This window comes from Cryobacterium sp. MDB1-18-1 (genome assembly GCF_004402735.1).
Lineage (GTDB): Bacteria > Actinomycetota > Actinomycetes > Actinomycetales > Microbacteriaceae > Cryobacterium > Cryobacterium glucosi.
Map to the genome: position 1 here is coordinate 163,598 of NZ_SOFR01000044.1, position 55,772 is coordinate 219,369.

Consider the following 55,772-nt stretch of genomic DNA (forward strand, 5'->3'; position numbering starts at 1 on the left):
GGATCAGGTAGAGCGCCGGCTTGCCGAGCGACTGGTGCAGCGCCATCGCGCTGTCGTGGCCGAACGCCCTGTCAATCGCGGGCAGCCGCGCGGCGAGCAGCATCATCACGAGGAGGAGGTCGGTGCCGACCAGCCCGGTGACGATTCCGAGTGCCGTGATGGCGTCGGCGGGTGTGCTGATCCTGGCCGCTCCCCCGTCGGCGAGGAAGACCGCGACGACGAGCGCCACCGAGACCACCGCGAGGATTTGCAGGCTGTCGGCCAGTCGCATCCGCCGCGGGTAATTCGGGTGGATGCGCGGCCTGGCTTGGTGCGGGCGTGCGCGCGTGTCGAGGCTCATAAGGTGAGCATCCCCGGCGAATCCAATGAATCTCTATCGAGGACCTGAGAGGAACCTGTGCGTCGCCAATGTGCGCTGCACGAGTTCACAGGTTCCCCTCTGCCCGGCGAAACGGATGCCCTCGGCTAGAACCCGGCAGCGTCGAGCGCCGCCTGCAACGAGGTGAGGTACCCCTGGGTCGTGTAGGTCGCGCCGCTCACATTCGCCACCGCGGCGGACTGTGCCTTCAACACTTCGGCCTTGAGCACGGGGGCGGCCCGGTTGCTGATCTGGACTGACTTGGAATCCTTGTCGGTCAGCTGGAGCGCCGTGACGTCGGTGATCGTGCCGGCCGCGATCGTGACGGAGACCTGCATGTTCCCGAACCGGGTGGCGACGACGGAACCGGTGAAGGTTCCGGTGACGCCGGCCGCCGGGGCGGCCGCGGCCGGGGTAGCCGTCGCGGTCGCGGTCGGAGTCGCGGTGGCGACCGCCGGCGCCGTGGCCGTGGCTGTGGGGGTCGAAACGGCCGGGGCGGATGCGGCGGCAGACACCGTCGCATCCGTCGCGGATCCGCCCAGGGTGTTCTGCAGGGAGGCGACGGCCGGTGTTCCGACCAGCCACCCGATTGCCAGTACGGACAGGGACGCTGTTGCGGCCGCAGCCGCTGCTCGTTTTCTCACCAGTCAAACCTTTCGAAGTGGATCTGTTGCGTGGGTAGACCGGCCGAGCGGGCATCCCGCACGACCTCGTCGGTCCACCGCCGTGGACCGCAAATGTAGACGTCCGATTCGCTGAGATTCGGGACGAGGGTTCTGAGGGAGATCCGCGCGTTGACGGCGTCACCGGGCAGCCAGCTGTGGGCTCCGGGCGCACGCTTGCCCGCGATGATCCGGAACTCGGCTCCCCGCACGCGGCAGAGCTCGGCGATCTCGTCGACGAGGTAGCTGTCCGCGACGGAGTGCGAGCGCAACAGCACGGTCGCCTGGCCCGGCGCGAATGTCGCCGTTTCCAGGAGCGCCCGGATCGGGGCGACGCCGATGCCTGCGGCGACGAGCACGATCCGCGGGCTCGTCCTGGCCCGGTCGGTGAACAACCCGTACGGGCCTTCGAAGCTCACCCGGGTCCCGACCGGCACCGAGGCGAGGTCGGTCGAACCGTCGCCGAGGGCGCGCACCGTGACCCGGAGGGAGTTGTGGGCCGGCGCGGCGGAGAGCGAGAACGGGTGCACCTGCCACCACTGCCCGGGCGTCCAGAACCGCCAGATGAAGAACTGGCCTGCGGTCGCCTGCAGGTGGTGAAGCCGGCGGCCGGTGAGGCGGATCGACACGACACCGGGCGCCTCACGATCAATGCCGGCCACGACGAGCCGGGAGCGCAGCGACCGCACGATCGGGAGCACCACCCGGTAGACCACGATAGATCCGGCCACGGCGACGTAGAGGGCGAGCCAGTAGTACCACTGCGGCGAGCCGGCGACGAGGACCGTACCGGCGGTCAGCATGTGCGGCAGTGCGGCGAGCACGGCGACGTACGAGAGCAGGTGCACGATGTGCCAGACCTCGTATGGCAGCTTGTGGCGCACGATGACGAGCGACGTGACGACCATGAGCACGAGCAGCCCGAGCGCGATGAAGGCCAGGAGCATGTCCGGCATCTGGGTGAGCATGTTCCACGTTTCGGCGAACACGTTGACCTCGCTGGAGAGGGCGTACCCGATGATGAGGAAGACCGCGTGGGCGAGGATCAGGTAGAGGGCCGGCTTGCCGAGGGACTGGTGCAGCGCCATGGCGCTGTCGTGGCCGAAGGCGCGGTCGATCGCGGGCAGCCGGGCGGCGAGCAGTGTCATCACGAGCAGCAGGTCGGTGCCGACGAGGCCGGTGACGATGCCGATCGAGGTGAGGGCGTCCGCGGGGGTGCCGAAGCGGGCGGCCCCACCTGAGCCGAGGAAGAGGGCGACGGCGAGCGCGACCGAGACGATGCAGAGCACCTGCAGGGTGTCGGCGAGGCGCATCCGTCTCGGGTAGTTCGGGTTGACGCGTGGGGCGGGCTGACGGCGGGTGTGCGTCGTCTCGGGGAGACGCTGCTGGAGGCGCAGGGGTCTGGTGTCGAGGCTCATGTTCCGAGCATCGGGCCGCTTCCGATGGGGAGCCTTTCGGAAGCCTATGTGCCGGCTATGAAATCCGCCTCACCTGCCGCCTATGCTGCTGCGCCGGTCCGCTTTCCGGAGCCGAACCGGAAGAGCAGCACGAGCAGGATCGCGACCGCCGCCCCGAGTGCGGTCTCGACGATGCGGTCGACGAGCAGGGCGGGCACCGGAACGGGACTACTGAGGTGCACGACGGAGAGGGCGAGCGGGGTGATGAAGAGCAGCGCGGCGCCGTAGTGCTTGCCGACCAGGATCTCGGCGCCGAACTGGCTGACCGCGATCACGACCACGAGCCACGCGACGGATGGCCCAGGCAACAGCACGAGGCCAGTCACGACCACGCCCAGTGCGGTCCCGACCACGCGGTGCACGGCCCGGGAGATCGAGTGGGCCGCCCGGGGCGGCGGCAGCACGGCGACGACGGCGACAACGGCCCAGTAGGGGTGCCCGATTCCGGCGGCGATCGCCAGACCGCCGGCGATGAGCACGCCCACGACGTTCTGCAGGATCGCCAGCCAGACCTGCGGATCGGTGACGGCCCGCGGCCAGAGGCGCGGCCGCCGCGGCAGACCTTTGAACAGCACGGCAGACCGGTCCCCCGAGAGCCGCCGGAGCGTCCAGCCGGACATCGTCAGCAACCAGGCGAAGACCGCACCGCACACCGCCACGAGCAGCCGCGGTCCGAATTCCGCCGCGGGCGTCGGCACCTGGGCGCAGACCGCGAACGCGAACACGAAGAACAGCGGGGTGCCGGGCACGAGCCCGGCGGTCGCGGCGATCAGGATGCCGGCGGCCACGACGAACAGCAGGCCGGCGGTCAGGAGGGGAAGGCTCGCACCGGCGATGGCCACGATGAGCGCGAGGGTGATGCTCACGAGCAGGAATCCCCCGCCGATGCTGATGGTGCGGGCACGGAGCCGGTAGGGCTCGTTGCGGCCGTAGAGCGCCGTCATCGCACCGAAGGACGCGTAGGCGGTCCAGTCGAGGCGCCCCCAGACCACGAGGAGCACCAGTGGGAGTGCCATCGCGAGGCTCGCTCGCACGGCCACTTCGATGTCGAGCGCGCGCAGCGAACGCACCCGTTCGAGGAGTCCCTCCGACACTAGATCTTCTCGATCGGCGCGATCTTGATCAGGAGCTTCTTTGCGCCCGCCGTATCGAACTGGACGTGTGCGACCCGCTTGGTGCCCTCGCCGGTGACCTGGTTGACGCGCCCGTCGCCGAAGCTCGAGTGCCGGATCCGGTCGCCGGCCGCGAGCTCGAGGTCGCCGTTGTCGCGGACCTGGGTGACGGCGTTCGCCCACTCGGTCTTCGGTTTCGGGGCGGGCGGCAGCTCGCTGAAACCGCTGCGGGTGGAGTTGAAGCCGCCGCCGAAGCCGTCCCTGCGATTGAGCGCACGCGACTGGGTGCCGTTCCGGGAGTTGGCCATGCCGGGCGACTGCTTCCAGTCGATCAGCGCGGCCGGGATCTCCTGGAGGTAACGGCTCGGCATGGCCACGTTGATCTCGCCGAACTGGGCGCGGGTCATCGCGAGCGAGAGGTAGAGGCGCTGCCGGGCCCGGGTGATGCCCACGTAGAACAGGCGGCGTTCCTCGGCGGGGCCGCCCGGCTCGTTCGCCGACATCTGGTGGGGCAGCAGCCCCTCCTCGACCCCGGTCAGGAACACGGCTTCGTACTCGAGGCCCTTCGCGGTGTGCAGGGTCATCAGGGAGACGGTGCCCGAGGCGTCGTCGAGGTCGTCCGCTGCCGCGACGAGCGAGACCTGGGTGAGGAAGTCGACGAGGCCGGCGTCGGGGTTCTCCCGGTTGAAGTCCTTCGTCTGGGCGACGAGTTCCTCGATGTTCTCCGCCCGCGCTTCGTCCTGGGGGTCGCGGCTGTTGCGCAGCACCGTGAGCAGCCCGCTGCCCTCGAGCACGAAGGTCAGCAGCTCGGAGACGTTCACCGGCCCGCCGGGATACGCCGGGTCGATCTTGAGGGCGGCCTCGTCGAGCACGCCGGCCAGCTGCAGGATCGCGCCGGTGACCTTCTGGCCGAGTCCGAGGGACGCGGAATCGCGCATCGCCTCGCGGAAGCTGATCTGGTTGGCCTCGGCGAAGCTGCCGAGCCCGGTCTCCGTTGCGGGGCCGATGCCGCGCTTGGGGGTGTTCAGGATGCGCCGCAGGGCGAGCTCGTCGTCGGGGTTGGCGACCGCGATCAGGTAGGCGAGCGCGTCCTTGATCTCGGCACGCTCGTAGAACTTGGTGCCGCCGACGACCCGGTACGGCACGGCGGCGCGGACGAAGATCTCCTCGAGCGCCCTGGTCTGGGCGTTGGTGCGGTAGAACACGGCCATGTCCCGGTACGCCATGCCGGCCCCGTGCAGCGTCTCGATCTCGTCCGCGACGAACTGGGCCTCGTCGTGACCGTTGTACGCGGTGTAGCCGACGATCTTCTCGCCGTCGCCGCCCGCGCTCCACAGCCTCTTGTCTTTGCGGTCGAAGTTGTGGCCGATCACGGCGTTCGCCGCCGAGAGGATGTTCTGGGTCGAGCGGTAGTTCTGCTCGAGCAGGATGACCTTCGTGCCGGGGAAGTCCCGTTCGAATTCGCTGATGTTGCGGGTGTCGGCGCCGCGGAAGGCGTAGATGGACTGGTCGGAGTCGCCGACGACGGTGAGGGAGGCACCGGGGATGCCGCCAGTCGGCTCGCGCAGGTTGCGCACGTGCACGCCGGTCGCCTCGAGTTCGTCGGCGAGCTCTGCGGTGACGGGTAGCGTGAGTTCGCGTACGAGCGAGTACTGGGCGTGGTTGGTGTCCTGGTATTCGTCGACGAGGATATGCCGGAAGCGCCGCCGGTAGGTTGCGGCGACGCGGGGGAAGGCGCGGAACAGGTAGACCGTCTCGCCGATCAGGTCGTCGAAGTCGAGGGCGTTCGCCGCACGCAGGCGCTGCGTGTACTGGCGGAAGATCTCGATGAACATGACCTCCTGCGGGTCACTGAGGTTGGCGTTGCGGGCGTAGGAATCGACGTCGGCGAGCTCGTTCTTGAGCTTGGAGATCTTCGCGGCGGCGTTGCCGGGCGTGAATCCGTACGTGTCGGCGTCGAGCGACTTGATGATGCGCTTGAGGGTGACCTTGGTGTCCGCGGAGTCGTAGATGCTGAAGCTCGAGGAGAGGCCGGCGCTCTCTGCCTCGCGACGCAGGATGCGGACGCAGGAGGAGTGGAAGGTCGAGATCCACATGCCCTCTGAACCCTCGCCGAGGAGGACCTTGACCCGCTCGCGCATCTCGGCGGCGGCCTTGTTCGTGAAGGTGATCGCGAGGATCTGGCTCGGGTAGGCCTCCCGGGTCTCGAGCAGGCTCGCGATGCGGCGGGTCAGCACGCTCGTCTTGCCACTGCCCGCACCCGCGATGATGAGGAGGGACGGCCCGCGGTACTCGACGGCTTCGAGCTGCTGCGGGTTGAGCCCGTCGAGCAGGGGACTCTGCCGCTGGCCGGGCTCGCCATCGGGGCGGCCGGGGCCGTAGCCGTCGCCATAGCCGTCCAGGATTATCGGCGTTGCCGAAGAAGTGCGTGCGGGGGTGTTGTCCGGGTCGAAGGGCGTCATCATCTCGCCTCCAAGTCTAAGCGGTGCCCCTGACACCGGCAGGGGCACCCGGCCGCATGCCGGCGTTGCCGGCAGCACGTCGACCGGAGGCACGTCGACCGGCGGCCGCCCGGGTCAGCGGTCTTCGCGGGCCTCTGCGGCGAGTTCGTCACGGACCGCCACGGCGAGGTCGGGGTGGTCGGCGAAGACCCCGTCGATCCCGGTGCCCATGATGGTGCGGAACTCGGTCTGCCAGTCGCCGAAGTCGGCGCGGAACCGCCCGCGCTGGAAGGTCTTCGCAAGGAACACGTTCTCCGGGCGCAGCGTCCAGCAGTAGATCTCGAGGTTGGCGGCGTGGGCGGCGTCGACGAGATCGGAAGCTCCCGTGACGTGTCCGTCCGCCCCGATCTCGAGGACGAGCGACTTCGGCACGCTGACGCCGTCGACGAGACCGCTCAGCCCGTAGAGGCCCTGGTCGGTCAGGTAGTCCGCGTAGTCGGGGGCCGAGCGGCCGAGCAGGCGCACCTGGTCGGCCGGTTTCCCCGTCGCCTCGAGCAGGAAGATCCGCTTCCCATAGATGCCGCGTGCGTAGACCTGGTCGAGCAGGGTGCGTTCGAAACTCTCGATCGTGAGCCGCCCGTCGCCGGCGTTCCAGCCGGCGGTGTTCACCTCGGCGGCGAAGAGTTCGTCGACAGGGAGGCCGATCGACTCGAAATAGCTCGCGTGCTTGATCTCGGCGACGACGCCGACCGGGCGCCTCGCCCGGCTGGACACCCGGTCCATGAGCTTGAACACGTCGCGCAACCGCAGCAGCGGGAATCGGCCGTCGAAGGACGCACTGGCCTTGCGGAGTGCCGGCAGCCGTTCGCGAGCTCGCAGGGTGCGCAGCTCGGCCCAGGTGAAGTCCTCGGTGAACCAGCCCGTCATGCGGATGCCGTCAATGACCTTCCGGGTGCGGCGAGCGGCGAATTCGGGATGGGCCGCAACATCCGTCGTCGCGGAGATCTCGTTCTCGTGACGCACGATGAGCACGCCGTCGCGGGTGACGACGACGTCGGGTTCGACCGCGTCCGCACCGAGGGCAACCGCGAGCTCATAGGCGCCGCGGGTGTGCTCCGGCCGGTAACCGCTCGCCCCGCGGTGACCGATCACGATCGGTTGCATTCCCTGACCATACGCGCTGCTGGCAGACTCGAAGCCATGACACTCTGGAGGGAACCCGACACCCGGCGCCACTCGCCGGCGGTGTATCGCGCCCGCCTCACGCTCGGAGTCTCTGCCATCGCCCTCGGCGTTGCCGCGACGAACCTCACGAGCACCTACAGTCTCTTCTTCCTCGCCATCGGGCCCGCCGTGCAGCTGCTCGGCTGGCTCGCGCTGCCCGGGGCCCTCTGGCGGCGACTGCTGGTGATCCTCCCCGCGGAAATCGCCGCGCTCACGCTCCTGGCCGGCCCCGATTTCACCGGCGCGTTCGCCGTACTCCTCGCGTGCTGGCTGTTCGTGCGGCACCGGCCGGGGATCAGCTACCTCGTGCTGCTCGCCCCCGTCGTCGTGAGCTTCGCCCTCAAGCTGTCGCTGCACAACTCGTCGCAGAACTGGGTCGGAGACGTGGCCGGTTCGGTGACCGTGATCGCCGCGGCGTGGGTCGCCCGCGCTCTCGCACGGCGACGCTGGGCGCGGCTCAATCCGCCGCCGGCCGGCGAAACGGCCGGAACAGGCGACACCGGGGACAACCCCTCAGGATCTACAAGGCAGACGCCCAGCAGGGCTGAATAGACTCTCAGAAACGCCCACCGGCGTAGTGCCGGATCCCCGGCGTTGACAATACCCGAGCTGATTGAGATCTTAGGAACATGGCATCCTCAAACCCCGCATTCTCGCGCAATCCCGCCTTTGCCGCACAAGGATCCGCGGCAGCGAACGGCCTGACCGAAGCTGACCTGCAGCGCATCTACGAAGCGCCGTCCGCAGGCTCGCAGGACACCGGCCGGATGACCTACGAAGACACCATCGTGAAGACCACGCTGAGCTTCGCCCTTCTGCTCGTCGCAGCAGCGGCCAGCTGGCTGCTCACTCCCACGATGCCGTTCCTGCCGTTCCTCGGCATGATCGCCGGCCTCGTGCTCGGCCTGGTCAACGCCTTCAAGAAGGAGCCGTCACCGGGCCTGATCCTCGCGTACGCCGCAGCGGAAGGCCTCTTCGTCGGCGGTGTCTCGTACATCTTCGAGGCCATCTACCCTGGCGTCGTCGTCCAGGCCGTGCTCGCGACCCTCGTGGTCGTCGGTGTGACCCTCGCCTTGTTCGCAAGCGGCAAGATCCGCGCCTCGAAGCGCGCGACCAAGGTCTTCCTGATCGCGATGGTCGGCTACTTCGTGTTCTCGATGCTCAACTTCGGCCTCGTCGCCTTCGGCGCCGTCGACAGCCCGTTCGGCCTCAGCAGCAACGTGAAGATCTTCGGCATCCCGCTCGGCGTCGCGATCGGAATCCTCGCGGTGCTCATGGCCGCGTACTCCCTCGTGCTCGACTTCGACTTCATCCAGCGTGGCGTCAACAACCGGGTCGCCCGCAAGTACGGCTGGTCCGGCGCGTTCGGCATCATGGTGACTGTCGTCTGGCTCTACGTCGAGCTGCTCCGCCTCTTCGCGATCTCGCGAAACTAGCTCGCTCGCACCCTGGCGAGAGCAGGACCTCGCCGCACACACTGTGAAGTCGGAGATTTTCGCCAGGAAGATCTCCGACTTCACGTCGTTAAGGCAGGGGTCGCAGAGCCGGAGGCCGGCTCAGATCCAGCCCTTGTCTGTCGCAATGCGGATCGCCTCTGACCGGTTGCTCGCCCCGAGCTTGGCGGATGCCGCCGAGAGGTAGTTCCGGACGGCCCCAGGGCTCAGGTGCAGGGCGCGTGCGACCTCTGGGGCACTCCGTCCCCCCGCCGCGAGGAAAAGGACCTCGGTCTCCCGCGCGGTGAGCGGTGATTCTCCGTGCATCATCGCGTTGATCGCGAGCTGCGGGTCGACCACGCGTTCGCCGGCCCGGATCTTCCGGATGACCGCGATCAGGCGCTCTGAGGCGAGGTCCGTATGCTGGAAGCCGTCCACGCCGCCCTGGATGGCGCGGCGGACGTCACCGGGGCGCGGATGGCTCGCGAGCAGCAGCACCTTCACCCGCGGGTCGGCGGCCTGGATCAGCGGCAACAGCCCCAGGCCGTCGATCGTCGGCAGGTGGATGTCGAGGACGACGACATCGGGAGCGGTCCGGCGCACCGTCGAGAGGACCTCGGCGCCGTCGCCGATCGCGGCAACGACCTCGATGTCGGCTTCGAGCGAGAAGACGGCCTGGAGCGCCGTGCGCAGGAGGACGTGATCCTCGACGAGCAACACCCGGATCTGCGAGCCCTGCCCCTTCACCGGTGCGGGAAGTGCGGGCTGGGTGGTGTCGAAGCTCATCCCTGCCCCCTCCCGACGTCGGACGACTGCCCGCGATCACGGCAGTTGTGAAGTGGAAGGTCGCGTATGGACTCTAGCAAACACCGACAGCGAAAAACCCCCCGAACGGGGTGGAGATCTGCCCAGAAGTCCCGACCAACGCCCGGGCGGTCAGTGCGGGGAGGACGAAGCCTCGACGCGCCACTGCCCGTCCGGCCCGCCGGGCCGCGCGGTCGCCCGGCTCATCGAGAAGGTGCGGGTGCGGAACCGCCAGGCCAACCGGACCATCGCGACGCCCGCCTGCCGGTAGTGATCCGCGAGCGCACGGGTGAACACGGCGCGTCCCGGCACGTCGACCCAGCCGTCCGCGCCGGTGTACACGGCTTCGACGCGCGGCCGGGCCGCGGCGTTCCGGAACAGGACGATGGCCTCCGCGGCGATCTCATCGCCGTCGGAGTGGATGCGGTGCCGCGGTGCGGATTCCTCGGCAGGGACGCTCCGGGGCGCAGCGCCCGGCGAGCGCGGCTCATCATCGAACCCGCGTGTTTCCGGAACCGTGGAATCCATGGGCGTCACCTTCGTCCGGGGACGACGCCCCGACCGGAATGCCCGGCCGGCTGCCGCCGCGAGGAGGCCTCCGTGGGAGACGACGGAGAGCCGAAGCGGCTCCCGTCGACGCTTCCCACTCATCCTCACGCGGATGCCACGACGCCGGAAGTCCCTCCTGTCACCGCTGCCCCATGACAGCTGTCACGTTCCGGTGATCGCCACCCGGAGCGCACCGGAAACGCACCGCCTTCGCCCGGTTACGAAAGAAGCACCCTCGTCTCGACGACGAGGGTGCTTCTTTCGTGCTGCAGCGGGAGTCGCTCAGCGGGGAGCGCTCACTCCCACTCGATGGTTCCCGGCGGCTTCGACGTGACGTCGAGAACGACGCGGTTGACGCCATCCACTTCGTTCGTGATGCGGTTGGAGATGCGGGCGAGCAGGTCGTACGGCAGGCGGGTCCAGTCGGCCGTCATCGCGTCCTCAGAGGAGACCGGGCGCAGCACGATCGGGTGACCGTACGTACGGCCGTCGCCCTGGACGCCGACGGAACGGACATCCGCGAGCAGCACGACCGGGCACTGCCAGATGACCCCGTCGAGGCCGGCGGCGGTCAGCTCGGCGCGCACGATCGCATCCGCGTGCCGCAGCAGTTCGAGCCGTTCGAAAGTGATCGAACCGACGATGCGGATGCCCAGGCCTGGACCGGGGAACGGCTGGCGCTGCACGATCTCGGGCGGCAGACCCAGTTCGGCGCCGATCGCACGCACCTCGTCCTTGAACAGGGTGCGGAGCGGTTCGACGAGCTCGAACTTCAGGTCTTCCGGCAGGCCGCCGACGTTGTGGTGGCTCTTGATGTTCGCGGTGCCGCTGCCGCCGCCGGACTCGACGACGTCGGGGTACAGGGTGCCCTGGACGAGGAAGCGGATCGGGTCGCCGTCCTTCTCCGCGGCCTCCCTGATGAGTTCGGCCTGGGCCTGCTCGAAGGTGCGGATGAATTCGCGGCCGATGATCTTGCGCTTGGTCTCCGGGTCGCTGACACCCTCGAGCGCGGCGAGGAACTGCTCGCGTACGTCCACGGTGACGAGGCGCACGCCGGTGGCCTTGACGTAGTCTTCCTCGACCTGGCGGCGTTCGTCCTGGCGGAGCAGGCCGTGGTCGACGAAGACGCAGACGAGCTGGTCGCCGATGGCCTTGTGCACGAGCGCCGCGGCCACGGCGGAGTCGACGCCGCCGGAGAGCCCGCAGATGACCTTGCCGGTGCCGACCTGGGCGCGGATCTTCGCGACCTGTTCGGCGATGACGTTGCCGCTGTTCCAGTCGGCGGGAATCCCGGCGGCGCGGTGCAGGAAGTTCTCGAGCACGTCCTGGCCGAATTCGGTGTGCTTGACCTCGGGGTGCCACTGCACGCCGTAGAGGCGGCGCTCGTCGTTCGCGAACGCGGCGACCGGGGTCGAGCCGGTCGAGGCGAGCACCGCGAAGCCGGCAGGGGCGCGGGAGACGGAGTCACCGTGGCTCATCCACACGGTCTGCTCGTTCGGCTGCCCGGCGAGGAGGACGTTGTCGCCGCTCGCGACCGTCACGGGGGTCGACCCGTATTCGCTGAGCCCGGTGTGGGCGACCTCGCCGCCGAGGGCGGTCGCCATCACCTGGAAGCCGTAGCAGATGCCGAGCACGGGAATACCGAGGTCGAAGATCGCGGGGTCGAAGGTCGGGGCGCCCTCGGCGTAGACACTCGAGGGTCCTCCGCTCAGCACGATCCCGACCGGGTTCTTCGCGGCGACCTCCGCAGCGGTGATCGAGTGTGCGACGATCTCCGAGTAGACGGATGCCTCGCGCACGCGGCGCGCGATCAGCTGGGCGTACTGGGCGCCGAAGTCCACCACGAGCACGGGTCGGTCGATGCCGGACGCCTCCGTCGAAGTCACGACCACGGTCGGGTCGGCAACTGCAGTCATGAACGGGCCTCCGCACCCTCGGCGTCGGAAAGTGCCCTGGCGGAAAGCCAGGCGCGGACCTCGCGGGCGACGCGGCCCTCGAGGAAGAAGGACAGGGTGGGGATCACGCCGCCGAGGGCGATCAGCAGGAACCGGCTGAACGGCCAGCGCATCAGGCTCCAGAGCCGGAAGTCCGCGAACAGGTACAACACGTAGAACCAGCCGTGCATGATCAGGATCGCGGTGCTCAGATTGAACGCGGTGACGGTGTCGCGCGGGACGAGCAGCCCGTACGGGCCGCCGAGCTCGAGCTCGTACTGGAAGCCGAACTTGAGGATGACCTCGGCGCAGAGCAGCAGCAGGAAGACGCCGGTGATGATCGAGGACGTCTGGTAGAGCTTCAACGCCCCCGGGATGCTGGGGATATCAGCGCGTTTGGGTTCGAGTGGCATGCGCCAATTCTAACCGGCGGATATCGCCGCTTCCTCGCGGAGCTCCTCCTCGCGCTCCCAGGCGTCCCGGACGAGGCGGTACCAGAGGAACACGGCGAAGCCGGCGAAGACGACCCACTCGATGGCGTAGAAGATGTTCAGCCAGTTGAGGGAGACATCCGTGAGCGGTGCCGGCGAATCGATTCCCGTGAGACCGGATGCCGCGGTCCCGTCGACGATGTAGCCCGGGTAGACCGCTGTGCCGTCGAAGCCGGCCCAGAGGTTGATCAGGGCCGCGGTGGACACCGTCGTCATGCCGTGCGGGTCACGGCCGTCTGCGGGAACGACGGGGGCTTCGGTCGGGAGGAACCGGCCGGCCAGGGTGACGACCTGGTTGGCCGGGGCCGACGCGAGGCCTTCCATCGTCGACCGGGCTGTCGCCTCGTCCGGAGCCCAGCCGCGGGCGACCGCGATGCTCGCGCCCGCGCCGTTCCCCGTGCCTGCCGCACCGACGATGAAGTGGCTCACGACCCAGTAGCCGGAGGTCCCGTCGTTGGACCGGTCGCTGATGAGCTGCTCGTCGCCGGGCACGTAGCTGCCGTCGACGGTGACGAGCTGGCCGGTCGCCGCGTCACGGGGGGCGCCTCCGGGAGTCACGACGTCGGCGAGGGGTTTCACGGTCTCGGTGCTCTTCTCGACGACCACACCGGATGCGACGGCGCGTTCGAGCTGCCAGCGCCCGAGCGCCGCGAAGCCGGCCGCGACGGCGAGGGCGAGCAGGAGCGCGAGAATCCAGCGGGGGCGGAGCATCATGCGGATCATTGGTAGTCACCTGTCCCGGCGTCGGGTGCCGGCTTGTCCCTCTGGGCGCGAGTGCGCGAAAGTCGTTTGGCGTAGTCGGCCATCGGGTCGGCGTCTGCGTCGGCCTCTGCGGCCTGGCCGGAATCGACGCCGGAATCCCGGTCCGATTCCGGGGCGGCGGCGGGGTGCGAGTCGGCAGGAACGTGCACGTCGGCAGGTGCGTGCGCCTGCGTCTCGTCATCGGCATCTGGGTCTGGGTCTGGGTTCACGCGTGCGCTCGGGCGCGGGGCCGTGTTCGGTCGGACTGAGGCCGGCAGCGGTGTCGGCCCGTCGAGTTCGTCGATGCCGTCATCCACCACGTGCTTGACGTATTCGCCGCGTTCGGCCTGTTCCGCCCGTTCGTCGTGGTCGGCGCGGCGGTCGTGGTCCGTGCGCTTCCGCGGCTCCGGCCGGGATGAAGGCAGCGGCTGGTCGCCGAGGTGGGCGGCGGCGCGCTGCGCGTCCTGGTCGCTCAGCGCGCCCGCTGTCGCCGCGTCGACGAGCCGGAACTCCTCGGCGTGCATCGGGTCGCGGTCGGGCCGGACGCCCGCGCGCTTCCGGCGGCGTCCGGGCAGCAGGGCGCCGAGCCTCTCGGAATTAGCGGCGAAGAGCGGACCGAGGATGGCCATGGTGAGCACGTAGAGGCCCGCGAACGGCTGGAGTAGCCCGTTCAGGCCCGCTCCGACAGAGAGGGTCGCGAGGATGAGCGTGAACTCTCCGCGGTTCACCAGGATCGCGGCGGCATTGAGCCCCTCGGAGATCCCCATCGAGTGCAACCGGGCCAGCAGCATCCCCGAGATCAGGTTGAGCACGAAGGTCATCACAACCGCCGCGAGCACCACGAGGATGACCGAACCGAACTCATTGATGTGCAGCGCGAGGCCGAAGTTGAGGAAGAAGAACGCGGCGAAGATGTCCCGCAACGGGACGGCGACACGTTCGAGCCGGGTGCGGTAGGTGCTCGCGCCGAGGACGACACCGATCAGGAACGCGCCGATCGCATCCGTCACCCCGATGATCTCGCCGATGCCGGCGAAGAGCACGGCAAGCCCGAAGAACAGGATCGTGAAGAGTTCGTCGTCCTTGGTGCGGACCAGCCGGGACACGACACGGCCGCCCCAGCGGGCGAGAGAGAACATCACGACGAGGAAGAGGAACGCGATGCTCAGCTGCAGCACGATCGGCCAGATCTCGGTCTTGCCGCTCAGCACGACCGAGACGATCGACAGGTACACCGCGATGAAGATGTCCCCGACCACGGTCACGCCGAGGATCATCGGTGTTTCCTTGTTCGCCAGGCGGCGCAGCTCGATCAGGAGTTTGGTGATGATCGCGCTCGAGGACGTGCCGGTCATGCCGGCGATGACGAGGGCCTCGCGGGTGCCCCAGCCGACCATCATGCCGAAGGCGAACCCGATGCCCATGTTGATCACGACGTAGGAGCCGCCGGAGAGCAGCAGCTTCCCGGCGTCGTTGAAGAACTCCTCCTGGTCGAACTCGAGGCCGAGGCTGAACAGGAGCAGGATGAGCCCGAAGACGGCGATGAGCTCGATGTCTGCGGAGTGGAAGTCGAGCGGGAACCAGTGGGTGTACGGGCTCGCGAGCAGGCCGACGATCATGTAGATCGGGATGGACGGCAGGCCGATCAGTTTTGCGGCGCGCCCGAGCACATAAGCCACGACCAGCAGGATGCCGAGTGTGATCAGGTCCGTGCCAAGGTTCATTGGTTAGCCCCCGGGGGGCGCGTCGACGGTCTTGGCCTTGAGTTCACCGGTGCGGAAGAACGTGAAGGCCTTGGCGACCTTCTCCGGGGATCCTGCGACGACGAGGGTGTCGCCGGGGAAGACCCGGAAGTCCTGGGCCGGTGCCGGGTTGGCGGACTCGCCGCGCACGACGGCGACGACCGTGAGGCCGGCGATGCCGCGGTCGGCGGGGTTGCCGAGGGTCTGGCCGGCGATGTGATCCTCGTAGTCGACCGTGAACCAGTCGATGCTGAGACCGGGGATCTGGTCGAGCGCGGTGAGCGACTCGGTGATCTGGGTGCCGCCGAGGAGTTCGGCGAGGGTGTGCGCCTCGTCTTCGTTGAGGCGGAGGGAGACCTTGCTCGCGTCTGGGCCGCCCTCGTCGTCCGCGAAGGTGATGAGGTCGCTGTGCCCGGAGCGGTGGGCGATGACGCCGACCTTGCCGCCGTCATCGGTGATGAAGGTGTGCAGCACACCCACTCCGGGAAGCTTGACCCGCCGAACGTCAACCATGGTTACGACTCCTGAAGATTATGGGCAAGTGGGCCCTAGTCTATCGAAGCCGCCCGTCACCCGGCCGGGCACAGTCGGATGCCGGGCGCACGACGTGCGCCCGGCATCCGCCCGGTGGTGGTGTCGCCTGTGTCAGTGCGTGACGGAGTCGCCCATCGCCGACCGCTCGGTCAGGACGATATCGGGAGCCTCGAGGCGCACCCGGTCGGCGGACTCGTCGTCGGGTTCGAGCTGGGAGGCGCGTTCCGCGGCGACGCGCTTGAGGTAGACCGCGACCTCGCGTTCCTCGCGTTCGGCGTCCCAGCCGAGCACGCCGGCCATCAGCCTGGCCGCGACCGGCGCCGCGGAGACCCCGCGATCCCAGGCCTCGATCGAGATGCGGGTGCGCCGGGCGAGGACGTCCTCGAGGTGGAGGGCGCCCAAGTGGCCGGCCGCGTACACGACCTCGGCCTGGATGTAGTCGTCGGCTCCCGGGAGCGGCTCGATCAGCTCAGGGCTCTCCCGGATGAGGTCGAGCAGCTCGTCGGTGAGGGTACCGTACCGGTTGAGCAGGTGCTCGACCCGCACGGTGTGCAGCCCGAATGCCGTCGCGATGCGGGTGCGCTTGTTCCACGCGGCCTTGTACCCCTCCGCACCGAGCAGCGGGATCTCGTGCGTCGTTGACGGGGCGATCTTCCCGTCGAGGGCGTCAACGGCCGCGTCGATGGCGTCCTTCGCCATGATCCGGTATGTGGTCCACTTGCCGCCGGCGATCACGACGAGACCGGGAACGGAGTGCCCGACCAGGTGTTCGCGGGACAGTTTCGAGGTCTGCTCCGACTCCCCGGCGAGCAGCGGCCGGAGACCTGCGTAGACGCCCTCGACGTCCTCGCGGGTCAGCGGCACCCGCAGCACCGAATTGACGTGCTCGAGCAGGTAGTCGATGTCGGCGGCCGTCGCCGCGGGGTGCGCCTTGTCGAGGTGCCAGTCGGTGTCGGTGGTGCCGATGAGCCAGTGCCTGCCCCACGGGATCACGAAGAGCACGCTCTTCTCCGTGCGCAGCAGCAGCCCCATCGCCGACTGGAACCGGTCACGCGGCACGACGAGGTGGATGCCCTTGCTCGCGCGCACCTTGAAGGTGCCGCGTTCGCCGACCATCCGCTGGGTGTCGTCGGTCCAGACGCCTGTCGCGTTGACGACCTGCTTCGCGCGCACCTCGAAGCGTTCGCCGGTCTCGAGGTCGTGCGCGCGCACGCCCACGACCCGCTCGCCGACCTTGATGAAGCCCTCGACCCGCACCCGGCTCGCCGCGTGGGCGCCGTAGAACGAGGCGGTGCGCACGAGCGACGCCGTGTACAGGGCGTCATCGACCTGCGCATCGTAGTAGGTGATACCGCCGACCGTCGCGTCGGCGTCGAGGCTCGGGATCATGCCCATCACCTGGCGCTTGGACAGGTGCCGGTGGTGAGGGACGCCGGGCGGCCGGCCACCGGTGTACGAGAAGATGTCGTAGAGCAGCATGCCCGCACCCACATAGAAGCGCTCGGTGACCCGCTTCTTCAACGGGTACAGGAAGCGCACGGGCTTGACCAGGTGCGGGGCGATCCGCTGCAGGAGCAGTCCGCGCTCCGTGAGCGCTTCCCGAACGAGGCGGAAATCGAGCTGCTCGAGATAGCGGATGCCGCCGTGCACGAGCTTGGACGACCGGCTCGACGTTCCGCTGGCCCAGTCTCGCGCCTCGAGAATGCCGACGCTCAGTCCGCGGGTGACGGCGTCGAGGGCGCTGCCCGCGCCGACGATCCCGCCGCCGACGACGAGGATGTCGACCTCCTTGGATTTCAGCCTCTCAATGGCCGCGGCGCGTTCCGCCGGTCCCAGCTTGTTCGACCGCGTGACCGAATTCCCTGTTGCCATGTGCGTACTCCCATCGAGGTGGTGGTGCGTACCTCGACGCTAGTTCGTTCGGTACGGCGCGACAACCACCTCGACGCGCTGGAATTCCTTGAGGGTCGAATAACCGGTGGTCGCCATCGACCGGCGCAGGGCGCCGACGAGGTTGGCGGTGCCGTCGGCGATCGGCGTCGGGCCGTACAGGATGGTCTCGAGCGGGGCGACGGTGCCGACCTCGACCCGCTTGCCGCGGGGCAGCTGCGGGTGGTGCACCTCGGCGCCCCAGTGGAATCCGCCGCCGGGGGCATCCGTCGCCCTGGCCAGGGTGGTGCCGAGCATGACGGCGTCCGCGCCGCAGGCGAGCGCCTTGACGATGTCACCGGAGGTGCTCAGGCCGCCGTCGGCGATGACGTGCACGTAGCGTCCGCCGGATTCGTCGAGGTAGTCGCGGCGAGCGCCGGCGACGTCGGCGACGGCCGTGGCCATCGGGGCGTGGATGCCGAGCGAGGCCCGGGTGGTCGACGCCGCGCCGCCGCCGAAGCCGACGAGCACGCCGGCAGCGCCGGTGCGCATCAGGTGCAGGGCCGCCGTGTATGTGGCCGCACCGCCGACGATGACGGGTACGTCGAGCTCGTAGATGAACTTCTTGAGGTTGAGCGGCTCCTGGTTGAGCGAGACGTGCTCGGCGGACACCGTGGTGCCGCGGATGACGAAGAGGTCGACGCCTGCGGCGACGACGGTTTCGTAGAGTTCCTGGGTGCGCTGCGGGGAGAGCGCTCCGGCGACGGTGACCCCGGCGGCGCGGATCTGGGCGAGCCGCTCGGTGACGAGGGCCGGCTTGATCGGTTCGGAGTACATCTCCTGCATGCGTGCGGTCGCCCGGTCGGCCGGAAGTTCGCGGATCTCGGCGAGGAGCGGTTCCGGGTCGTCGTAGCGGGTCCAGAGGCCCTCGAGGTCGAGCACGCCGATGCCGCCGAGCTGGCCCATCATGATCGCCGTCGTCGGGGAGACTACGGAGTCCATCGGGGCTGCGAGGAACGGGATCGCGAATTCATACGCGTCGATCGTCCAGCTGACATTCACGTCTTCGGGATCGCGGGTGCGCCGACTGGGCACAACCGCGATGTCGTCAAAGGCGTACGCGCGGCGAGCGCGCTTGGAGCGGCCGATCTCGATTTCCATACCCCCAGCTTAGGCGCAGCCCGTAACCGGAGGGTATGAACCGCTAGGCTGGCGCAAATCCCGCAGGTGAGGCCCGCAAACCTGCCCGATGCACCAGGAGCACCCGATGTCGTCCGAAAAGCCCACCGAGTCCGCGAAGCCTCGCCTCAACCTGATGTTCAGCAACCTGGAGCTCGTGATCGCGGTCCTCCTCGGCCTCGTCTCCATCGCAACGGCCTATGCCTCCTTCCAGGCGGCGCTCTACGACAGCCAGATGGCCGGGGCGTACACCAAGGGTTCGACGCAGTCCACCGAGGCGGAGTCGCTCTATCTCGAGGCCAACCAGCAATTCCTCGAGGACACCCAGGTCTGGAACCGCCTCGCCGAGCTCGACATCGAGAAGGACAGCACGGATGCGGCGATCGCCGCCGACGCGACGGGCAAGTACGACACCCTGACCTTCCAGGCCGTCTCGACGGACTTCGCCGCGGCCATCGCCCGGGCCGACGCCGAGAACACCGCCGACGCCACGGTGTACCACAGCCCGCTCGACGACGAGGAATACCAGAGCACCCTCTTCGGCGGCTACTCCGAGACGCAGGCGAAGTCGGTCGCGACGATCAGCCAGGGCGACGAGTACAACAGCCTCAGTGACCGGCTCACCCTCAACACCGTGCTGATGTCCATCTCGCTGTTCCTGCTCGGCATCGCCGCCCTCGTGCGCCAGTTCAAGGTGCAGCTCGTGCTGATGTCGACCGGCGTGGTGATCTTCCTCGCCGCTGCCGCGCTGACCGCGATGATCCCCTACGTCGGCCTGTAGCGGGGCAAGCTGTGCGAACGGCACAATCTGCAGGAGTGACACGCAGGACCGTCGCGGCGCTGGCCGCACTGGCCCTGGTCGTCAGTCTCGCCGCGTGCACGACGGGCAGCCCGGTCGAGCCGGACAGCGGCGACGGCCCGGCCGCCGGCAGCTGGACCGTTCTCACCTACTCGATCGCCGACACCGACCTCGAGCCGTTCATGATGGCCGACCTCGGCGAGATGGGCGAGGTCGGCTCGCACGACGGCCTCAATCTCGTCGCCCTCGTCGACCGTTCGGCGGACTACAGTGCAGAACCCGTGCTCGGCCAGCCCGACTGGGCCGGCGGGAAGCTCCTGCACGTCCTGCCCGGCGGCGCAGAGGTGATGGACGACCTCGGCCCCGTGGACACCGGCGACCCCGCCGTGCTCTCCGACTTCATCACCCGCGGCATCAGCGCGTACCCCGCGGAGCACTACGCCGTGATCATCTCCGATCACGGCGCATCCTGGCCGGGCGTCGGCGGTGACGAGTCCGCCGACGGAGATTCGCTGAGCCTCGCCGAACTGAACGACGCCATCGGCAGCGGCCTGAGCGCGGCCGGTGTGGCGAAGCTCGACCTGCTCGGCTTCGACGCCTGCCTGATGGCGACCTACGAGGTCGCAAGCACCCTGGCCCCGCGCGCGGATCGCCTGCTCGCCTCCCAGGAGCTCGAGCCGGGTCACGGCTGGAACTACACGGCCCTCGAGACGGCCGCCGCGGGCGCCACCGTCGACGAGCTCGGCTCCGCGCTGATCCAGGGGTTCTCCTCCCAGGCCGAAACCGAGGGCGACGCGGCCGAGATCACCCTGTCCCTGATCGACCTCGGCAAGCTGCCGGCGGTGGATGCCGCCCTCGCCTCGTTCAGCAGCAGCCTGGTCGGGCGCGGGGCCGGTCTCGCTCCCGTCGTGGGCCGAACCCTCGCGAGCACCCTCGGCTTCGGGCGCAGCCCCGATCCGGCCGAGGACTCGTTCATGACCGACCTCGGCCTCCTCGCCGGCGAGATCGGGCAGGGCGACACCGCGGAAGCCGACGCTGCCGATGCGCTCGTACGGGCGATCAGTTCGGCGGTGGTCGACAAGGTCGACGGCCAGTCCACCGCGGGCGCCACCGGTCTGTCGATCTACTTCCCGCCCCAGAAGGCCTATTTCGCAGAGGACTACCGTGCACTCGGCACCGCAGGTGGCTGGCTCGACTTCCTGACCTCTTATTACGCCGCCGGCGGTGCGATCCCCGGCGACCAGAAGACCCGGTTCACCGGGGGTGACGCCGAGGTCTCCTTCGGCGCGGACGGCCTGAGCATCAGCGCCGCGCTCGACCCGGCCGGGCTCGGGAACGCGGCGAGCGCATCCGTCCGGTACGGCCTCATCGAGGCAGACGGCTCGGTCACCTACCTCGGCGAGCGGCCGGCGACGGTGGACGCGGGCGGGTCTGGCCGGGTGCATGGCGGGTACGACCTCACCCAGCTCACCCTGGCCGACGGCACCGACACGACGCCCGCGTACGCGCAGCTCGGCGACGACACGGGCACTGCCACGTCGGGGTCCGGCTCCGTCACGATCGACGTGCCGATGGCGTACTACTCTCCCGGTGACGTCGCGGGAGAGACCTACCAGGACGTGCTCCTGAGCCTCACCCTCGACGGCGCGAGCGGAGACATCCTCAACGAGACCTACTTCGCCTACGACGACAAGCTCGGCAGCTACGGCGAGCTCACCGCGGACCCGGACGGCATCATCGTGCCCGAGCGGCTCAACGTGCAGGGCGACGGCACCGAGAGCTGGGTCGGCACGAGCGACTACGGCCTCTACGCCGACCTCCCTGCCCTGCACTACGCCTTCGCCAGGCTCCCCTCGGGCAGCCGGTTGCGGGTCGACCTGACCGTGACCGACTTCGGCGGCAACAGCGCCACCGCGAGCGGCACCGCGACCGTCCCCTGACCCGCGCGCCCCCCGCGCGCCCCCGCGCGCCCCCGCGCGCCCCCGCGCGCCCCCCGCTTTCGTGAGGTGTCGCAGATCGACGTTCGTGGCGCCCGCGAACCTCGATATGCGACACCTCAGCGAGGCAATCAACGGGTGCGCCTACGGCACAGGAGGTGCAAGCTGCTGTCATGGACGTTGAAGCCGAACCGTTGTCCCTGCTGCGCGAACGCACGAGCCTCAAGTGGCAGGCGTTTCCCGACGACGTGCTGCCCCTTTTCGTCGCCGAACTCGACTACCCGCTCGCCGAGCCGATCAGGGACGCCCTGTTCGAGGCCGTGCGCCGGAGCGACACCGGCTACGCGGCATCCGCTGAGCCGCTCGCCCAGGCGTTCGCCGCCTTCGCCGCCCGCCGCTGGGGCTGGCCGGTCGACCCCGGGCAGGTGGTCGCGACGAACGAAGTGGGTTCGGCCGTCGTCGAGGTGCTGCGGATGATCCTCGAGCCGGGCGACGAGGTCGTGATCACTCCCCCGGTCTACCCGCCGTTCTTCGACCTCGTGCCCGAGGCGGGCGGCCGGGTCGTCGACGTGCCGCTCCTGCACGGCCAGACCGGCTGGACGCTCGACCTCGACGGCCTCGAAGCCGCGCTCCGCCGGGGCGCCCGCGCCTTACTGCTCTGCAATCCGCAGAACCCGCTCGGCCATCCGCACGGCATCGAGGACCTCACGGCCCTCGCCGAACTCGCCGACCGGTACGGGGCCTTCGTGGTCAGCGACGAGGTGAACGCACCGCTCGCCTACAGCGCCGAGAGTTTCACCCCGTACCTCACGGTGTCCCCTGCCGCGGCCCAGCACGGCGTCTGCGTCACGAGCGCGAGCACGGCCTGGAACCTCGCCGGGCTCACCTGCGCTCTCATCGTCACCGCCTCCGAACGGATGCGCCTGCTCACCTCCGCCCTGCCGCCCGGCATCCGCGAGCGCACCGGCCACCTCGGGCTGCTCGCGAGCACCACGGCGTTCCGTGACGGCGGCCCGTGGCTCGACGGCGCGCTCGCCGCGCTCCAGGCGAACCGGGGACTGCTGGCCGGGCTCCTCGACGCGCATCTCGGCGGGGTCGGCTACGAGCAGCCGCGCGCGGGCTATCTGGCCTGGCTGGACCTGCGCTCGCTCGGTTGGGGCGATGATCCGGCAGCGGTCGCCCTCGAGCGGGCGAAGGTCGCGCTGCTCCCCGGGTTGCTCTTCGGCACTCCGGGCGCCGGTTTCGCCCGGCTCAACTTCGGCTGCTCACCCGAGGTGCTCAGCGAGGCCGTCTCGCGGATCGCCGCGGCGACCTGAGCCGCACCGGCACCCGGCTGGGTGTGCCGGCGCGACCCGGTCAGCGACGGTAGTTCGGGGCCTCGACCACGATCTGCACGTCGTGCGGGTGCGATTCCTTGAGCCCGGCGGAGGTGATCCGCACGAACTTGCCCTTCTGCTTGAGCTCGTCGATCGTGCGCGCGCCGACGTAGAACATCGACTGGCGGAGGCCGCCGATGAGCTGGTACGCGACGGCGGAGACCGGACCGCGGTACGGAACCTGCCCCTCGATGCCCTCGGGGATGAGCTTGTCGTCGGAGGGGACGTCCGACTGGAAGTAGCGGTCCTTCGAATAGGAGGTCTTGTTACCGCGGGTCTGCAGCGCGCCGAGCGAGCCCATGCCGCGGTAGGTCTTGAACTGCTTGCCGTTGACGAAAACGAGCTCTCCCGGGCTCTCGTCGCAGCCGGCGAGGAGCGAGCCGAGCATGACGGTGTCCGCGCCGGCGACGAGCGCCTTGGCGATGTCACCGGAGTACTGCAGTCCGCCGTCGGCGATGACCGGGATCCCGGTCTCACGCGCGGCGAGGGAGGCCTGGTAGACCGCCGTGATCTGGGGGACGCCGACGCCTGCGACGATGCGGGTCGTGCAGATGGAGCCCGGGCCGACGCCGACCTTGATCGCGTCCGCGCCCGCGTCGATGAGCGCCTGGGCGCCGCTCCGGGTGGCGACGTTGCCGCCGATGACATCAACGGCCGCGAAGGCCGGGTCGGTCTTGAGCCGGCGGATGATCTCGAGCACGCCGGCGCTGTCGCCGTTGGCGGTGTCGACGACGAGCACGTCGACCCCCGCGTCGAGCAGCGCGGTCGCGCGCTGCCACGCGTCGCCGAAGAAGCCGATGGCCGCGCCGACGCGCAGCCGGCCGGCGTCGTCCTTCGTCGCGTGCGGGTATTCCTCGCTCTTGTCGAAGTCCTTGACGGTGATCAGGCCGGTGAGCCGGCCGGCGTCGTCGACGAGGGGAAGCTTCTCGATCTTGTGGGTGGCGAAGATGGCCACCGCGTCCATCGGCGCCATGCCGACCTTGCCGGTGATGAGCGGCATCCGCGTCATCACCTCGCGCACCCGCATCGTGTGCTTCTGGGTGGCCGTGACGAAGCGCATATCGCGGTTCGTGATGATGCCGACGAGCACGCCGTCTCCATCGACGACGGGGAGTCCGCTGATCCGGAACTGCCGGCAGAGGGCGTCGACGTCCGCGACGGTGGCCTCCGGCGAAGTTGTTACCGGATTGGTAATCATCCCGGATTCGCTGCGTTTGACGAGATCGACCTGTTCGGCCTGGTCCGCGATCGACAGGTTGCGGTGCAGGACACCGAGCCCCCCTTCGCGGGCCATGGCGATGGCCATCCTGGTCTCGGTGACCGTGTCCATGGCGCTCGAAAGCAGGGGCGTCGCGACGCTGATTCTCCGGGTCAACCGCGACATTGTCACTGCTTCACTGGGAATGACGTCGGTGTGGCCTGGCAGGAGCAGGACGTCGTCGTAGGTAAGCCCGGTGAAACCGAACGGATCTGGCTGATCCATGAAACCCCTTTTTGCTGGTGCAGAGAAATAACAGAAGAGTCCGGGAATTCCTGGAAACGACCGGTTCCCCAATGTTAAGCGACTTCTCCGCGTGCGCATTCCTTGAGGACGGAAACGATTCCGAGGACCACTCCGAAACATTTGCGACATAATCGGGACGTACTGTCGACGAAGAAGTTGGCAGGGGCCGGTTCACCCGAGTTTTTTCCCCTCGACCACCCCGAGGCCCCGCCCGTTCACGGAGGTTACGTTTTGACACCATTCATGCAGCGAACACGTACGGCAGGCCTCCTGTCGTCCCGGCGGATGCTCGCCGGTCTCCTGCTCATCGGAGTCGCCAGTCTGGGCCTGATGGGCCTCGGCGCGACGAGTGCTTCCGCGGCGACGGCCGTCCCGACTACGGCGTGTGTGGCCAATGCCACCACAGGCTGTATCCAGGGCACGATCAAGCAGGGCAACGGCGACCCCGCCGTCGGCGTGAGGCTCACGGTCACGAACGGTGACACGACCGAGAACCTCGTGACGGATGCCGCGGGCAAGTGGGGCGTGGCCATCACGGTCGCAGGCCCCTCAACCGTCACTCTCGACACCACGAGCCTGCCGAGCGGGAACACCCTCGACCCGAGCATCGCCAACCCGGCAACCGTCAATGGCGGCCTGGGTCGCAACGCCGGCACCATCTTCAAGCTGGTCAGCGGGGAAAGCACCGGCCTCTCGACCTCTGCCCCGTCGACGGGTGACTCCGCGACGACCGGCTCCGTCACGTGGGAGCGCTTCCTCCAGCAGGCCGCGTCGGGCATCCGCCTCGGGTTGCTGCTCGCCCTCGCCTCCGTCGGCCTCTCGCTGATCTACGGGACGACCGGGCTGAGCAACTTCGCCCACGGCGAGCAGGTGACCCTCGGCGGCCTGCTGGCATTCGTGCTCGCCAACCAGCTCGGTCTCAACCTCTTCCTCGCCGCCTTCCTCACCGTCGCGGTCTGCGCGGCGACCGGGTACTTCCAGGATGCGCTGATCTGGAAGCCACTGCGCAAGCGCGGCCTGCCGAACACCCAGCTGATGATCGTGACCATCGGGCTCTCGATCGCGCTGCAGTACGCGTTCCAGTTCTTCATCGGGGCCAAGACCGTCCGGATCGACAAGGCCAACCCGGTCACCGTCGAAATCGGCCCGATCACCCTCTCGGTTCAGTCGCTCTGGGCGATGGGCATCGCCGTTGCGGTCATCATCCTCGTCGGGCTGTTCCTGCTCCGGTCCCGGATCGGCCGGGCCACCCGCGCCGTTTCGGACAACCCCTCGCTCGCCGCGGCCTCCGGGATCGACGTCGACGCCATCATCCGCCTGGTCTGGACGGCCTCCGCCGGACTCGCCGGTCTCGCCGGCGTCATGCTCGGCCTCGTGCTCAATGGCGTGAACTGGCAGACCGGCCTGCAGCTGCTGCTGCTGATGTTCGCCGCGGTCACCCTCGGCGGCCTCGGCACCGCGTTCGGCGCCCTCGCCGGCGCGATGATCATCGGCATGGTCGTCGAGCTCACGAACCTCGTGCTCCCCGGCGACTTCAAGTACGCCACGGCACTGCTCATTCTCATCCTCGTCCTGCTCGTCAGGCCACAAGGCATTTTCGGGCGCCGAGAGCGCATCGGTTAGGAAGGACAAGACCGTGAATGAATTTCTGACGACCCTGACGGCGATTGCCGCCTCCGCCTTCTCGCCATCGACGGCGGCACTCGCCATCGCAGCCATCGGACTCAACATCCACTTCGGCTACACCGGCCTGCTCAACATGGGCCAGGCCGGGTTCATGCTCGTCGGCGCATACGCCTTCGCCATCTCCATCGTCGCCGGGATCCCGCTGTTCCCCGCCGTGCTGATCGCACTCGTCGCCGCGGCGGTCTTCGCACTCATCCTCGGCGTTCCGACGCTGAAGCTGCGCGGTGACTACCTCGCGATCGTCACGATCTCGGCCGCAGAGATCGTGCGGATGATCGGGCGCTCGTCGCTCCTCACCGACATCACCGGCGGCTCGAACGGTCTCACCGGCCAGAGCTACCGAGGCCCGTTCACCGACCTCTCCTTCCTCGGCGACGGCCAGACCACCCTCGGCCCGTTCACCTACGACAACACCGGCTCCAACGGCTGGTGGATCCGCCTGGTCGCGTGGTCCATCGTCGGGATCCTCTGCCTCTTCGTGTTCCTGCTGATGCGCAGCCCGTGGGGTCGCGTACTCCGCGGCATCCGGGAAGACGAGGATGCGATCCGCAGCCTCGGCAAGAACGTCTACAGCTACAAGATGCAGGCGCTCATCCTCGGCGGCACCATCGGAGCGCTCGGCGGCATCATCTACGTGCTGCCGGCATCCGTTCAGGCGGACAGCATGGGACGCTCGATGACGTTCTTCGTGTGGACAGCACTGCTGCTCGGCGGCGCCGCGACCGTGTTCGGGCCCGTGCTCGGCTCGATCATCTTCTTCGCCCTGCGCCTGTTCGTGCAGGGTGTCGCCGGCCAGTTCGTGCCGGACAGCATCATGAACGGCCAGCAGGCCGAACAGTTCTCCTGGATCCTGATCGGTGTGGTGCTCATGCTCGTGGTCATCTTCAGACCCCAGGGTGTACTCGGTAACAAGAAGGAGCAGAGCTTCAATGTCAACTGATCTCGGAGTCACCGTCGCCCCGACAGCCGCTGCGGCAGCCGCAACCGCGAGCGTCGCCGCCGTCTCCCCCCTTCCCGGCGTCCCCAAGCCAGACCCGATCCTGGTCGTCGACAACATCGTGCGCCAGTTCGGCGGCATGACCGCCGTCAACGTGCCGCACCTCGAGGTACAGCGCGGAATCATCACGGCCCTGATCGGCCCGAACGGCGCGGGCAAGACCACGTTCTTCAACCTGATCACGGGCTTCGACAAGCCGAGCTCCGCTCCGCGCCTCATCGGTGGGCCGAAGTCCGACCAGGCCGCCCGCTCGATGTTCAACGGGCGTTCGGTCAACAACATGGGTGCGGCGAAGGTCGCCCAGCGCGGCATGGTGCGCACCTTCCAGCTCACGAAGGCGCTCAGCAGGCTCACCGTGCTCGAGAACATGCTCCTTGGCGCGAAGGACCAGCCAGGCGAAAACCTCTTCGCCGCGGTGATCAAGCCGCTCTGGGCCGCGCGCGAACGGGAGATCACGGCGCAGGCCGAGGACCTCCTGCAGCGATTCAAGCTGCTCGAGAAGAAGAACGACATGGCCGGCAGCCTCTCCGGCGGCCAGAAGAAGCTCCTGGAGATGGCGCGGGCGCTCATGAGCGAACCGACCATGATCATGCTCGACGAGCCGATGGCCGGGGTCAACCCCGCACTCACCCAGTCGCTGCTCGGGCACATCAAGTCTCTCCGCGACGAGGGCATGACCGTCCTGTTCGTCGAGCACGACATGCACATGGTGCGGCACATCTCCGACTGGGTCGTCGTGATGGCCGAGGGCAAGGTCGTTGCTGAGGGCCCGTCGGCCACCGTCATGGACGACCAGGCCGTGATCGACGCCTACCTCGGCGCGCACCACGACACCGACCTCGGCGACGACTCGCTCCTCACGGACGAAGTCGCGGAGGAACTGGCCAAAGAGGTCGAACTCGAAAACCGCACGGAAGGCGACGCGTAGTCATGGTTGTACCCACAGGCTCTCCCGCTCCGGTCCTGCAAGCGACGGATCTCGTCGCCGGCTATGTTCCCGGGGTCAATATCCTCAACGGCTGCAACCTGGATGTCTACCCCGGTGAGCTCATCGGAATCATCGGCCCGAACGGCGCGGGCAAGTCCACGCTGCTCAAGGCACTGTTCGGACTGGTGTCCGTCCGCAGCGGCAACGTCACGCTCAAGGGCGAAGACATCACCGGTTTCAAGGCGAACCGCCTCGTGCAGGCCGGCGTCGGCTTCGTCCCCCAGAACAACAACGTGTTCCCCTCCCTCACGATCGAGGAGAACCTGCAGATGGGCCTGTACCTGCGGCCCAAGCTGCTCGTCGAGCGTCTCGACGCGATCTTCGACCTGTTCCCCGCCCTCGCCGACCGCCGCAACCAGCGCGCCGGTTCGCTCTCCGGCGGCGAACGCCAGTCGGTCGCGATGGCGCGTGCGCTCATGATGGACCCGTCCGTACTACTCCTCGACGAGCCGTCCGCCGGCCTCTCCCCGGTGCGTCAGGACGAGACCTTCATCCGCACCCGCCGCATCAACAAGACCGGCGTCACGATCGTGATGGTCGAGCAGAACGCGCGCCGCTGCCTGCAGATCTGCGACCGCGGGTACGTGCTCGATCAGGGCCGCAATGCCTACACAGGCACCGGCCGCGAGCTCGCCGACGACCCCAAGGTCATCGAGCTCTACCTCGGCACCCTCGCCAAGGACGTCGACGCTGAGAAGGACGAGAAGCCCGTCATCATCTCCTGACCCGCCCGCACCGCCGAGAGGCCCGTGCCAGCCCCCTGGGGGCAGGCACGGGCCTTTTCGTGTCCCCGGCGACATCCGCCGCTGCGCCCGTCTGCTCAGGCGCTCCCGCAACGGCGGGCGCGGGCTGCCGAAACCGGCGCCGGTGCGGCTGGAAACCTCGCTGAGGGGTCGCACATCGAGGTTCACGGGGTCGGCGAACGTCGATCTGCGACACCTCAGCGAAAGAGCGGATGCTGGCGAGCACGGCGAGGCGCGGGGGCGGGGAGGCGCGGGGCGGGGAGGCGCGGGGCGGGGAGGCGCGGGGAGGCGCGGGGGCGGGCGCACGAAAGAGCGGGGCCGGGCTTTCGCCCGACCCCGCTCCCTGTGTTCGTCCGGCCTCAGCCGACGATCAGCACTCTCCTGCTAATAGGAGGTCTGTCCTTCGATGGCGGACTGCCAGACCGGCTTGTTGTCCTTGTCGAACTTGTAGATGCCGATGAAGGCGCTCGACGGCTCGTTGTGCGAGTTGAACGGGCCGACGCCGGACTGTCCGACGTACTGGATGTCCGTTCCGGCGGTGACGAGCGGTGCACACTCGGCGTAGCTCTTGCACTTGGTGCCCTTGCCACTCGCGCCGGAAACGGCCGCGAGCTGCGCCTGGATGTCGGCGGAGACGGTGGACTTGGCCTTCAGCGCCGCGAGGGCGGAGAGGGTGGTCGCGTCGTAGGCCTCAGGAGCGTAGGAGAAGTCTCCGAGAGCTGCGTTCTGGGTGTCCTTGTACCAGGAGACGAGCTTGGCCTTGAAGTCATCAGCCGGGTATGCGCCGGGGATCGTGCCCTGTGCGCTGGTCAGCGTGCCGGCTTCGAAGTCCTTGCTGTAGTCGGCGGTGTTGCCGTCGGACAGGTAGACCTTGGAGAGGTCGACGCCCTGGGCCTTGAGCTCGGGGATGATCGACTTGGTCTCGTCGAAGGCGAGGATGACGATCGCGTCAGGGTTGGTCGCCTTCGCAGCGGTCACCTCGGACGAGAACGTGGTCTGGCCGGGGGGGAATTCCTGGCCGTTGCCCTTGCCGCCATAGACGACGGTTCCGCCGGAGGCTTCGACGCTGGCCTGCGTGAAGTCGCGGAGGCCGGTGCCGTAGGAGTCGTTGAAGACGAGGAAGGCGACCTTGGCGTTGCCGTCACCCGTGATGAGCTGGCCGAGCGCGGAACCCTGGACCGAGTCCGGCGGTGCGGTACGGAAGTAGAACGGACCGTAGCCGCTGAGCTTGGCCGAGGTGTTGGCCGGGGAGATCTGGACGATCTTGGCGGAGGCGAAGGAGTCGACGACGTTGAGCGAAACGCTCGAGGACGCGGCGCCGATCGCGACGGATACCTTGGCCGCGATGAGCTTCTGGGCGGACGCGGTCGAGATCGTCAGGTCCGTGCTGTCACCGGAGTCGGTGGCCAGGACGCAGGCGTCCTTGCCGTCGACGCCGCCGGCGGCGTTGATGTCGGAGACGGCGAGGCCGACGCCGGCGAGTTCCGGCGGGTTGAGATAGGCGAGGCTACCGGTGATCGGGAGGATCGAGCCGACGACCAGCGACTTGTCCGTGGACGCTCCGCTCGCACAAGCTGCGTCGGTGTACGAGGACGCGGCCGCAGCCGAGGTCGTGGTAGCGGTTGAACCGCCGCCGGATGCACAACCGGAGAGCATGACGGCGATGACGCCTGCTCCCGCCACGATGGCGGTCCGGAGGGCGTGCTTGGATTTAATCATCCTGGGTACCCTTTCATCTTGCACGCGTAAGTAAGCCTCCGGGTGAGGCCCACTCGCGTTATTAGGCTCCAACCTAGGATCACTTTGTTTCGAGGATGTTTTCTTGCCGCGCAAAGAGAACATCGTTAGCGATTCGTGACACCACCGGCACCTGCTCTGGGGGACGCCGTCGGACGAGGTGCTGTACTAGGAGCGTCGCCCGGTCACGCCCTGGTATGCGATCTGCTTCTTCTCACCGAGGGCGGTGATGCAGGATGCCCAGGATGCGCACACCGCGTCGCCGTGGCTGACCCGGTCGAGCGCCGGGGCGATCGAGGGCCCGCCGTCGTCGCCTGCCTCCCTCGCGGCGAGGGCCGCGAGCACCACCCCGTCGAAGGCTTCCCCGCCTCCGGCGGTGTCGGCGAGCCCGGGGTCCGAGGTGCGCAGGCGCACTGCGAAGGCCTCGTCTGCTGCGAGCGGAGTGCCGCCGTTCGTGAAGTCGTTCAGAGGCAGCAGGGCGATGCCCGCTGCGGCGACGGATGCCGTGACATCAGCGGGCACCGCACTCGTCGCGTCCCAGAGAACGAGGTCAACGTGTCGCGCCACCAGGTCGGCAACCGCGGCCGCGACGTTCCCCGTCGAGTTCCGATGCACGAGCTGGATCGGCAGAGTGCCGGGCACGGCCTGCTCAAGGATCTCGCGGGCGGCCAGCTCGGTGCCGGCGACCTGAGCGGCGCCGGTCACTGCGGCTCCCGCTTCCCCGGTCATCGGGAACAGCGTGCCGATCAGGAGCGTGCCGTCGCCGGTCGGCGCGACCGTCGCGGCGACGGTCGGAGTGCTGGTCACGACGACGGGGGCGTCCCCTGCGGTGCACCCGGAAAGCAGCAGCGCGGCGACGACGGTGAGCGCGAGACCGGCAGACGTGAGCCCCCGGGGTCGCGAGGTGACGTTCAGAGCTGGAAAGGGCATCCGTGGTCCTTTCACAGGTGGGATGCTCCGAGCGTATCGCCGGTCAGAGGGGTTCGGGGGATGCTCGCCGCGGGGCGCGTCCGGTGACGACCATGTCGGCCGTGAGGATCACGAGCGCGACCCAGACGAGCCCGAAGCCGACCCAGCGCTCCGGCGGCATCGGCTCGCCGAGGATGAAGACCCCGACGAGGAACTGCAGCACCGGTGCGACGAACTGCACGAGGCCGAGCAGGCTGAGCGGCAGGCGGCGGGCGGCGGCTGCGAAGAACAGCAGCGGGACGGCCGTCACGACGCCCGTTGAGACGAGGCCGACGGTGTGCCACGGCGACACGGTGCCGAAGGTGAGCCCGGTGACGGCGCCCACGATGAGGAGTTCCGCGACCGCGATCGGCATCAGCCAGGCGGTCTCGAGGGTGAGGCCGGTGAGCGCGCCGACGCCGGGTCCGACGTTCTTCTTGATCAGCCCGTAGAACCCGAAGGACAGGGCGAGGACGAGCGAGATCCACGGGAGTGCCCCGTAGCCGAGCGTCAGCACGAGCACAGCGGCCGCGCTGATCGCGACCGCGATCCACTGGATGCGCCGCAACCGCTCGTGCAGAACGAAGACGCCCAGCAGCACCGTGACGATCGGGTTCATGAAGTAGCCCAGGGCGGCCTCGACCACGTGCCCGGTCAGCGTCGCGAAGACGTAGGTCTGCCAGTTGACGAAGATCAGGAGGCCGGCCAGGCCCATCACCCAGACCGTCTTCGGGCGGCGGAGGACTATGAGCAGGGCGGGCCAGCCACGGGTGACGGTGATCAGGGCGAGGCAGAAGACCAGGGAGAAGAGCACGCGCCAGGCCACGACCTCGAAGGGTCCCGTCGGGTGCAGCAGCAGGAAGAAGAGCGGGAGCAGGCCCCAGAGGCCGTACGCGGAGATCGCGAAGGCGAGTCCGCTGGTCGGTTCGGCCGACTGGCTCCGTGTCCTGCTCACAACGATTCCCCTTCGCGGGCGTGCCCTGCCTGGACGTGTTGGGTGGTGCGGGCCGCGCTCGGGCGGACCTGGCAACACAAAATCCCGGATGATCAGGCCATCCGGGATTTTGTGTTGTTCGTACGTGTACTGCGGTCGTGCGTGGCGCCTGGAACGAATCCCTAGCGGACGACGACGGCGAGCACGTCGCGTGCGGAGAGGACGAGGAGGTCGTCGCCACCGAACTTGACCTCGGTTCCGCCGTACTTGGAGTAGATGACCTTGTCGCCCACGGCAATGTCGAGCGGGATGCGGTTGCCGTTGTCGTCGATGCGGCCGGGGCCGACGGCGACAACTTCGCCCTCCTGGGGCTTTTCCTTGGCAGTGTCAGGGATGACCAGACCTGATGCGGTGGTCTGCTCGGCGTCGACCTGCTTGATGACGATGCGATCCTCGAGCGGCTTGATGGAGACCGACACGGTTGACCTCTTTCTTAGCTAAGACTTGGTTGGCAGACTCACAGCGAGAGTGCTAACAGCGAGTTTAGGGCGCTTCTGGCACTCACGCAACGTGAGTGCCAGACTCGGGCGTTCCGGGCGCGGCGGCCATGGCTTGATATCGTTTGGACAATGGAACGCTCCGAGCTTGTTGACCTGTTGTCCCCCGAGGGGCTGCGCCTGCTGGACTCGCTTCCGCCCTGGGACAACGCCTCCGATGTGGTTCGGCTGGTGAGCGACCTGCGGAAGGCCGGCCATCCTCAGGGACTCGTGACCGCGGTGCTCGGCCAATCGCGGCTGCGGGCGAAGGCCGTGGCCAAGTTCGGCGACTTCGCCGGGCGGATGCTCTTCACTGAGGCCGGTCTCGAACAGGCCACCCGCCTGAACGTCGCCGCGCTGCACGCCGGCCGGTTCGCCGCTGCCGGACTGAACCGGGTCGCCGATCTCGGCAGCGGGATCGGCAGCGACTCGATGGCCCTCGCCGCGCTCGACATCCAGGTGACCGCCGTGGACACGGACGAGGTCACGGCCACGGTCGCGAGCTACAACCTCGCCCCCTTCGACAATGCCGCCGTCGTGCACGGCGACGCGGAGACCTTCGACCTCACCGGCTTCGACGCTGCCTGGCTCGACCCGGCCCGCCGTACGGCCGGTCACAGCAATACCTCCCGGCTGACCCGCCCGGAGGATTATTCGCCGAACCTCGACTTCGTCTTCGGACTGAGCGAGCGGATGCCGATCGGAGTGAAGCTCGGTCCGGGTCACGACCGTGACGCCATTCCCGCCGCCGCGGAAGCGCAGTGGGTGTCCGTGGACGGAAAGCTCGTGGAGATGGGACTCTGGTCCGGCGTTCTCGCTCGCGAGGGCATCCGCCGTTCGGCCCTGCTCCTGGGCAGGGACGGCCGGCACGAGCTGACCGCGGCCGCGGACAGTCCGGATGTCGAGACCGTGCCCGGAGAGGCGGGCGTGCCCGGGAGCTACCTGTATGAGCCGGATGGCGCCGTGATCCGGGCGCGGCTGATCGGCGACCTGGCCCGCAGCATGGACGCGCTGATGCTCGGGGAGGGCATCGCATACCTGAGCTCAGAGTCGCTGCACGAGACCCCGTTCGCGACGGCGTTCCGGGTGCTCGAGTCGCTGCCGGTGGACGAGAAGAAACTCCGGCTCGCGCTCAAGGAGCGTCGGATCGGGACTCTCGAGATCAAGAAGCGCGGCGTGGACGTTGACCCGGCCGTGCTGCGCACCCGGCTGAAGCTGCACGGGTCCGAGTCCGCCACTCTCGTGCTCACCCGGGCGGGCGGCCACAGGCTCGCTCTGCTCGTGGAGCGGGTGCAGCCGCCGCGCTGAGCACTCAGCGCCGGGCACCCAGCGCCGGGCACCCAGCGCCGGGCACTCAACGCCGGGAGCTCAGTGCGGGATGGGGCTGATGCCCTGGCTGATCAGCACGATCCAGCCGGCGGCGATGACGAGGCCCGCGAGACCGGTGCCGAGGCCCCAGGCCCAGATCGCGACGGCCGCGCGTTCGGTGCGGCTCGCCCAGACGGCGAGCACGACGGCCGCGAGCGAGAGCGGCGCGGTCCAGACCACGAAGACGGCGCCGGCGAGGCCGACGGCGCCGAAGAAGAGGGAGGCGAGAGAGCGGGCGCGCCTGCGCGCAAGGGCGCGCAGCTCGGACTCGGTGTAGACGTACGGCACCCATTCGGTGGGAGCGGTGACGGTCGACGCGTAGTCGAGTTCGCCGGTGACCTCCTCCGGCGGGCGCGTCAGTTCGAAGCGGAGGTCGTCACCGGCGGTGGGACGTCGTGCATCCGTCACTGCGGCCTCCCGGTCCGTTCACTTCGCCCGGGGAACGGGCTCTCAGCGATATTAGTAGGTACTCGGCATGCTTGCGAAGACGATGATCCAGACGACGATGCTCAGCAGGGAAAGGGCGACGCCGACGATGCCCGTGATCAGGCCGGTGAGCCACAGGGCACGTGCGCGCGGTTCCTTCGTGCGACCGAGCGCCCCGAGCACGATGGCCGCGGCCGGCAGCAGCAGGGTGAGCACCCCGCCGACGAAGGGGATGAACGCGATCGGGAGGCCCAGCAGTCCGACGACACCTGCGACAAGCGAGAGGATGCTGAGCAGCGGCTGGCGGGTCGAAGCCTGCGTCCCCGGGGCGGGCGGGTACGGATACCCGTAACCGGGCGGCGGCGACGGCGGTCCGGCGGAGGCAGGACCGCCGGGCGCTGGACCGGCGGTCGGAGGATCCGTGAACGGCGGACCGGCGAACCCATCGCCGCCGGATGCCACGGGCTGCGTTCCGGGGGGCCCTGCAGCGGCCACGGTGGACTCGCCGCGCGGAATCTGCGGGACCTCGGGAACCTCGGGAACCTCGGGCACGTGCGGCACGTCGGGCACCTGCGGAACCTCGGGAACCGGAGGGATTCCCGAGGCACCAGGGGCGTTCAGATCACTCATGAGCTGTTCCTTTCCACTTCATTGACGGGTCAACGGTGATGGCAGGTCAGTCGTGACGACAGGCCGGCAGGGACGATCAAGTGGGTCAGTAGCTGGAGTACCCGTTGGTCGAGGCCGTGCTGATCAGCACGATGAAGAGGATCGCGCCGATGATGCCGGCGACGATGCCCAGGTAGCCGAGAACGAGGCCGGCGATGGCGAGCCCGCGGCCCTTTTCTCCGGTCTTCTTGATCTGGCTGAGGGCGATGTGGCCGGTGATGATCGCGGCGAGAGAGACGAAGAACGCCGACACGAGCGACACGATCGCGAGGACGTTGTACTTGTCCTGGGCGAGGGGCTGGCCGTAGGCCTGCTGGCCGTACGCCTGCGGCTGGCCGTACTGCTGCTGCTGGCCGTACTGCTGCTGACCGTACGTGTCCGGTGCGCCATACGCGGGGGCGGCAGGTGCCTGGTACGCCGGCGCGGCGGGTGCCTGGTATTCGGGCGCGGCGGGCGCCTGGTAGATCGGGGGCTGGTTCACCGGGGGCGGGGTTACCGGAGGCTGGTTCGGGTCGGTCATGACTAACGGCTCCTTTGGGCTTCGATCAGCTGGCGGTGCCATAGTTGCACCCTCATCGAACGGGTGTCAACGCCCATGACGCGCCATGTCTGTTGCGTCCAGCGTATCGCGGATGCATAGGAACCGGAGATGGGACGCGGTTTTCAGCCCTGGATGACGGAAGCAGGGAGCGTTGAATCCGCACCGAAGTCGAGGGTGGACGGCTCGTGACCCGCCATGATCAGCTGGGCGCCGAGCGCGGCGATCATGGCGCCGTTGTCGGTGCACAGCGAAAGCGGCGGGATGCGCAGGGCGATGCCTGCTGCATCCGTTCGCTCGACGGCGAGCTCGCGGAGCCGCGCGTTCGCGATCACCCCGCCGCCGAGGAGAAGTCGCGGCACACCGAGGTCGGTGCACGCGGCGACGGCCTTGGTGAGCAGGATGTCGATGACGGCCTCGCGGAAGCTCGCCGCGACGTCCGCGAGCGGCACGGTCTCCCCCGCGTCGCGGGTCTGCTCGACCCAGCGGGCGACCGAGGTCTTCAGCCCGGAGAAGGAGAAATCGTAGCGGTGGTGTTCCATGTCCTTGTGATGGCTGAGGCCGCGGGGGAAGCGGATGTACGCCGGATCGCCGCCGAGCGCGACGCGGTCGATCTGCGGGCCGCCGGGGTATGGCAGGCCGAGGATGCGGGCGACCTTGTCGAAGGCCTCCCCCGCCGCGTCGTCGATGGTCTCGCCGAGCAGTTCGACGTCGGAGACGAGGTCGCGCACGAGGAGGAGCGAGGTGTGCCCTCCGGAGACGAGGAGGGCGATCGTCGGGTATTCGAGGGGCTCCGTGCCCGGATCGGCGTCGGTCTGGAGTACGTCGGCACCGACGTGGCCGACGAGGTGGTTGACCGCGTAGATCGGCTTGCCGAGGGCGATCGCGAGTGCTTTCGCGGCGCCGACGCCGACCATGAGCGCGCCGGACAGGCCGGGGCCGTAGGTGACGGCGATCGCGTCGACGTCCTCGAGGCGGATGCCCGCGTCCTCGGTCGCCGCCCGGATCATCGGGACGAGCTCCTCGAGGTGGGCGCGCGCCGCGACCTCGGGTACGACGCCGCCGTACCGGGCGTGCTCATCCATCGATGAGGCGATCGTGTTGGAGAGCAGCCGGCTTCCGCGGACGATCCCGATGCCGGTTTCGTCACAGGAGGTTTCGATGCCGAGCACCAGGGGGTTGTCGCGGTTCATTCGGTCGCCTCCGCGGCATCCGTCGGGTCGGTCGGGGACTGCACCGGGTCGGGCGCGGCGAGCGCCGCCTCCGCGGGCGGCACTGCGAGTCGCATCACGAGCGCGTCGACGTTGTCCGGCTGGTAGTAGCCGCGGCGCACACCGATCTCCTCGAAGCCGAGCCGGAGGTAGACCCGCTGGGCGCCGGGGTTGTCGGCGCGGACCTCGAGGAACACCTCGCGGATGCCTCGCTTGCGGGCCTCGGTGACGAGGCTCTGCACGAGGGTGCCGCCGAGACCGTGCCGGCGGGCCGTCTCGGTGACGGCAATGGTCTGGATGTCGCCCTCGAGCGCCCCGCGCGGCGCGAGCAGCCCCGCGTATGCCTCGATGCGGTCGGGTTCGTCCGGCGGGACCGCGACGAGGTAGTAGCAGTCCGGGTCGGTCACGTCCCGGAGCATGCCCTCCGCGGACCAGGCGTCGTTCTCGAAGAGGCGGGTCTCGAGGGCCATGATGCCGTCGAGGTCGCCCGCGTGGGCGCGGCGCAGCTGCCAGGTCACTCAGCTCACCCGTTTCGGACCGTTGGAGAGGGTGACGTCGGGCGAGCGCAGGTAGAAGGCGGCGTCGGTCGCGAAGGCACGGTCGTTGGCCAGCAGCAGTTCGGCGACCCTGCCGAGGTCGGCGGCCGGAACGGTCACGGCGTCCGCGCGGACCAGGCCCGCGTAGACCCAGTCGGGCTCGAGCAGGACGGCCGGTTTCGCCACCCCTGGCGCGGCGAGGCGTACGGGCAGGCCGGCGGCATCCGCCCCGCTGTATGCCGACCAGTTCACCTCGCGCCGGCGGGCGTCGGTCACGACGACGAGGCCGCCGGTGTGGCCGGCCCGAAAGCGGCTCAGGGCGATGGCGTCGTGGCTGATCACGGGGAGGAAGGGCAGGCCGGCGCCGAGAGCGAAGACGCGGGCAGCGGCGATGCCGACGCGGAGACCGGTGAATGGGCCAGGGCCCATGCCGCCGACGACACCGGTGAGGTCGGCGACCCGCACGTTCGCCCGGTCGAGGCACTCTGCGATGAGTCTGCCGATCAACTCCGCGTGGCGCATGGTGTCTGCGGTGTCGATGTCCGCGAGCACGCCGCGGACCCCGTCGACGACCGCGACGCGGGTTCCGGCGGAGGTATCGATGGCGAGAAGCACCTGTTCAGCCTATTCCCCGGGCCATGCGCCCTCGAACGCGGCCCAGCGGGGGCCGAACCCGGTGATGGTGACGGTGCGCGGCTCGTCGAGGTCGACGTCGAGGTCCAGGCCGGGTGCGGCGGATGCCCGGGCGGAGCCGGCCGCGCCCGCCGGCCCGGTCTGCAATGCGCCCGTCGGCCGCTCGATCTCGATGTCGAGCCACGAGTCCGCGACCCCATCGAGCAGCCCGCGGCCCCACTCGACCACGACGACGGAATGCTCGAAGTCGATGTCGAGGTCGTCGAGTTCCATCGCGCCCTGCAGCCGGTAGGCGTCGACGTGCACGAGCGGCGGGCCGCCGACGAGGCTCGGGTGTGTGCGGGCGAGCACGAAGGTCGGGCTCGTCACCGCGCCGCGTACCCCGAGTCCGACGCCGAGGCCGCGGGTGAAGGTGGTCTTGCCCGCGCCGAGCGGACCGGTCAGTACGAGCAGGTCGCCCGCGCGGAGCTCAGCGGCGACGCGGACACCCCAGGAGTGCATCGCAGCGGCGTCGGGGATCACCCGGCGGTTCATCGCGCGGGCTCCCCGCTCTCGCTGAGGACAGCCCGGTAGCTGCGCGGAACGCGGTGCCCGATCCGGGTGACGATCTCGTAGTTGATCGTGCCGGCGGCATCCGCCCAGTCGGCAGCGCTCGGCACCGGCTCCGGCTCTCCCCCACGCACGTCGGGGTCGCCGAAGAGCACGACCTCGTCCCCGACGTCGACACCGTCCTGGCCGAGACTCACGACGAACTGGTCCATCGCGATGCGTCCGACGATCGGATAGCCGCGGCCGTTGATGTTCACCCGCGCAGAGCCGGACGCCGCGCGGGGCACACCGTCCGCGTAACCGAGCGGGACGAGGGCCAGATTGCCGTCCTCTGGGGCACGCCACAGGTAGTCGTAGGACACGCCCGCTCCCGCAGGCACCCGGCGCACGGCGGCGACGCTCGCGCGGAGGGTCATCGCCGGCGAAAGGCCGAGCTCCCGCGGGCTCGCGTCGTCGAAGGGGGACAACCCGTAGAGGCCGATGCCGATCCGCACCATGGAGAACCGGGCGGCGGGCAGGCGCAGGGCGGCCGCTGTCGACGCGAGGTGCGCGAGCTCCGGGGTCAGCCCTGCCGCTGCGGCGAGGTCGAGGCCGGAGCTGAAGCGGGCGACGGCCTCGTCGTCCGCGGCCGGGGAGGCGTTGGAGAGATGGCTGAAGATGCCGCGGACGTGCACGAGGCCGTCCCGTTCGAAGCCGGAGCCGAGCGCGAAGACCTCGGCCCAGTCCGGCCCGTTCAGGCCATTGCGGCTGAGGCCGGTGTCGAGCTTCAGGTGGACATTGGCGACGCGGCCGAGCCGGCCGGCGGCATCCGCTATGGTCCGCAGCTGGCAGGCGGACGAGACACCCAGGTCGATGTCCCTGGCGATCGCGGCCTCGAAATCCGTGTCGGGCCCGTGCAGCCAGGCGAGGAGCGGGGCCTCGATGCCGGCGTCCCTGAGCGCGTGCGCTTCGGTGAGATCGGCGACGCCGAGCCAGTCGGCCCCCGCGGCGAGGGCGGTGCGGGCGACGGGGACCGCGCCGTGGCCATACGCATTGGCCTTGACGACGGCCATGAAATGCGGGGTGCCGATCGTGGCGCGCAGGTGGGCGACGTTCGCGGCGATCGCACCGAGGTCGATGACGGCCTCGCGGAACTCGCTCACGATGCACCCTCGAGCACGACGAAGGCGCAGGCGACGCCCGCATCGTGGGTCATCGTGAGGTGCACGGAGTCGACGCCGCGCGCACGCAGCACCTCGGCCATGACCCCGCTCAGCCGGAATCCGGGGTTACCGTGCGCGTCGCTCACGACTTCCATCTCCTGCCAGCTCGTGCCCGCGCTGTCGCCGAGCGCCTTGATCAGTGCTTCCTTGGCCGCGAACCGCGCCGCGAGGGAGTGGGTGGGCAGGCCGCGTTCTGCGGCCGCGAACAGCCGGGGAACGAGTCCGGGCGTGCGCAGAACCTGCCGGTCGAACCGGTCGAGGTCGACGATGTCGACGCCGATGCCACGAATCACGCCCGCGACCGCCTGCCCGTCCCCACTCCGTCCGCGCTTATTCGACCGTGACCGACTTCGCGAGGTTGCGGGGCTGGTCGACGTCGAGGCCCTTGACCGTTGCCAGCTCCATCGCGAAGATCTGCATCGGCACGACCGCGAGGAACGGCTCGAACAGCGGCGAGGCGAGCGGGATCCGCAGTACGGTGTCCGCGAACGGCAGAACGGCCACGTCGCCCTCTTCGGCGATCGCGATGATGCGAGCGCCGCGGGCGCGGATCTCCTGGATGTTCGAGACGACCTTGGGGTGCAGGTGCGCGGAACCGCGCGGGCTCGGCACGACGACGAAGACGGGCTGGCCGGGCTCGATCAGCGCGATCGGACCGTGCTTGAGCTCGCCGGCAGCGAAACCCTCTGCGTGGATATACGCGAGTTCCTTGAGCTTGAGCGCACCCTCGAGGGCGATCGGGAAACCGACGTGGCGGCCGAGGAACAGCACGGCACGGGTGTCCGACATCCAGGCGGCGAGTTCGTGCACGGCGCTCTCCTGGAGCAGGGTGGTCGCGATCTTTGCGGGAATGGCCTGCAGCTCGACGATCTGGGCCGCGGCATCCGCTTCGGTCATGCTGCCGCGCACGCGGGCGAGGTGCAGGGCGAAGAGGTAGAGGGCGGCGATCTGGGCGGTGAAGCCCTTCGTCGAGGCCACGGCGACCTCTGGGCCGGCGTGCGTGTAGATCACGGCGTCGGACTCGCGGGGGATGGTCGCACCCTGGGTGTTGCAGATCGAGATGGCCTTGGCGCCGGACTCCCTGGCGAACTTGACCGCCATCAGGGTGTCCATGGTCTCGCCGGACTGGCTGATGGAGATGATCAGGGTCTCCGGGTTCAGCACCGGGTCGCGGTAGCGGAACTCGTGGCTGAGCTCGACGTCGACGGGCACGCGGGTCCACTTCTCGATCGCGTACTTGGCGACGTAGCCGGCGTTCGCCGCGGTACCGCAGGCGACGATGACGATCCGGCGGATGCCGGCGAGCACGTCGTCGCCGAAGGCCTCGAGCTCGGGCACGACGGCCTGGCCCTCGTGGATGCGGCCGAGGAGCGTGTTGGCGATGGCGTCCGGCTGCTCGGAGACCTCCTTGGCCATGAAGCTGGACCAACCGCCCTTTTCGGCGGCGGAGGCGTCCCAGGCGATGTCGAATTCCTCGAACTCGACGGCGTTGCCGTCGAAGTCCGTGATGGTGACGACCTCAGGGGTGATCGTGACGATCTGATCCTGGCCGACGGCGACGGCCCGGCGGGTGAACTCGACGAACGCTGCGACGTCGGAGCCGAGGAAGTTCTCCCCGTCGCCGAGACCGATCACGAGCGGAGAGTTGCGACGGGCGCCGACGACGACACCGGGCTGGTCCTGGTGCACCGCGAGGAGGGTGAATGCGCCGTCCAGGCGGCCGACGACGCTCAGGAACGCGGCGCTCAGGTCGCCGAGGCGCTGGTATTCGCGGCCGAGCAGCACTGCGGCGACCTCGGTGTCGGTCTCGCTCTCGAAGGTGAAGCCCTCGGAGAGGAGCTCCTCCTTGAGAACGGAGAAGTTTTCGATAATGCCGTTATGGATAAGGGCGAGCTTGCCGTTGTCACCGAGGTGCGGATGCGCATTCGCGTCGGTCGGTCCGCCATGGGTGGCCCAGCGGGTGTGGCCGATGCCGGTACGGCCGTTGTTCATCGGGTTGCCTTCGAGGTCCCCGGCCAGAATGGCGAGCTTACCGGCCCGTTTCCTGGTGTTCAGCACGCCGTCATCGTCGATGACCGCGATCCCCGCCGAGTCGTACCCCCGGTATTCCAGTCTCCGCAACCCCCTCATCAGGACCTCGACGCTTTTATCTTCCCCGACATAACCCACGATTCCGCACATAGCCCCGATTTTAGTCCGACTAAGCTGTGTGGAATGTCCGATCCAGCCGCGAGCCTCTGGAACAACGGCCACACCACACCGTTCGTCGAGCTGGATCGAGCGGACTGGGCGGCCCTTGCACCCACCACCCAGCTCCCCCTCCGTGAGACCGAGATCGTGCAGTTGCGCGGCCTCGGCGAGCCGCTCGACCTCGGCGAGGTGACCGATGTCTACCTGCCCGTCAGCCGCCTGCTCAACCTCTATGCCGCTGGAGCAAGCCAGTTGCACCGGGCGACGAGCGACTTCCTCGGCGAACGTGCCCGGCGCACCCCGTTCGTGATCGGCGTCGCCGGGTCCGTCGCCGTCGGCAAGTCGACGATCGCCCGGCTCCTGCGCGAACTGCTGGCCCGCTGGGAGGACACTCCCCGGGTCGAACTCGTGACGACCGACGGGTTCCTCTTCCCGAACGCCGAACTGGCCCGGCGGGGACTGATGGCTCGCAAGGGATTTCCAGAGTCGTACGACCGGCGATCCCTGCTCCGATTCGTGTCCGCCGTCAAGGGCGGCGCCGCCGAGGTGCGGGCTCCGTTCTATTCGCACCTGAACTACGACATCGTTCCCGACGCGCAGATCGTGGTGCGCCAGCCGGACGTCCTCATCGTCGAAGGCCTCAACGTGCTCGCGCCGCCGACAACGGGGCACGGGCTCACGGTCAGCGACCTCTTCGATTTCACCGTCTACGTGGATGCCCGCACCCAGGACATCGCCCGCTGGTACGTCGACCGGTTCCTGCGCCTGCAGCGCGGCGCGTTCAGCAACCCGAAGTCGTACTTCCACCGGTACGCGACGATGACCGAGGACGAGGCCCGCCGGGAGGCCCGCCGTATCTGGGACGAGATCAACGAGCCCAACCTGGTGCAGAACATCCTGCCGACGCGCTCCCGGGCGACCCTTGTGCTCCGCAAGGACGAGAACCACGCCGTGTCGAAGGTGCTGCTCCGCAAGCTCTGAGCGGTGCGGCATCCGCCCGCAGCCCTGACCGATTCGACGGGGTTTTTGGCTTTCCGATACGTGGGAGACCGGGTAGACCGGTTCAGAACCGAAAATCTCCGTCGAATTGCTTCACTCCGCGGCGTAGAGTCGACTCACCAATCGTTCTGGCCGACCCGCCTGGAGGCGCGATCGTGAGAGCCGCCTACACCGCGCTGGTGCTGTTCCTGGCCGGTCCGCTGCTCGCGCTCATCCTCGTGCCGACCGAACCGGGGATGATGTTCTTCGCCGGCGTCGCCGTACTCGGCCTGGCGCTCGTGATCGGGGTCCAGTGCCGACTCACGGCCGCCGACGCCCTCGAGATCACAGTCGGCCGCCGCTCCCACCGACACCGCGAGGTGCTCAGCGAACTCGCCGCACCGAGTCATCCCAACACCGCCGGGCGTCCACGCCCGCGCGCACCGGCCCGGCCGCTCGCGGTCGCCTAGACCTCAGCCGGCAACTCCAACGCAGGGCGAGGCAGCGCGAACGCAGACGCGCCCCTCTTCCTCCGACCGTTGGGATATCCTCCGTGGACCTCTATTCCGTTGCGCCCGTCGCAGCCCTGCTCCAAGCCGCCTCGGCGGCCGTCACCACCTTCTCCTCCGCGCTCGCACCCATCTCCGGTGCGAGCAGCACCGCACTCGTCATCGTCCTGGTCACGCTCCTGTTGCGGGCAGTTCTCGTACCGGTCGGCCGCGCCCAGGTGCGCGCCGAGTTCGTCCGCAGGCGCCTCGCCCCGAAACTCCGGGAGCTGCAACGCCGGTACCGGGCCGACCCCGAGCTACTGAACCGCAGGACAGCCGAGCTCTACGCGGCCGAGAAGGCGTCGCCCCTGGCCGGATGCCTGCCGACGCTCCTGCAGGCGCCGATCGTGTCGACCGTGTACGCGCTCTTCGTCCTCGCCAGCATCAACGGACAACCGAATCCGCTCCTCGCTCAGGAGCTCGGCGGCGTCCCGCTCGGCACGTCGTTCCTTGCGCTTCTGGGCACCACCCCGGTCTTCTGGCCCGGACTCATGCTGTTCGGAGCGCTCCTCGCCGTCATCGCCCTGACCGCGGGGCTCTCTCGACGACTGGCTGCGCGATACGTCTCTCCGGTCGTGCCGACAGCCCGGCCCGCTGCAGCACGGCTCGCCGCAACCCTCAGCTGGCTCCCGTTCCTGACGCTTGTGTTCGCGAGCGTGGTCCCGCTGGCCGCGACGCTCTACCTCACGGTGAGCACGGCCTGGACGCTCGTCGAACGCGGCATTCTCTACCGCTCGTTCGCTCCGACCGGGCCCGGGTCCTAGAGGGAGTCGAGGGCGAGGCGCAGGCGCACGACGTCGGCGAGGGAGTGCGCAAGCCGGTCGGCGGTGGCCTGGTCGGCCGCCTCGACCATGACGCGCACCATCGGCTCGGTGCCGGACGGACGCAGCAGCACCCGGCCGGTGTCTCCGAGTTCGGCTTCGGCCTCGCGCACGGCGGCGGCGATGACCTCGTCGGATTTCAGCGCGTGGTGATCGACGCCGCGCACGTTCACGAGGATCTGCGGGAACACGGTCATCACGGCGGCGAGCTCGTGGAGCGGCTTGCCGGTGCGGGCCATCTCGGCGACGAGGTGGAGTCCGGTGAGGATACCGTCACCGGTGGTCGCGAAGTCCGTCATGATGACATGTCCGGACTGTTCCCCGCCGAGGGACAGGCCGTTCGCGTTGAGCTCTTCGAGCACGTAGCGGTCGCCGACCTTGGTCTCGATCATGCGGATGTCGTTGGCCGCCATGGCCCTCCGGAGGCCGAGGTTGCTCATCACAGTGGCAACGAGCGTGCGGTCCTTGAGGACGCCGCGCTCGGCCATCGAGACGGCGAGGATCGCCATGATCTGGTCGCCGTCCACGATGTTGCCGTGCCGGTCGACGGCGAGGCAGCGGTCGGCGTCGCCGTCGTGGGCGATGCCCACGTCGGCACCGTGCTCGAGGACGGCCTTCGCGAGGTTGTCGAGGTGGGTCGAGCCGACCCCGTCGTTGATATTGAGCCCGTTCGGGTTGGCGCCGATGACGGTCAGCTGCGCGCCGGCATCCGTGAAGACCTGTGGGGACACGCCCGCGGCCGCGCCATTGGCGCAGTCCAGGACGACGTGGATACCGTCGAGGCGGTGCGGGAGGGTGCCGAGGAGGTGCACGACATAGCGGTCTTCTGCGTCCGCGAAGCGTGAGATCCGGCCGACATCGCCGGCGATCGGCGTGAGCTTGTCGTGGTCGAGGTGGGCCTCGATACGATCCTCGACGTCGTCGGGAAGTTTGGTGCCACCGAAGGCAAAGATCTTGATGCCGTTGTCGGGGGCGGGGTTGTGCGAGGCGGAAATCATCACGCCGAAGTCCGCACCGATGTCCGCGATCAGGAATGCCGCGGCCGGCGTGGGGATGACGCCGGCGTCAAGGACGTCGACACCGGAACTGGCGAGGCCCGCGGCTACTGCCGAGGCGAGGAATTCGCCGGAAATGCGCGGGTCACGCGCGAGGACGGCCACCGGACGGCGACCCTCGGCTCGACGCGATTCAGCGCGGCGACCCTGGGTGAGAACTGCGGCACTCGCCTGGGCGAGGCCCAGGGCCAGGCCAGCCGTGAGATCACGGTTGGCCAGGCCCCGAACACCGTCGGTGCCGAAAAGTCGAGGCATGTCGGCGCCGACTATCGATCTAACGCTTCGAGAACTGAGGCGCCTTACGGGCCTTCTTGAGTCCGGCCTTCTTGCGCTCCTTGACGCGAGCGTCACGGTTGAGGAAGCCGGCCTTCTTGAGGATGGCGCGGTTGTTCTCTTCGTCGATCTGGTTGAGCGAACGCGCGATGCCGAGACGCAGGGCGCCGGCCTGGCCGGAGGGGCCACCGCCGGTGATGCGTGCGATGACGTCGTAGCTGCCGATCAGGTCGAGGACCTTGAACGGGTCGTTGATGAGCTGCTGGTGAAGCTTGTTCGGGAAGTAGTCCCCGAATTCGCGACCGTTCACCGTGATGGTGCCCGAGCCGGGAACGATGCGCACGCGGGCGATGGCCTGCTTGCGACGGCCCACGGCTGCGCCGGGAACGTTGAGGACGGCGCGGGGCGCCTTGGTTACGATTTCGGCCGGGGTCTCGGTGGAATAGCTCTCCGGAGCCTGGTCAATCTGATCTGCGATCTTCGCCACGATGGTGTGAATCCTTTTTTCTTAGAGTCGAGAAGTCTGGTGGCCGGCGCTACTGAGCGACCTGGGAGAGGGTGTACGGCTTGGGCTGCTGCGCAGCGTGCGGGTGCTCCGGGCCTGCGTAGACCTTGAGCTTCGCGAGCTGGGCGCGACCGAGCGAGTTCTTCGGCAGCATGCCGCGAATCGCCTTCTCAACCGCACGCGTCGGGTGCTTCTCGAGCATCTCCGAGTAGTTCTGGGCGGAAATGCCGCCCGGGTAACCGGAGTGGCGGTATGCGATCTTCAGTTCAAGCTTCTTGCCGGTGAGGGCGATCTTCTCGGCGTTGACGATGATGACGAAGTCTCCCATGTCCATGTGGGGAGAGAACGTTGCCTTGTGCTTCCCCCGGAGGAGAACGGCGGCGTGGCTGGCAAGACGACCGAGCACGATGTCTGTGGCGTCGATGACGACCCAGTCGTGCTGGACTTCGCTTGCTTTGGGAGTATAAGTGCGCGTCACTGTTGTGCTGCTTTCTTGTTCGAACGGAGGTGTTCGTGAATCCCGCTCCGGGTGTGTTCCCCGACGGGGAACACGATCGATGGAGGGCTCACGTTCGTGTGCCTGGCTGCAACGCACAGACACCAAGGGTCAATGCTAGTCCGCCGGGAGCGTTGGCGCAATTCGCCTGCGCGATTCGGCGGCGCGCTGCGCTACTCTTCGTCCTCGTCGAGGGCGCGCCGGGCACGGGTCTCGAGGGCGCGGGCCGCGAGCCGGTCGTCGGCGGGATAGTCGACCGCGAGCAGGGTGAGGCCCTGCGGCGGCATGACCTTGAACTCGCTCGTGCGGGCCCGGTTGATCCGCAGCGTCGCGAGCCGCTCCCCTGCGAGCCGTCCCTCTCCGACCGCGACGCAGGCCCCGACGAGTGCCCGCACCATGCTGTGGCAGAAGGCGTCCGCCTGCACCGTCGCGACGAGCACGCCGTCCGGGTCCCGCCGCCAGCTGAACTCCTGCAGGGTGCGAATCGTCGTGGCGCCCGGCCGGGGTTTGCAATAGGTCGCGAAGTCATGCAGCCCGAGCAGGGACGCCGCGGCCACCTGCATCGGTTCCAGGTCGAGCGCGAAGCCGTGCCAGGTCGTGCGCAGCCGGTCCTGAGGGTTGTGCCCGAGCACCGAGTCGGCGATCCGGTACTCGTAGCGGCGCCAGTTCGCCGAGAACCGAGCGTCGAATCCGGGGGGTGCGACGGCGGATGCCTTGATCACGATCTCCGGCTGGGTCACCAGGATCCCCCCGAGCCTCCGCTGCACCATCACCGCGAGCGTCGCAGGGGTCCGGCCCCTTCCCCGTCGGAGCAGGCCCCCGACCTGGTCGGGGGTGAGGTCGAAGTGCGCGACCTGACCGAGGGCGTGCACCCCCGCATCCGTTCGCCCGGCGACGATGAGGGACGGATACGGCGGGTAGCTCTGCAGGATCGTGGCGAGTCCTGCCTCGATCTGGCCCTGCACGGTGCGGAGCTCTGGTTGAATCGCCCATCCCGAAAAATCGGTGCCGTCGTAGGCGATGTCCAGCCTGATCCGGGTGTTCTCCGGGAGCGGGGAGACAACAGGGGCGGCAGGAAGATTCACGGAGGTAAGTGTAAGTGCCGGGCCGGGTATCGTAGAACCCGGATCGGCTCCGCTCACCGCTATGAAACTCAGTTACCGCACTCCCGCATCCCTGCGCCCGGACTCTGAGACTCGGGATTCGCGCCGTTTCTCCGGCCTCGACGGCCTGCGCGGCATCGCCGTGAGCGTTGTGCTCGTCTTCCATTTCTTCCCACAGGTGCTGCCCGGCGGCTTCGTCGGCGTCGACGTGTTCTTCGTGATCAGCGGGTTCCTGATCACCGGTCTCCTCGTGGACGAATATGCCAGGTCCCGCCGGATCTCGTTGCGCCGGTTCTGGAGCCGCCGGGTGCGCCGGCTCGTGCCGCCGCTCGTTCCCCTCGTGCTGCTCTGCTGCACCGTGGCGTGGATGCTCGGGGGCGACGTGCTCGTCGGCCTCGGCTGGCAAGTTCTCGGCGCGGTCACGTTCGGCTACAACTGGGTGTCGATCGCAGGCTCCGCGAGCTACTTCTCGGCGACGAGTCCTGAGCTGTTCCGGAACCTCTGGTCCCTGGCCGTCGAGGAGCAGTTCTATCTGGTCTGGCCGTTTGCGCTGCTCGCGGTGCTGCTCATCCGGAGCGCCCGGATTCGCCTGGCGGTCGTGTGCACCCTCGGCGTCCTCTCCGTTCTCTGGATGGGGTTCCTGTTCCAGCCGGGCGCCGATCCGACCCGGGTCTACTACGGCTCGGACACGCACAGCTTCGGCCTCTTCGCCGGCGCGGCCCTCGCGCTGCTGCTGCGACGCCCGAACGGCCTGGGCGCACCGACCCGCAACGCCAACGCCGGTGCCGCCCGCACCGGCCCAGCGGGCTTCACCCGGCTCGCCTCCCCCGCCCGGCTGCGCCCCTGGCTCGGCCTCGCCGCATTGCTCGGCATCGGTGCGGCTGCGGCGTGGTTGCCCGCCGCGGGCCCGTTGGCGTACCGGGGCGGACTCGCCGCTATCAGCCTGCTGTCCTGCGTCGTGATCTGGGCCGCCGTGCGCGGCGCCCGCTTCGGCCGCTGGCTCGACACCCCGGTGCTCCGGTGGATCGGCGAACGGTCCTACGGCATCTACCTCTGGCACTGGCCTCTCTTCGTGCTCGCCGGCGTCGCCTGGCCGGCCGCCGGCGTCGAGGTGCACCTGCTCGTCGCCGCCGTCGCCGTGCTTGTGGCCGCAGCCTCGTATCGGTGGCTCGAGCAGCCGGTGCGGCGCAGGGGCCTGCGCGGCGGCATCCGCTCCCTGTCGGGTTTCGCGACCGAGTCGTGGTCCCGGCTCGCGGTTGTCGGCGTCGCAGCGATGGTCGGCCTGATCCTCGTCGGCGGCACGACGGCCGCTGTCGTCGTCGCACCCGCCGAGACGAGTGCGCAGGCACGGATCACCAGCGGCCGGCACATGCTCGAAGCCGCCCAGGCCGACCGGAAGCGCGAGGACGCCGAGCGGAAGAGCGACCCGACCGCGGCGCCCGCGCCGGTCGCACCGGGCGACCTGATCTCGGCCGTCGGCGATTCCGTGATGCTCGCCTCGGCCCCCGAGCTCGAAGACCGGTTCCCGGGCATCCTGATCGACGCCGCCGTGTCCCGGGGCATGCGCGCGGCTCCGGACATCCTTGCCGCCCAGGCCGCCGCCGGGACGCTGCGTCCGGTCGTCGTCGTCGGGCTCGGCACGAACGGGCCGATCACCACGGATGAGCTGCTCGCGATCGAGGCCGCGATCGGCCCCGACCGGAAGCTCGTGCTCGTGACCGCCTTCGCCGACCGGGACTGGACGGCCGGCGTGAACGAGGCGCTCGTCGGCTTCGCCGCCCACCACCGACTCGTGGGCATCGCCGGCTGGCACGACGCGATCGCGCCGCACACCGACGTCCTGGCCGGGGACAACATCCACCCGGGTCCCACGGGAGGGCGGATCTACGCCGACTGCATCGCGTCCGCGCTGGACTGGCTCGCCCCCCAGCATCCGTTGCACGGCCGGGACCCCTACCGGCTCGGCCAGGACCCCGTCGTCCTCCGCCCAGTGTCCTAGGAGATCAAAAAAGAAGGGCCCGACCGAAGTCGGGCCCTTCCAGGTGAAGCGAGTGAAGCGTGGGTTACTTGGCTTCCTCGACGGGAGCCTCGGCAACGACCTCGTCCTCGGCCGGGGCGTCGACGACGGCCTCGGTCTCGGCGGGGGCCTCGACGACGACCGGCGCGACGGCAGCAGCTGCAGCGGCGGACGTCTTCGCGGACTTTACCTTCGGGGTGACGGGCTCGAGGACGAGTTCCATCTGGACCATCGAAGCGTTGTCGCCCTTACGGAAGCCGAGCTTCGTGATGCGGGTGTAGCCGCCCTCGCGCAAGGCGACCTGGGGTGCGATCTCGGTGAAGAGCTCGTGCACGACGGTCTTGTCGCCGATGGTGGCCAGAACGCGACGACGGGCGTGCAGGTCGCCCTTCTTCGCGAACGTGATCAGTCGCTCGGCGACCGGACGAAGGCGCTTGGCCCGCGTTTCGGTCGTCTTGATCGACTTGTGGGTGAACAGCGAGGCGGCAAGGTTGGCGAGCATGAGGCGCTCGTGTGCCGGGCCGCCACCGAGGCGGGCTCCCTTAGTGGGCGTGGGCATTAGTAATCTCCAGTATCAAAAGTCAAAAGTCAGTCGGGAGACTGCTTTTAGATGGTTTCTTCGTCGTAGCCGCTGTAGAAGTGGGCGCCGTCGAATCCGGGCACCGAGTCCTTCAGTGACAGGCCAAGCTCGACGAGCTTGTCCTTGACCTCATCCACCGACTTCTGTCCGAAGTTGCGGATGTTCATCAGCTGGGTCTCCGAGAGGGCGACCAGTTCGCTGACGTTGTTGATGCCTTCACGCTTGAGGCAGTTGTACGAACGAACCGACAGATCGAGGTCTTCGATCGGGATCGACAGTTCGGTCGACAACACGGCGTCGACCGGCGCGGGGCCGATTTCGATGCCCTCTGCCGCGGTGTTCAGTTCGCGGGCCAGACCGAACAGCTCGGTCAGGGTGCGACCGGCGGATGCGATGGCGTCGCGAGGCGAGATCGCCGACTTGGTCTCCACGTCGACGACGAGGCGGTCGAAGTCGGTACGTTCACCGGCACGGGTCGCCTCGACGCGGTAGGTCACCTTGAGCACGGGCGAGTAGATCGAGTCGACCGGAATCTGGCCGGCCTCGGAGTACTCGTTGCGGTTCTGGGTGGCCGACACGTAGCCGCGGCCACGCTCGATGGTCAGTTCGAGTTCGAACTTCGCCTTGTCGTTCAGGGTGGCGATGACCAGTTCGGGGTTGTGCACCTCTACGCCGGCCGGAGCCGAAATGTCGGCGGCGGTGACCTGGCCGGCACCCTGCTTGCGCAGGTACGCGGTGATCGGCTCGTCGTGCTCGCTCGAGATGACGAGTCCCTTGATGTTCAGGATGATCTCGGTGACGTCTTCCTTGACACCGGGAACCGTGCTGAACTCGTGCAGCACGCCGTCGATACGGATGCTGGTGACAGCGGCTCCGGGGATCGAGGAGAGCAGGGTGCGGCGCATGGAGTTGCCGAGGGTGTAACCGAAGCCAGGCTCGAGCGGCTCAATGATGAACCGGGACCGGAACTCCGAGATGTTCTCCTCGGTGAGCGTGGGGCGCTGTGCGATAAGCACTATTGATTCCTTTCGGCAAAGTGTCCGCTATATGACACTTGCGAGGCGAGGTGTTGAGTGTGAAAGAAAAAAGAATCGCGCGGGGCCTGGACCGCTCCGTGAGGAGCAGTCCAGGCCCGGCGATCCGCGGCGACCGGGGTCGTCACGAGGACGAACCCGGCCAGTGCGGGTGCTTTAGACGCGGCGACGCTTCGGCGGACGGCAACCGTTGTGAGCCTGGGGCGTCACGTCGTTGATCGAGCCAACCTCGAGGCCGGCGGCCTGAAGGGAGCGGATCGCGGTTTCGCGGCCTGAGCCGGGTCCCTTGACGAACACGTCAACCTTCTTCATACCGTGCTCCTGCGCCTGGCGGGCGGCCGACTCGGCTGCCAGCTGTGCGGCGAACGGGGTCGACTTACGCGAACCCTTGAAGCCAACTCCACCTGAGGACGCCCAGCTGATGACCGCACCGGTGGTGTCGGTGATCGAGACGATGGTGTTGTTGAACGTGCTCTTGATGTGGGCCTGGCCCACGGCGACGTTCTTCTTTTCTTTCTTGCGCGGCTTCCGAACGGCCGACTTGGGTGCTGCCATGAATTTCTCCTGAATCCTAAAGGCGAGACGGGCCAGGCCGAGGCCTAGCGCGCCTTCTTCTTGCCGGCTACGGTGCGCTTCGGGCCCTTGCGGGTGCGAGCGTTGGTCTTGGTGCGCTGGCCGCGGACGGGCAGGCCCTTGCGGTGGCGGATTCCCTCGTAGCTGCCGATCTCGACCTTGCGGCGGATGTCGGCGGCAACCTCACGGCGGAGGTCACCCTCAACCTTGAAGGTTCCTTCGATGTAGTCACGGAGGGCGACGAGCTGCTCGTCGGTCAGGTCCTTGACTCGGATGTTTCCATCGATTTCAGTGTCGGCGAGGGTCTTGAGTGCCCTCGTGCGGCCAACACCAAAGATGTAAGTCAGTGCAACTTCCACGCGCTTATCGCGGGGAATATCAACGCCGGCTAGACGTGCCATTATGGCTTCTCCTGTATATGAGTGGAGGTCTGTAGCAGTGCCCGTTCATCGGCCTCCAACCGATGGTGTCCCCCCTCGCGGGGTTCCTGGCACTGCTATTTTCTGTATTCAGTTGAATCGTTCACCAGGGTGAGCCTGTCGGGTGACAGACTCCCACCGGCTAACCCTGACGCTGCTTGTGACGCGGGTTCTCGCAGATGACCATCACGTTGCCGTTGCGGCGGATGACCTTGCACTTGTCACAGATCTTTTTGACGCTGGGCTTGACCTTCATGGTGTGTCCTTGTATTCGCTGTCTTCGTACCCGCGGAATGCCGCGGGCCGTTACTTACAGCAACTTCTTACTTGTAGCGGTAGACGATCCGGCCGCGAGTCAGATCGTAAGGGCTCAGCTCCACGATCACGCGGTCCTCAGGAAGGATGCGGATGTAGTGCTGACGCATCTTGCCCGAAATGTGGGCAAGAACTTTGTGGCCGTTCGTCAACTCAACGCGAAACATCGCATTGGGAAGAGCTTCGACTACTGCGCCCTCGATTTCGATGACACCGTCTTTTTTGGCCATAACTCACTATCACTAGGTATTGATTGCTGGTCGTGCGGGGATATGGTGCTCTAGACACGCCGCAGGCGACGGCATCAGACACCAAGGATTTACTCTATGGTATGAAGTTGCCTTTTGGCAATTCTTCCCTATAATCCCTTGGCAATTGCTGCTGCCGCCGCCCGTTTCAGTGCGGAATCGTGCTGTTGTGTCGCTTCAGTGCCGATTGTGCTTTTTTGAGCCTGACGGGCCTAGAGCGTGCGCTGCACGCCTTCGACGACGGTGACGACGTCCGAGAAGAGCGGATGCGTCGCGTCGAGCCCGCAGACATCCGTCACGAAGCCCGCGGCCGTGAGGCTGCGGAGCTTGGCCTGGAGTTCGACGCTCTGCTCGTCGTCCGCCACGTCGAAGCGGAGGGCTGCGCCGACCGCCTCGAGCAGTGCCGTCGGGCGGGTGCCGCGTTCGGCGATCTCCGCGGCGGGGCCGATGAAGCGTTCGTGCCTGCTGAGCTTGCGGAGCGGCTGGCGTCCGACGCGCTGCACGGTGTCGGGAAGGGCCGGGTTCTTGAACCGAACCAGGATCTTCTCGCGATAGGCGCGCTGGGCGGCTTCGTCGAGCCCGTGCTTGGCCACCAGGAGGGCGCTGGTCTCCTCCAGGACGCGCCGGGCGCCGTCAAGCACCTCGGGTACCAGGAGGGCGTCCGAGATCTTCGTGACGCCGGCAACGGAGCCGAGGTAGGCGACCGTTGCGTGGCCGGTGTTGACCGTGAACAGCTTGCGCTCGATGTAGGGCGCGAGGTTGTCGACGAAGGTCGCACCGGGGATCACGGGCACGGCGCCGTTGAAGGCGCCGCGCTCGATGACCCACTCGTAGAAGGCCTCGACGGTGACGTCGATGCCACTGCCGTCCGCCTGCCCGGGAACGATCCGGTCGACGGCTGTATTGGCGAAGGCGACGCGGGCGTTGATGGCCGCGCGATCTCCCTCTGCCACGTGGAGCCAGACCTGTTCCGCGAGCACGTCGGTCGCGTTGATCGCGTTCTCGCACGCCATCACGGCGAGCGGGGGCAGCGACGCGTCGCGGGCCGCGAGTCCGGCGGCGATGACCGGGGCCACGAAGCGCAGCACGGTCGGGCCGACGGCGGTCGTGACGATGTCGGCCGTCGCGATCTCCTGGATCAGGGCGGCCTCGTCGGTCGCGCTGTTGATGGCGCGGAAGTTGTCGACCACGCGAGTGGTCGACTCCTCCCCCGCCTCATGCACCGAGTAGGTCGTCGCGGCCTTGAGGGCGTCGATCAGGGAAGCATTCACATCGGCGAAGACCACCTCGTATCCGGCGTCGTGAAGCAGGAGGCCGACGAATCCGCGACCGATATTGCCTGCACCGAAGTGAATTGCTTTCATTCTGCGTTGACCTCCTCGAGGAGAGCGTAAATCTCTCCTGCATTTCCTGCATCGATCAGTTTCTGTACTTCGTCCTCGTCCGAGAAGACGATGGCGATCTTCGAGAGGATCGCGAGGTGCTCGTTGTTGAGCCCCGCGATCCCGACTGCGAACCGGACCGGGTTGCCGTCCCAGTCGATGGGCGTGTCATAGCGGACGAGGGAGAGCGCCGAATGAAGGATCGACTCCTTCGCCTCGTTCGTGCCGTGCGGGATGGCGAGGAAGTTGCCCATGTAGGTCGACACACTCGCCTCCCTGTCGAACATCGAATCGACGTACGCCTGGGTCACTGCACCCGCGGCGACCAGCAGTGCGCCGGCCTCCTTGATGGCGTCGTTCTTCGTGGTGGCCGTTCCCGCGGCCACCACGTTGCCGGGCTCGAGGATCTGATCGGTCACAGTGTGGCCTCTGAGTCCGCCTTGCTCTGGAGCAATTCGACGACCTCGTCGTACTTCGGGCTGTTCATGAAGTTCGACACCGAAACGTGCACGGATGCCGGTGACTTCTGCTGGGCCCTCGCGGTGAGGTCCTGGTGGGTGATGACCAGGTCGGCGGTGCCGTCGAGGTTCGCGATGGCCTGGTTGGTCACCGTGATTCCTTCGATACCGGCCTTCTTGATCTTGTTCCGCAGGACGGAGGCGCCCATGGCGCTTGACCCCATGCCTGCGTCGCACGCGAAGACGATGTTCCTCAGCTGGTGGCCTGCGGCGGCCGCGGTGGCGGCATCCGTGGTGCCCGCAGCGGCGAGGTTGCCGAGGACGCTCGAGGACTTGCCCTTGAGGGCTTCGGTCTTCGCGACGGCCTCGGTGAGGTCGTTGTCGAGTCCGGCGGCGATGTCGCGCTTGCGGCTCGCACGGAGGATAACGGAGGCGATCAGGAACGACACGGCCGCGGAGCCGATGACCGAGAGGACGACGCCGACGTAGCTGTCCGGTGCGGTCTGGAGAAGCACGGCGAAGATGCTGCCGGGCGAGGCCGGGGCGCGGAGGCCGGTGTGGAACGCGACGTTGATCGCGACGCCGGTCATGCCGCCGCCGATGGTGGCGAGGATGAGGATCGGCTTCATCAGGACGTAGGGGAAGTAGATCTCGTGGATTCCACCGAGGAACTGGATGATGATCGCGCCGGGTGCACTGGCCTTGGCCAGTCCGACCCCGAAGAAGGAGAACGCGAGGAGCAGGCCGAGGCCGGGGCCGGGGTTCGCCTCGATCAGGAAGAGCAGCGACTTGCCGGATTCAGCAACCTGCTGCACGCCGATCGGGGTGAACACGCCGTGGTTGATGGCGTTGTTCAGGAACAGCACCTTGCCGGGCTCGACGAGGATGCTCGCGAGCGGCAGCAGGTTGTTGGAGACGAGCCAGTTGACT

Annotated in this window: 57 protein-coding genes (2 of these 57 running past the window's edge); 14 read left to right on the forward strand and 43 right to left on the reverse strand. The window is 68.4% G+C overall.

The genetic code is table 11. The annotated features are described in order from the left end of the window. The 6 genes from E3O50_RS10345 to E3O50_RS10375 all read right to left on the reverse strand — a co-directional run. A protein-coding gene (locus E3O50_RS10345; protein WP_241975337.1) for a ferredoxin reductase family protein crosses the window boundary here: on the reverse strand, positions 1-340 show its 5' portion. 1,064 nt of this gene lie to the left of the window's left edge; only the first 340 of its 1,404 coding nucleotides appear in the window; it begins with the start codon at positions 338-340; the stop codon falls past the left edge of the window. Between the two features lie 125 nt (positions 341-465). Continuing rightward, entirely contained in the window at positions 466-1,002 is a 537-nt protein-coding gene (locus tag E3O50_RS19465; RefSeq protein ID WP_198413633.1) for an FMN-binding protein, read from the reverse strand. Then, positions 999-2,438: a ferredoxin reductase family protein gene (locus E3O50_RS10360; protein WP_241975338.1), complete on the reverse strand. Its 1,440-nt coding sequence runs from the start codon at positions 2,436-2,438 to the stop codon at positions 999-1,001. Before E3O50_RS10360 ends, E3O50_RS19465 begins: the two co-directional genes overlap by 4 nt. A gap of 80 nt (positions 2,439-2,518) precedes the next feature. Beyond that, positions 2,519-3,571, reverse strand: a complete 1,053-nt coding sequence (locus E3O50_RS10365) for an FUSC family protein (protein WP_241975339.1) — start codon at positions 3,569-3,571, stop codon at positions 2,519-2,521. Beyond that, positions 3,571-6,051, reverse strand: a complete 2,481-nt coding sequence (locus E3O50_RS10370; protein WP_134559062.1) for a UvrD-helicase domain-containing protein — start codon at positions 6,049-6,051, stop codon at positions 3,571-3,573. Before E3O50_RS10370 ends, E3O50_RS10365 begins: the two co-directional genes overlap by 1 nt. Positions 6,052-6,165: 114 nt before the next feature. Continuing rightward, the gene (locus tag E3O50_RS10375; RefSeq protein ID WP_134449952.1) at positions 6,166-7,194 is read right to left on the reverse strand and encodes a glycerophosphodiester phosphodiesterase family protein; all 1,029 of its coding nucleotides are present in this window, start codon (positions 7,192-7,194) and stop codon (positions 6,166-6,168) included. 36 nt (positions 7,195-7,230) lie between these two features. Between E3O50_RS10375 and E3O50_RS10380 the strand changes: the two genes are divergently transcribed. Next, entirely contained in the window at positions 7,231-7,806 is a 576-nt protein-coding gene (locus E3O50_RS10380) for a hypothetical protein (RefSeq protein WP_134449951.1), read from the forward strand. Positions 7,807-7,883: 77 nt separating this feature from the next. Further along, positions 7,884-8,690, forward strand: coding sequence for a Bax inhibitor-1/YccA family protein (locus E3O50_RS10385; protein WP_134559033.1), 807 nt, complete (start codon positions 7,884-7,886; stop codon positions 8,688-8,690). 120 nt (positions 8,691-8,810) lie between these two features. Here E3O50_RS10385 and E3O50_RS10390 read toward each other — a convergent pair whose 3' ends face one another. The 9 genes from E3O50_RS10390 to E3O50_RS10430 form a co-directional block, all read right to left on the reverse strand. Continuing rightward, positions 8,811-9,473: a response regulator transcription factor gene (locus tag E3O50_RS10390; protein ID WP_134559035.1), complete on the reverse strand. Its 663-nt coding sequence runs from the start codon at positions 9,471-9,473 to the stop codon at positions 8,811-8,813. A 150-nt stretch (positions 9,474-9,623) separates the two neighbouring features. Then, positions 9,624-10,019 carry a hypothetical protein gene (locus E3O50_RS10395; protein WP_134559037.1) on the reverse strand — a complete coding sequence of 132 codons (396 nt, stop codon included), beginning with the start codon at positions 10,017-10,019 and terminating at the stop codon, positions 9,624-9,626. Between the two features lie 317 nt (positions 10,020-10,336). Next, positions 10,337-11,956 (reverse strand): glutamine-hydrolyzing GMP synthase, encoded by a 1,620-nt coding sequence (gene guaA / locus E3O50_RS10400; RefSeq protein ID WP_134559039.1) that lies wholly within the window; start codon positions 11,954-11,956, stop codon positions 10,337-10,339. Then, a complete protein-coding gene (locus E3O50_RS10405) occupies positions 11,953-12,387 on the reverse strand; it encodes a DUF3817 domain-containing protein (protein ID WP_134449946.1) in 435 nt (144 codons plus the stop codon). Before E3O50_RS10405 ends, guaA begins: the two co-directional genes overlap by 4 nt. Before the next feature lie 9 nt (positions 12,388-12,396). Further along, positions 12,397-13,179 (reverse strand): SURF1 family cytochrome oxidase biogenesis protein, encoded by a 783-nt coding sequence (locus E3O50_RS10410; RefSeq protein WP_166787421.1) that lies wholly within the window; start codon positions 13,177-13,179, stop codon positions 12,397-12,399. A gap of 5 nt (positions 13,180-13,184) precedes the next feature. Continuing rightward, a complete protein-coding gene (locus E3O50_RS10415) occupies positions 13,185-14,930 on the reverse strand; it encodes a cation:proton antiporter (protein ID WP_194087900.1) in 1,746 nt (581 codons plus the stop codon). 3 nt (positions 14,931-14,933) lie between these two features. Further along, positions 14,934-15,461 carry a TrkA C-terminal domain-containing protein gene (locus E3O50_RS10420; protein WP_134449944.1) on the reverse strand — a complete coding sequence of 176 codons (528 nt, stop codon included), beginning with the start codon at positions 15,459-15,461 and terminating at the stop codon, positions 14,934-14,936. A gap of 132 nt (positions 15,462-15,593) precedes the next feature. Continuing rightward, complete coding sequence (locus E3O50_RS10425; RefSeq protein ID WP_134449943.1) at positions 15,594-17,354, reverse strand: glycerol-3-phosphate dehydrogenase/oxidase; 1,761 nt, start codon at positions 17,352-17,354, stop codon at positions 15,594-15,596. 39 nt (positions 17,355-17,393) lie between these two features. Continuing rightward, positions 17,394-18,512, reverse strand: coding sequence for a GuaB3 family IMP dehydrogenase-related protein (locus E3O50_RS10430; RefSeq protein WP_134449942.1), 1,119 nt, complete (start codon positions 18,510-18,512; stop codon positions 17,394-17,396). A gap of 106 nt (positions 18,513-18,618) precedes the next feature. Between E3O50_RS10430 and E3O50_RS10435 the strand changes: the two genes are divergently transcribed. The 3 genes from E3O50_RS10435 (at position 18,619) to E3O50_RS10445 (ending at position 22,582) form a co-directional block, all read left to right on the forward strand. Beyond that, positions 18,619-19,311, forward strand: a complete 693-nt coding sequence (locus E3O50_RS10435; protein ID WP_134449941.1) for a hypothetical protein — start codon at positions 18,619-18,621, stop codon at positions 19,309-19,311. 35 nt (positions 19,312-19,346) lie between these two features. Then, a complete protein-coding gene (locus tag E3O50_RS10440; protein WP_134559041.1) occupies positions 19,347-21,269 on the forward strand; it encodes a clostripain-related cysteine peptidase in 1,923 nt (640 codons plus the stop codon). A 170-nt stretch (positions 21,270-21,439) separates the two neighbouring features. After that, positions 21,440-22,582: an aminotransferase class I/II-fold pyridoxal phosphate-dependent enzyme gene (locus E3O50_RS10445; RefSeq protein WP_134557988.1), complete on the forward strand. Its 1,143-nt coding sequence runs from the start codon at positions 21,440-21,442 to the stop codon at positions 22,580-22,582. 40 nt (positions 22,583-22,622) lie between these two features. On the opposite strand, the gene guaB is transcribed toward E3O50_RS10445, so the two are convergent. Beyond that, positions 22,623-24,125, reverse strand: a complete 1,503-nt coding sequence (gene guaB / locus E3O50_RS10450; RefSeq protein ID WP_134449938.1) for an IMP dehydrogenase — start codon at positions 24,123-24,125, stop codon at positions 22,623-22,625. Between the two features lie 264 nt (positions 24,126-24,389). Here guaB and E3O50_RS10455 point away from each other — a divergent pair, with 264 nt between their 5' ends. From E3O50_RS10455 to E3O50_RS10470, 4 genes are read left to right on the forward strand one after another with little or no spacing between them, the layout of a single operon-like run. Then, complete coding sequence (locus E3O50_RS10455; RefSeq protein ID WP_134449937.1) at positions 24,390-25,769, forward strand: branched-chain amino acid ABC transporter permease; 1,380 nt, start codon at positions 24,390-24,392, stop codon at positions 25,767-25,769. A gap of 13 nt (positions 25,770-25,782) precedes the next feature. Beyond that, positions 25,783-26,772, forward strand: coding sequence for a branched-chain amino acid ABC transporter permease (locus tag E3O50_RS10460; protein ID WP_134557989.1), 990 nt, complete (start codon positions 25,783-25,785; stop codon positions 26,770-26,772). Next, positions 26,762-27,757 (forward strand): ABC transporter ATP-binding protein, encoded by a 996-nt coding sequence (locus E3O50_RS10465; RefSeq protein WP_134449935.1) that lies wholly within the window; start codon positions 26,762-26,764, stop codon positions 27,755-27,757. Before E3O50_RS10460 ends, E3O50_RS10465 begins: the two co-directional genes overlap by 11 nt. A 2-nt stretch (positions 27,758-27,759) precedes the next feature. Continuing rightward, positions 27,760-28,542: an ABC transporter ATP-binding protein gene (locus E3O50_RS10470; RefSeq protein WP_134557990.1), complete on the forward strand. Its 783-nt coding sequence runs from the start codon at positions 27,760-27,762 to the stop codon at positions 28,540-28,542. 402 nt (positions 28,543-28,944) lie between these two features. Here the strand turns inward: E3O50_RS10470 and E3O50_RS10475 are convergent, their stop codons facing one another. From E3O50_RS10475 to groES, 4 genes are all read right to left on the reverse strand, one after another. Further along, positions 28,945-30,279 carry an ABC transporter substrate-binding protein gene (locus tag E3O50_RS10475; protein WP_134449933.1) on the reverse strand — a complete coding sequence of 445 codons (1,335 nt, stop codon included), beginning with the start codon at positions 30,277-30,279 and terminating at the stop codon, positions 28,945-28,947. A gap of 186 nt (positions 30,280-30,465) precedes the next feature. Next, positions 30,466-31,227, reverse strand: a complete 762-nt coding sequence (locus E3O50_RS10480; protein WP_134557991.1) for a hypothetical protein — start codon at positions 31,225-31,227, stop codon at positions 30,466-30,468. 43 nt (positions 31,228-31,270) lie between these two features. Beyond that, positions 31,271-32,200, reverse strand: coding sequence for an EamA family transporter RarD (gene rarD, locus E3O50_RS10485; protein WP_134557992.1), 930 nt, complete (start codon positions 32,198-32,200; stop codon positions 31,271-31,273). Positions 32,201-32,361: 161 nt separating this feature from the next. Further along, positions 32,362-32,658 (reverse strand): co-chaperone GroES, encoded by a 297-nt coding sequence (groES, locus tag E3O50_RS10490; protein ID WP_092339382.1) that lies wholly within the window; start codon positions 32,656-32,658, stop codon positions 32,362-32,364. Between the two features lie 150 nt (positions 32,659-32,808). Between groES and E3O50_RS10495 the strand changes: the two genes are divergently transcribed. Next, positions 32,809-34,023 (forward strand): class I SAM-dependent methyltransferase, encoded by a 1,215-nt coding sequence (locus tag E3O50_RS10495; RefSeq protein WP_134557993.1) that lies wholly within the window; start codon positions 32,809-32,811, stop codon positions 34,021-34,023. Positions 34,024-34,083: 60 nt separating this feature from the next. Here E3O50_RS10495 and E3O50_RS10500 read toward each other — a convergent pair whose 3' ends face one another. From E3O50_RS10500 to glmS, 10 genes are all read right to left on the reverse strand, one after another. Continuing rightward, positions 34,084-34,491 carry a hypothetical protein gene (locus tag E3O50_RS10500; protein ID WP_134449929.1) on the reverse strand — a complete coding sequence of 136 codons (408 nt, stop codon included), beginning with the start codon at positions 34,489-34,491 and terminating at the stop codon, positions 34,084-34,086. A 51-nt stretch (positions 34,492-34,542) separates the two neighbouring features. Beyond that, complete coding sequence (locus E3O50_RS10505; protein ID WP_166790574.1) at positions 34,543-35,139, reverse strand: hypothetical protein; 597 nt, start codon at positions 35,137-35,139, stop codon at positions 34,543-34,545. Positions 35,140-35,224: 85 nt separating this feature from the next. Continuing rightward, the gene (locus E3O50_RS10510) at positions 35,225-35,698 is read right to left on the reverse strand and encodes a DUF4190 domain-containing protein (protein ID WP_134449927.1); all 474 of its coding nucleotides are present in this window, start codon (positions 35,696-35,698) and stop codon (positions 35,225-35,227) included. A 143-nt stretch (positions 35,699-35,841) separates the two neighbouring features. Continuing rightward, on the reverse strand, positions 35,842-36,909 hold the full coding sequence (gene tsaD / locus E3O50_RS10515) for a tRNA (adenosine(37)-N6)-threonylcarbamoyltransferase complex transferase subunit TsaD (RefSeq protein WP_134449926.1): 1,068 nt from the start codon (positions 36,907-36,909) through the stop codon (positions 35,842-35,844). Further along, entirely contained in the window at positions 36,906-37,445 is a 540-nt protein-coding gene (rimI, locus tag E3O50_RS10520; RefSeq protein WP_166787419.1) for a ribosomal protein S18-alanine N-acetyltransferase, read from the reverse strand. Before rimI ends, tsaD begins: the two co-directional genes overlap by 4 nt. Beyond that, a complete protein-coding gene (gene tsaB, locus E3O50_RS10525; RefSeq protein ID WP_134557995.1) occupies positions 37,446-38,078 on the reverse strand; it encodes a tRNA (adenosine(37)-N6)-threonylcarbamoyltransferase complex dimerization subunit type 1 TsaB in 633 nt (210 codons plus the stop codon). A 9-nt stretch (positions 38,079-38,087) separates the two neighbouring features. Next, positions 38,088-38,630 carry a tRNA (adenosine(37)-N6)-threonylcarbamoyltransferase complex ATPase subunit type 1 TsaE gene (gene tsaE, locus E3O50_RS10530; RefSeq protein ID WP_134449924.1) on the reverse strand — a complete coding sequence of 181 codons (543 nt, stop codon included), beginning with the start codon at positions 38,628-38,630 and terminating at the stop codon, positions 38,088-38,090. Then, positions 38,627-39,790 carry an alanine racemase gene (gene alr / locus E3O50_RS10535; protein ID WP_134449923.1) on the reverse strand — a complete coding sequence of 388 codons (1,164 nt, stop codon included), beginning with the start codon at positions 39,788-39,790 and terminating at the stop codon, positions 38,627-38,629. The genes tsaE and alr overlap by 4 nt, the downstream gene beginning before the upstream one ends. Next, positions 39,784-40,140: a holo-ACP synthase gene (locus tag E3O50_RS10540; protein ID WP_134449922.1), complete on the reverse strand. Its 357-nt coding sequence runs from the start codon at positions 40,138-40,140 to the stop codon at positions 39,784-39,786. Before E3O50_RS10540 ends, alr begins: the two co-directional genes overlap by 7 nt. Positions 40,141-40,177: 37 nt before the next feature. Then, positions 40,178-42,028, reverse strand: coding sequence for a glutamine--fructose-6-phosphate transaminase (isomerizing) (gene glmS / locus E3O50_RS10545; protein ID WP_134449921.1), 1,851 nt, complete (start codon positions 42,026-42,028; stop codon positions 40,178-40,180). 33 nt (positions 42,029-42,061) lie between these two features. On the opposite strand from glmS, the gene coaA reads away from it, so the two are divergent. The 3 genes from coaA (at position 42,062) to yidC (ending at position 44,327) form a co-directional block, all read left to right on the forward strand. After that, complete coding sequence (gene coaA / locus E3O50_RS10550; RefSeq protein ID WP_134449920.1) at positions 42,062-43,018, forward strand: type I pantothenate kinase; 957 nt, start codon at positions 42,062-42,064, stop codon at positions 43,016-43,018. A gap of 173 nt (positions 43,019-43,191) precedes the next feature. Next, positions 43,192-43,485 carry a DUF6412 domain-containing protein gene (locus E3O50_RS10555; protein ID WP_134557996.1) on the forward strand — a complete coding sequence of 98 codons (294 nt, stop codon included), beginning with the start codon at positions 43,192-43,194 and terminating at the stop codon, positions 43,483-43,485. Positions 43,486-43,568: 83 nt separating this feature from the next. Then, entirely contained in the window at positions 43,569-44,327 is a 759-nt protein-coding gene (gene yidC, locus E3O50_RS10560) for a membrane protein insertase YidC (protein WP_134449918.1), read from the forward strand. On the opposite strand, the gene glmM is transcribed toward yidC, so the two are convergent. From glmM to truA, 4 genes are all read right to left on the reverse strand, one after another. Then, a complete protein-coding gene (glmM, locus tag E3O50_RS10565; protein WP_134449917.1) occupies positions 44,324-45,694 on the reverse strand; it encodes a phosphoglucosamine mutase in 1,371 nt (456 codons plus the stop codon). The two genes, yidC and glmM, sit on opposite strands and share 4 nt — an antisense overlap. A 19-nt stretch (positions 45,695-45,713) precedes the next feature. Beyond that, on the reverse strand, positions 45,714-46,199 hold the full coding sequence (gene rpsI / locus E3O50_RS10570; RefSeq protein WP_134449916.1) for a 30S ribosomal protein S9: 486 nt from the start codon (positions 46,197-46,199) through the stop codon (positions 45,714-45,716). Between the two features lie 49 nt (positions 46,200-46,248). Further along, a complete protein-coding gene (rplM, locus tag E3O50_RS10575) occupies positions 46,249-46,695 on the reverse strand; it encodes a 50S ribosomal protein L13 (RefSeq protein ID WP_134449915.1) in 447 nt (148 codons plus the stop codon). 191 nt (positions 46,696-46,886) lie between these two features. After that, complete coding sequence (gene truA / locus E3O50_RS10580) at positions 46,887-47,798, reverse strand: tRNA pseudouridine(38-40) synthase TruA (RefSeq protein ID WP_134557997.1); 912 nt, start codon at positions 47,796-47,798, stop codon at positions 46,887-46,889. Positions 47,799-47,859: 61 nt separating this feature from the next. Here truA and E3O50_RS10585 point away from each other — a divergent pair, with 61 nt between their 5' ends. Then, positions 47,860-49,815: an acyltransferase family protein gene (locus E3O50_RS10585; protein ID WP_134557998.1), complete on the forward strand. Its 1,956-nt coding sequence runs from the start codon at positions 47,860-47,862 to the stop codon at positions 49,813-49,815. A 64-nt stretch (positions 49,816-49,879) separates the two neighbouring features. Here the strand turns inward: E3O50_RS10585 and rplQ are convergent, their stop codons facing one another. The 9 genes from rplQ to E3O50_RS10630 all read right to left on the reverse strand — a co-directional run. Next, a complete protein-coding gene (gene rplQ / locus E3O50_RS10590; RefSeq protein WP_134557999.1) occupies positions 49,880-50,392 on the reverse strand; it encodes a 50S ribosomal protein L17 in 513 nt (170 codons plus the stop codon). A 47-nt stretch (positions 50,393-50,439) separates the two neighbouring features. Next, the gene (locus E3O50_RS10595; RefSeq protein ID WP_134449911.1) at positions 50,440-51,429 is read right to left on the reverse strand and encodes a DNA-directed RNA polymerase subunit alpha; all 990 of its coding nucleotides are present in this window, start codon (positions 51,427-51,429) and stop codon (positions 50,440-50,442) included. A gap of 174 nt (positions 51,430-51,603) precedes the next feature. Further along, positions 51,604-52,002 (reverse strand): 30S ribosomal protein S11, encoded by a 399-nt coding sequence (rpsK, locus tag E3O50_RS10600; protein ID WP_022883249.1) that lies wholly within the window; start codon positions 52,000-52,002, stop codon positions 51,604-51,606. A 44-nt stretch (positions 52,003-52,046) separates the two neighbouring features. Continuing rightward, positions 52,047-52,421, reverse strand: a complete 375-nt coding sequence (rpsM, locus tag E3O50_RS10605) for a 30S ribosomal protein S13 (RefSeq protein WP_134449910.1) — start codon at positions 52,419-52,421, stop codon at positions 52,047-52,049. A 160-nt stretch (positions 52,422-52,581) separates the two neighbouring features. Then, positions 52,582-52,695, reverse strand: a complete 114-nt coding sequence (gene rpmJ, locus E3O50_RS10610; RefSeq protein WP_035834639.1) for a 50S ribosomal protein L36 — start codon at positions 52,693-52,695, stop codon at positions 52,582-52,584. 67 nt (positions 52,696-52,762) lie between these two features. Continuing rightward, on the reverse strand, positions 52,763-52,984 hold the full coding sequence (gene infA, locus E3O50_RS10615) for a translation initiation factor IF-1 (RefSeq protein ID WP_022883252.1): 222 nt from the start codon (positions 52,982-52,984) through the stop codon (positions 52,763-52,765). Between the two features lie 230 nt (positions 52,985-53,214). After that, positions 53,215-54,366, reverse strand: a complete 1,152-nt coding sequence (locus tag E3O50_RS10620) for a mannitol-1-phosphate 5-dehydrogenase (protein WP_134449909.1) — start codon at positions 54,364-54,366, stop codon at positions 53,215-53,217. Beyond that, positions 54,363-54,803, reverse strand: a complete 441-nt coding sequence (locus E3O50_RS10625) for a PTS sugar transporter subunit IIA (RefSeq protein ID WP_134449908.1) — start codon at positions 54,801-54,803, stop codon at positions 54,363-54,365. The genes E3O50_RS10620 and E3O50_RS10625 overlap by 4 nt, the downstream gene beginning before the upstream one ends. Further along, positions 54,800-55,772: the 3' portion of a PTS mannitol transporter subunit IICB gene (locus E3O50_RS10630; RefSeq protein ID WP_134558000.1), read on the reverse strand. The gene runs 518 nt beyond the window's last position; only the last 973 of its 1,491 coding nucleotides appear in the window; its start codon lies off the right edge, out of view; it ends in the stop codon at positions 54,800-54,802. The genes E3O50_RS10625 and E3O50_RS10630 overlap by 4 nt, the downstream gene beginning before the upstream one ends.

What these genes read in the sequence shown, in the direction of transcription:
- E3O50_RS10360 (WP_241975338.1), bottom strand. Translation starts at nt 2,438, where the DNA reads ATGAGCCTCGACACCAGACCCCTGCGCCTCCAGCAGCGTCTCCCCGAG.
- E3O50_RS10370 (WP_134559062.1), bottom strand. Translation starts at nt 6,051, where the DNA reads ATGACGCCCTTCGACCCGGACAACACCCCCGCACGCACTTCTTCGGCA.
- E3O50_RS10375 (WP_134449952.1), bottom strand. Translation starts at nt 7,194, where the DNA reads ATGCAACCGATCGTGATCGGTCACCGCGGGGCGAGCGGTTACCGGCCG.
- E3O50_RS10380 (WP_134449951.1), top strand. Translation starts at nt 7,231, where the DNA reads ATGACACTCTGGAGGGAACCCGACACCCGGCGCCACTCGCCGGCGGTG.
- E3O50_RS10385 (WP_134559033.1), top strand. Translation starts at nt 7,884, where the DNA reads ATGGCATCCTCAAACCCCGCATTCTCGCGCAATCCCGCCTTTGCCGCA.
- E3O50_RS10390 (WP_134559035.1), bottom strand. Translation starts at nt 9,473, where the DNA reads ATGAGCTTCGACACCACCCAGCCCGCACTTCCCGCACCGGTGAAGGGG.
- E3O50_RS10395 (WP_134559037.1), bottom strand. Translation starts at nt 10,019, where the DNA reads ATGGATTCCACGGTTCCGGAAACACGCGGGTTCGATGATGAGCCGCGC.
- guaA (WP_134559039.1), bottom strand. Translation starts at nt 11,956, where the DNA reads ATGACTGCAGTTGCCGACCCGACCGTGGTCGTGACTTCGACGGAGGCG.
- E3O50_RS10405 (WP_134449946.1), bottom strand. Translation starts at nt 12,387, where the DNA reads ATGCCACTCGAACCCAAACGCGCTGATATCCCCAGCATCCCGGGGGCG.
- E3O50_RS10410 (WP_166787421.1), bottom strand. Translation starts at nt 13,179, where the DNA reads ATGATGCTCCGCCCCCGCTGGATTCTCGCGCTCCTGCTCGCCCTCGCC.
- E3O50_RS10415 (WP_194087900.1), bottom strand. Translation starts at nt 14,930, where the DNA reads ATGAACCTTGGCACGGACCTGATCACACTCGGCATCCTGCTGGTCGTG.
- E3O50_RS10420 (WP_134449944.1), bottom strand. Translation starts at nt 15,461, where the DNA reads ATGGTTGACGTTCGGCGGGTCAAGCTTCCCGGAGTGGGTGTGCTGCAC.
- E3O50_RS10425 (WP_134449943.1), bottom strand. Translation starts at nt 17,354, where the DNA reads ATGGCAACAGGGAATTCGGTCACGCGGTCGAACAAGCTGGGACCGGCG.
- E3O50_RS10430 (WP_134449942.1), bottom strand. Translation starts at nt 18,512, where the DNA reads ATGGAAATCGAGATCGGCCGCTCCAAGCGCGCTCGCCGCGCGTACGCC.
- E3O50_RS10435 (WP_134449941.1), top strand. Translation starts at nt 18,619, where the DNA reads ATGTCGTCCGAAAAGCCCACCGAGTCCGCGAAGCCTCGCCTCAACCTG.
- E3O50_RS10445 (WP_134557988.1), top strand. Translation starts at nt 21,440, where the DNA reads ATGGACGTTGAAGCCGAACCGTTGTCCCTGCTGCGCGAACGCACGAGC.
- guaB (WP_134449938.1), bottom strand. Translation starts at nt 24,125, where the DNA reads ATGGATCAGCCAGATCCGTTCGGTTTCACCGGGCTTACCTACGACGAC.
- E3O50_RS10455 (WP_134449937.1), top strand. Translation starts at nt 24,390, where the DNA reads ATGCAGCGAACACGTACGGCAGGCCTCCTGTCGTCCCGGCGGATGCTC.
- E3O50_RS10465 (WP_134449935.1), top strand. Translation starts at nt 26,762, where the DNA reads ATGTCAACTGATCTCGGAGTCACCGTCGCCCCGACAGCCGCTGCGGCA.
- E3O50_RS10470 (WP_134557990.1), top strand. Translation starts at nt 27,760, where the DNA reads ATGGTTGTACCCACAGGCTCTCCCGCTCCGGTCCTGCAAGCGACGGAT.
- E3O50_RS10475 (WP_134449933.1), bottom strand. Translation starts at nt 30,279, where the DNA reads ATGATTAAATCCAAGCACGCCCTCCGGACCGCCATCGTGGCGGGAGCA.
- E3O50_RS10480 (WP_134557991.1), bottom strand. Translation starts at nt 31,227, where the DNA reads ATGCCCTTTCCAGCTCTGAACGTCACCTCGCGACCCCGGGGGCTCACG.
- E3O50_RS10495 (WP_134557993.1), top strand. Translation starts at nt 32,809, where the DNA reads ATGGAACGCTCCGAGCTTGTTGACCTGTTGTCCCCCGAGGGGCTGCGC.
- E3O50_RS10505 (WP_166790574.1), bottom strand. Translation starts at nt 35,139, where the DNA reads ATGAGTGATCTGAACGCCCCTGGTGCCTCGGGAATCCCTCCGGTTCCC.
- E3O50_RS10510 (WP_134449927.1), bottom strand. Translation starts at nt 35,698, where the DNA reads ATGACCGACCCGAACCAGCCTCCGGTAACCCCGCCCCCGGTGAACCAG.
- tsaD (WP_134449926.1), bottom strand. Translation starts at nt 36,909, where the DNA reads ATGAACCGCGACAACCCCCTGGTGCTCGGCATCGAAACCTCCTGTGAC.
- tsaE (WP_134449924.1), bottom strand. Translation starts at nt 38,630, where the DNA reads ATGAACCGCCGGGTGATCCCCGACGCCGCTGCGATGCACTCCTGGGGT.
- glmS (WP_134449921.1), bottom strand. Translation starts at nt 42,028, where the DNA reads ATGTGCGGAATCGTGGGTTATGTCGGGGAAGATAAAAGCGTCGAGGTC.
- coaA (WP_134449920.1), top strand. Translation starts at nt 42,062, where the DNA reads ATGTCCGATCCAGCCGCGAGCCTCTGGAACAACGGCCACACCACACCG.
- glmM (WP_134449917.1), bottom strand. Translation starts at nt 45,694, where the DNA reads ATGCCTCGACTTTTCGGCACCGACGGTGTTCGGGGCCTGGCCAACCGT.
- E3O50_RS10585 (WP_134557998.1), top strand. Translation starts at nt 47,860, where the DNA reads ATGAAACTCAGTTACCGCACTCCCGCATCCCTGCGCCCGGACTCTGAG.
- rplQ (WP_134557999.1), bottom strand. Translation starts at nt 50,392, where the DNA reads ATGCCCACGCCCACTAAGGGAGCCCGCCTCGGTGGCGGCCCGGCACAC.
- rpsK (WP_022883249.1), bottom strand. Translation starts at nt 52,002, where the DNA reads ATGGCAGCACCCAAGTCGGCCGTTCGGAAGCCGCGCAAGAAAGAAAAG.
- rpsM (WP_134449910.1), bottom strand. Translation starts at nt 52,421, where the DNA reads ATGGCACGTCTAGCCGGCGTTGATATTCCCCGCGATAAGCGCGTGGAA.
- rpmJ (WP_035834639.1), bottom strand. Translation starts at nt 52,695, where the DNA reads ATGAAGGTCAAGCCCAGCGTCAAAAAGATCTGTGACAAGTGCAAGGTC.
- infA (WP_022883252.1), bottom strand. Translation starts at nt 52,984, where the DNA reads ATGGCCAAAAAAGACGGTGTCATCGAAATCGAGGGCGCAGTAGTCGAA.
- E3O50_RS10620 (WP_134449909.1), bottom strand. Translation starts at nt 54,366, where the DNA reads ATGAAAGCAATTCACTTCGGTGCAGGCAATATCGGTCGCGGATTCGTC.